This window comes from Micromonospora sp. NPDC050276, from assembly GCF_044459545.1.
Classification (GTDB): Bacteria; Actinomycetota; Actinomycetes; order Mycobacteriales; family Micromonosporaceae; genus Micromonospora.
The window spans coordinates 250,172-307,842 of record NZ_JBITJA010000001.1 but is presented as its reverse complement, the minus strand read 5'-3'; the positions used below and the strand labels follow the sequence as shown (position 1 = coordinate 307,842).

Annotated in this window: 47 protein-coding genes (1 of these 47 cut by a window edge); 27 read left to right on the top strand and 20 right to left on the bottom strand. The window is 71.7% G+C overall.

Going from position 1 to position 57,671, the window contains the following annotated elements; translation table 11 throughout:
- The 3 genes in view from ACIBF8_RS01450 to ACIBF8_RS01440 are tightly spaced (each overlapping or abutting the next) and all read left to right on the top strand, a layout consistent with a single transcriptional unit that may run on beyond the window.
- On the top strand, positions 1-410 hold the 3' portion of the coding sequence (locus ACIBF8_RS01450; protein ID WP_396780356.1) for a MarR family winged helix-turn-helix transcriptional regulator. 73 nt of this gene lie to the left of the window's left edge; only the last 410 of its 483 coding nucleotides appear in the window; the start codon falls outside the window, past its left edge; the stop codon is at positions 408-410.
- Positions 404-2,137 carry an ABC transporter ATP-binding protein gene (locus tag ACIBF8_RS01445; protein ID WP_396780355.1) on the top strand — a complete coding sequence of 578 codons (1,734 nt, stop codon included), beginning with the start codon at positions 404-406 and terminating at the stop codon, positions 2,135-2,137. Before ACIBF8_RS01450 ends, ACIBF8_RS01445 begins: the two co-directional genes overlap by 7 nt.
- Positions 2,134-4,197, top strand: a complete 2,064-nt coding sequence (locus ACIBF8_RS01440; RefSeq protein WP_396780354.1) for an ABC transporter ATP-binding protein — start codon at positions 2,134-2,136, stop codon at positions 4,195-4,197. Before ACIBF8_RS01445 ends, ACIBF8_RS01440 begins: the two co-directional genes overlap by 4 nt.
- Positions 4,198-4,230: 33 nt before the next feature.
- Here ACIBF8_RS01440 and thrS read toward each other — a convergent pair whose 3' ends face one another.
- A complete protein-coding gene (thrS, locus tag ACIBF8_RS01435; protein WP_396780353.1) occupies positions 4,231-5,448 on the bottom strand; it encodes a threonine--tRNA ligase in 1,218 nt (405 codons plus the stop codon).
- 514 nt (positions 5,449-5,962) lie between these two features.
- On the opposite strand from thrS, the gene ACIBF8_RS01430 reads away from it, so the two are divergent.
- Both ACIBF8_RS01430 and ACIBF8_RS01425 read left to right on the top strand, forming a co-directional pair.
- Positions 5,963-6,583, top strand: coding sequence for a DedA family protein (locus tag ACIBF8_RS01430; protein ID WP_396780352.1), 621 nt, complete (start codon positions 5,963-5,965; stop codon positions 6,581-6,583).
- A gap of 187 nt (positions 6,584-6,770) precedes the next feature.
- A complete protein-coding gene (locus ACIBF8_RS01425) occupies positions 6,771-7,415 on the top strand; it encodes a DUF998 domain-containing protein (RefSeq protein ID WP_396780351.1) in 645 nt (214 codons plus the stop codon).
- 42 nt (positions 7,416-7,457) lie between these two features.
- Here the strand turns inward: ACIBF8_RS01425 and ACIBF8_RS01420 are convergent, their stop codons facing one another.
- Positions 7,458-8,861: an NAD(P)H-quinone dehydrogenase gene (locus tag ACIBF8_RS01420; RefSeq protein ID WP_396780350.1), complete on the bottom strand. Its 1,404-nt coding sequence runs from the start codon at positions 8,859-8,861 to the stop codon at positions 7,458-7,460.
- A gap of 106 nt (positions 8,862-8,967) precedes the next feature.
- Here ACIBF8_RS01420 and ACIBF8_RS01415 point away from each other — a divergent pair, with 106 nt between their 5' ends.
- On the top strand, positions 8,968-9,423 hold the full coding sequence (locus ACIBF8_RS01415; protein WP_112588201.1) for a gamma-glutamylcyclotransferase: 456 nt from the start codon (positions 8,968-8,970) through the stop codon (positions 9,421-9,423).
- Between the two features lie 75 nt (positions 9,424-9,498).
- Here ACIBF8_RS01415 and ACIBF8_RS01410 read toward each other — a convergent pair whose 3' ends face one another.
- The 4 genes from ACIBF8_RS01410 to ACIBF8_RS01395 all read right to left on the bottom strand — a co-directional run bounded on the left by ACIBF8_RS01410 (position 9,499) and on the right by ACIBF8_RS01395 (position 12,982).
- Positions 9,499-10,458: a GNAT family N-acetyltransferase gene (locus tag ACIBF8_RS01410; RefSeq protein ID WP_396780349.1), complete on the bottom strand. Its 960-nt coding sequence runs from the start codon at positions 10,456-10,458 to the stop codon at positions 9,499-9,501.
- A gap of 61 nt (positions 10,459-10,519) precedes the next feature.
- The gene (locus tag ACIBF8_RS01405; RefSeq protein WP_396780348.1) at positions 10,520-11,254 is read right to left on the bottom strand and encodes a hypothetical protein; all 735 of its coding nucleotides are present in this window, start codon (positions 11,252-11,254) and stop codon (positions 10,520-10,522) included.
- A 104-nt stretch (positions 11,255-11,358) separates the two neighbouring features.
- Complete coding sequence (locus ACIBF8_RS01400; RefSeq protein WP_396780347.1) at positions 11,359-12,345, bottom strand: hypothetical protein; 987 nt, start codon at positions 12,343-12,345, stop codon at positions 11,359-11,361.
- A 4-nt stretch (positions 12,346-12,349) separates the two neighbouring features.
- The gene (locus ACIBF8_RS01395) at positions 12,350-12,982 is read right to left on the bottom strand and encodes an MBL fold metallo-hydrolase (RefSeq protein WP_396780346.1); all 633 of its coding nucleotides are present in this window, start codon (positions 12,980-12,982) and stop codon (positions 12,350-12,352) included.
- 93 nt (positions 12,983-13,075) lie between these two features.
- On the opposite strand from ACIBF8_RS01395, the gene ACIBF8_RS01390 reads away from it, so the two are divergent.
- The gene (locus ACIBF8_RS01390) at positions 13,076-14,068 is read left to right on the top strand and encodes a DUF4349 domain-containing protein (protein ID WP_396780345.1); all 993 of its coding nucleotides are present in this window, start codon (positions 13,076-13,078) and stop codon (positions 14,066-14,068) included.
- On the opposite strand, the gene ACIBF8_RS01385 is transcribed toward ACIBF8_RS01390, so the two are convergent.
- Complete coding sequence (locus ACIBF8_RS01385) at positions 14,025-15,284, bottom strand: amidohydrolase (RefSeq protein ID WP_396780344.1); 1,260 nt, start codon at positions 15,282-15,284, stop codon at positions 14,025-14,027. The two genes, ACIBF8_RS01390 and ACIBF8_RS01385, sit on opposite strands and share 44 nt — an antisense overlap.
- 450 nt (positions 15,285-15,734) lie before the next feature.
- Entirely contained in the window at positions 15,735-17,318 is a 1,584-nt protein-coding gene (locus tag ACIBF8_RS01380; protein WP_396780343.1) for a methylmalonyl-CoA mutase, read from the bottom strand.
- Positions 17,319-17,524: 206 nt separating this feature from the next.
- Between ACIBF8_RS01380 and ACIBF8_RS01375 the strand changes: the two genes are divergently transcribed.
- Together ACIBF8_RS01375 and ACIBF8_RS01370 are read left to right on the top strand one after the other, a co-directional pair.
- The gene (locus ACIBF8_RS01375) at positions 17,525-19,591 is read left to right on the top strand and encodes a serine/threonine-protein kinase (protein ID WP_396780342.1); all 2,067 of its coding nucleotides are present in this window, start codon (positions 17,525-17,527) and stop codon (positions 19,589-19,591) included.
- Between the two features lie 48 nt (positions 19,592-19,639).
- Positions 19,640-21,307 (top strand): phospho-sugar mutase, encoded by a 1,668-nt coding sequence (locus tag ACIBF8_RS01370; protein WP_396780341.1) that lies wholly within the window; start codon positions 19,640-19,642, stop codon positions 21,305-21,307.
- Between the two features lie 129 nt (positions 21,308-21,436).
- Here ACIBF8_RS01370 and ACIBF8_RS01365 read toward each other — a convergent pair whose 3' ends face one another.
- Entirely contained in the window at positions 21,437-22,114 is a 678-nt protein-coding gene (locus tag ACIBF8_RS01365; protein WP_396780340.1) for a GPP34 family phosphoprotein, read from the bottom strand.
- Positions 22,115-22,187: 73 nt separating this feature from the next.
- Positions 22,188-22,820, bottom strand: coding sequence for a uracil phosphoribosyltransferase (upp, locus tag ACIBF8_RS01360; protein ID WP_396780339.1), 633 nt, complete (start codon positions 22,818-22,820; stop codon positions 22,188-22,190).
- Between the two features lie 134 nt (positions 22,821-22,954).
- On the opposite strand from upp, the gene deoC reads away from it, so the two are divergent.
- The 10 genes from deoC to ACIBF8_RS01310 all read left to right on the top strand — a co-directional run bounded on the left by deoC (position 22,955) and on the right by ACIBF8_RS01310 (position 34,548).
- Positions 22,955-23,914 carry a deoxyribose-phosphate aldolase gene (gene deoC, locus ACIBF8_RS01355; RefSeq protein WP_396780338.1) on the top strand — a complete coding sequence of 320 codons (960 nt, stop codon included), beginning with the start codon at positions 22,955-22,957 and terminating at the stop codon, positions 23,912-23,914.
- Between the two features lie 6 nt (positions 23,915-23,920).
- Positions 23,921-25,351: an aldehyde dehydrogenase family protein gene (locus ACIBF8_RS01350; protein ID WP_396780337.1), complete on the top strand. Its 1,431-nt coding sequence runs from the start codon at positions 23,921-23,923 to the stop codon at positions 25,349-25,351.
- Positions 25,344-26,168, top strand: coding sequence for an aldehyde dehydrogenase family protein (locus ACIBF8_RS01345; RefSeq protein WP_396780336.1), 825 nt, complete (start codon positions 25,344-25,346; stop codon positions 26,166-26,168). The genes ACIBF8_RS01350 and ACIBF8_RS01345 overlap by 8 nt, the downstream gene beginning before the upstream one ends.
- A 319-nt stretch (positions 26,169-26,487) precedes the next feature.
- Positions 26,488-26,961 carry a BlaI/MecI/CopY family transcriptional regulator gene (locus tag ACIBF8_RS01340; protein ID WP_396780335.1) on the top strand — a complete coding sequence of 158 codons (474 nt, stop codon included), beginning with the start codon at positions 26,488-26,490 and terminating at the stop codon, positions 26,959-26,961.
- A 10-nt stretch (positions 26,962-26,971) separates the two neighbouring features.
- Positions 26,972-27,877, top strand: a complete 906-nt coding sequence (locus ACIBF8_RS01335) for a M56 family metallopeptidase (RefSeq protein WP_396780334.1) — start codon at positions 26,972-26,974, stop codon at positions 27,875-27,877.
- A 188-nt stretch (positions 27,878-28,065) separates the two neighbouring features.
- Complete coding sequence (locus ACIBF8_RS01330) at positions 28,066-29,319, top strand: cytochrome ubiquinol oxidase subunit I (protein ID WP_396780333.1); 1,254 nt, start codon at positions 28,066-28,068, stop codon at positions 29,317-29,319.
- 19 nt (positions 29,320-29,338) lie between these two features.
- Complete coding sequence (locus tag ACIBF8_RS01325; protein WP_396780332.1) at positions 29,339-30,346, top strand: cytochrome d ubiquinol oxidase subunit II; 1,008 nt, start codon at positions 29,339-29,341, stop codon at positions 30,344-30,346.
- A complete protein-coding gene (cydD, locus tag ACIBF8_RS01320) occupies positions 30,343-32,019 on the top strand; it encodes a thiol reductant ABC exporter subunit CydD (protein ID WP_396780331.1) in 1,677 nt (558 codons plus the stop codon). The genes ACIBF8_RS01325 and cydD overlap by 4 nt, the downstream gene beginning before the upstream one ends.
- On the top strand, positions 32,016-33,806 hold the full coding sequence (gene cydC, locus ACIBF8_RS01315; protein WP_396780330.1) for a thiol reductant ABC exporter subunit CydC: 1,791 nt from the start codon (positions 32,016-32,018) through the stop codon (positions 33,804-33,806). Before cydD ends, cydC begins: the two co-directional genes overlap by 4 nt.
- 67 nt (positions 33,807-33,873) lie before the next feature.
- Positions 33,874-34,548 (top strand): permease prefix domain 1-containing protein, encoded by a 675-nt coding sequence (locus ACIBF8_RS01310; protein WP_396780329.1) that lies wholly within the window; start codon positions 33,874-33,876, stop codon positions 34,546-34,548.
- Between the two features lie 17 nt (positions 34,549-34,565).
- Here the strand turns inward: ACIBF8_RS01310 and ACIBF8_RS01305 are convergent, their stop codons facing one another.
- The gene (locus tag ACIBF8_RS01305) at positions 34,566-34,904 is read right to left on the bottom strand and encodes a PadR family transcriptional regulator (RefSeq protein WP_396780328.1); all 339 of its coding nucleotides are present in this window, start codon (positions 34,902-34,904) and stop codon (positions 34,566-34,568) included.
- Between the two features lie 160 nt (positions 34,905-35,064).
- On the opposite strand from ACIBF8_RS01305, the gene ACIBF8_RS01300 reads away from it, so the two are divergent.
- Together ACIBF8_RS01300 and ACIBF8_RS01295 are read left to right on the top strand one after the other, a co-directional pair.
- The gene (locus tag ACIBF8_RS01300; RefSeq protein ID WP_396780327.1) at positions 35,065-36,015 is read left to right on the top strand and encodes a DNA primase; all 951 of its coding nucleotides are present in this window, start codon (positions 35,065-35,067) and stop codon (positions 36,013-36,015) included.
- A 39-nt stretch (positions 36,016-36,054) separates the two neighbouring features.
- Complete coding sequence (locus ACIBF8_RS01295) at positions 36,055-38,496, top strand: transposase (protein WP_396780694.1); 2,442 nt, start codon at positions 36,055-36,057, stop codon at positions 38,494-38,496.
- Positions 38,497-38,745: 249 nt separating this feature from the next.
- Here ACIBF8_RS01295 and ACIBF8_RS01290 read toward each other — a convergent pair whose 3' ends face one another.
- The 4 genes from ACIBF8_RS01290 to ACIBF8_RS01275 form a co-directional block, all read right to left on the bottom strand.
- The gene (locus ACIBF8_RS01290) at positions 38,746-39,339 is read right to left on the bottom strand and encodes an ATP/GTP-binding protein (protein WP_007455465.1); all 594 of its coding nucleotides are present in this window, start codon (positions 39,337-39,339) and stop codon (positions 38,746-38,748) included.
- Position 39,340: 1 nt separating this feature from the next.
- Positions 39,341-39,718 carry a DUF742 domain-containing protein gene (locus ACIBF8_RS01285; RefSeq protein ID WP_030329021.1) on the bottom strand — a complete coding sequence of 126 codons (378 nt, stop codon included), beginning with the start codon at positions 39,716-39,718 and terminating at the stop codon, positions 39,341-39,343.
- Between the two features lie 98 nt (positions 39,719-39,816).
- Positions 39,817-40,221: a roadblock/LC7 domain-containing protein gene (locus ACIBF8_RS01280; protein ID WP_030329023.1), complete on the bottom strand. Its 405-nt coding sequence runs from the start codon at positions 40,219-40,221 to the stop codon at positions 39,817-39,819.
- The gene (locus tag ACIBF8_RS01275) at positions 40,218-43,829 is read right to left on the bottom strand and encodes a nitrate- and nitrite sensing domain-containing protein (RefSeq protein WP_396780326.1); all 3,612 of its coding nucleotides are present in this window, start codon (positions 43,827-43,829) and stop codon (positions 40,218-40,220) included. Before ACIBF8_RS01275 ends, ACIBF8_RS01280 begins: the two co-directional genes overlap by 4 nt.
- A 385-nt stretch (positions 43,830-44,214) precedes the next feature.
- Between ACIBF8_RS01275 and ACIBF8_RS01270 the strand changes: the two genes are divergently transcribed.
- A complete protein-coding gene (locus tag ACIBF8_RS01270) occupies positions 44,215-44,625 on the top strand; it encodes a uridine kinase (RefSeq protein ID WP_396780325.1) in 411 nt (136 codons plus the stop codon).
- 2 nt (positions 44,626-44,627) lie between these two features.
- Here the strand turns inward: ACIBF8_RS01270 and ACIBF8_RS01265 are convergent, their stop codons facing one another.
- Positions 44,628-45,701 (bottom strand): adenosine deaminase, encoded by a 1,074-nt coding sequence (locus ACIBF8_RS01265; RefSeq protein WP_396780324.1) that lies wholly within the window; start codon positions 45,699-45,701, stop codon positions 44,628-44,630.
- A gap of 97 nt (positions 45,702-45,798) precedes the next feature.
- Here ACIBF8_RS01265 and ACIBF8_RS01260 point away from each other — a divergent pair, with 97 nt between their 5' ends.
- The gene (locus ACIBF8_RS01260; protein WP_396780693.1) at positions 45,799-46,647 is read left to right on the top strand and encodes a putative RNA methyltransferase; all 849 of its coding nucleotides are present in this window, start codon (positions 45,799-45,801) and stop codon (positions 46,645-46,647) included.
- A 3-nt stretch (positions 46,648-46,650) separates the two neighbouring features.
- Here ACIBF8_RS01260 and ACIBF8_RS01255 read toward each other — a convergent pair whose 3' ends face one another.
- From ACIBF8_RS01255 to ACIBF8_RS01240, 4 genes are all read right to left on the bottom strand, one after another.
- Positions 46,651-47,331: a DUF4272 domain-containing protein gene (locus ACIBF8_RS01255; protein WP_363609757.1), complete on the bottom strand. Its 681-nt coding sequence runs from the start codon at positions 47,329-47,331 to the stop codon at positions 46,651-46,653.
- 109 nt (positions 47,332-47,440) lie between these two features.
- Entirely contained in the window at positions 47,441-48,721 is a 1,281-nt protein-coding gene (locus ACIBF8_RS01250; protein WP_396780692.1) for a thymidine phosphorylase, read from the bottom strand.
- A 130-nt stretch (positions 48,722-48,851) separates the two neighbouring features.
- Positions 48,852-49,559: a cytidine deaminase gene (locus ACIBF8_RS01245; RefSeq protein WP_396780323.1), complete on the bottom strand. Its 708-nt coding sequence runs from the start codon at positions 49,557-49,559 to the stop codon at positions 48,852-48,854.
- Positions 49,560-49,695: 136 nt separating this feature from the next.
- On the bottom strand, positions 49,696-50,172 hold the full coding sequence (locus ACIBF8_RS01240) for a hypothetical protein (RefSeq protein ID WP_396780322.1): 477 nt from the start codon (positions 50,170-50,172) through the stop codon (positions 49,696-49,698).
- 470 nt (positions 50,173-50,642) lie between these two features.
- Between ACIBF8_RS01240 and ACIBF8_RS01235 the strand changes: the two genes are divergently transcribed.
- The 4 genes from ACIBF8_RS01235 (at position 50,643) to ACIBF8_RS01220 (ending at position 57,566) form a co-directional block, all read left to right on the top strand.
- Complete coding sequence (locus tag ACIBF8_RS01235; RefSeq protein ID WP_396780321.1) at positions 50,643-55,169, top strand: hypothetical protein; 4,527 nt, start codon at positions 50,643-50,645, stop codon at positions 55,167-55,169.
- A 129-nt stretch (positions 55,170-55,298) separates the two neighbouring features.
- Positions 55,299-55,925 (top strand): SMI1/KNR4 family protein, encoded by a 627-nt coding sequence (locus tag ACIBF8_RS01230; protein WP_396780320.1) that lies wholly within the window; start codon positions 55,299-55,301, stop codon positions 55,923-55,925.
- Between the two features lie 107 nt (positions 55,926-56,032).
- Positions 56,033-57,031 (top strand): BTAD domain-containing putative transcriptional regulator, encoded by a 999-nt coding sequence (locus ACIBF8_RS01225; protein WP_396780319.1) that lies wholly within the window; start codon positions 56,033-56,035, stop codon positions 57,029-57,031.
- A 130-nt stretch (positions 57,032-57,161) separates the two neighbouring features.
- Positions 57,162-57,566 carry a peptidoglycan-binding protein gene (locus tag ACIBF8_RS01220; RefSeq protein WP_396780318.1) on the top strand — a complete coding sequence of 135 codons (405 nt, stop codon included), beginning with the start codon at positions 57,162-57,164 and terminating at the stop codon, positions 57,564-57,566.
- Positions 57,567-57,671 lie beyond the last annotated feature (105 nt).

Below are 57,671 nucleotides of genomic sequence, written 5' to 3'. Positions count from 1 at the left end.
GGTGGAACCGCTACCTCGCCGAGGAGCACGGCCTCACCCAGGCCGGCATGATCACCCTGATGACGCTCGCCCGACACGGCGAGCTGCCCCACCGGGAGGTCGCCGAGAAGGGGTTCGTCCGCCCGGCGACCCTCACCGGCATCGTCGACACGCTCGAACGCGATGGCCTGGTCGAGCGGCAGCGCGACGACAGCGACCGACGCAGCATCCGACTCGCCATCACCCCCGCCGGGCGGGAGCGGGTGGCCGCGCTCGGCGCACTCATGCACTCCGGACGGCCACTCACCTCGGTCGACGCCGACCCGGCGAAGGCCCAGGTGATCCGCGAGTTCCTGCTCGAAGTCATCGGCAGCGGAGACGACCCGCGGATGACCGGACGCCCAACCGAAACGAAGGACCCGGCGTGCTGATCCGACTCCTGCGCGGCCAACTGCGCACCTATCAGAGACCGTTGCTGGCGGTGGTGCTGCTCCAGTTCGTGGGCACCATGGCCTCGCTCTACCTGCCCAGCCTCAACGCGGACATCATCGACCAGGGTGTGGCCCGGGGCGACACCGACTACATCGTGCGCACCGGCGGCTGGATGCTGCTGGTCAGCCTGATCCAGATCGCCTGTTCGATCGCCGCCGTCTACCTGGGCGCCCGGGTCGCGATGGGCTTCGGCCGCGACGTACGCGCCGAGCTGTTCGGGCACGTCAACCGCTTCTCGGCCCGCGAGGTGGCCCGGTTCGGGGCACCGTCGCTGATCACCCGCAACACCAACGACGTGCAACAGGTGCAGATGCTCGTCCTGATGAGCTGCACGATGCTGGTCGCCGCGCCGATCATGAGCGTCGGCGGCGTGTTCATGGCGCTGCGCGAGGACATCGGGCTCTCCTGGCTGATGCTGGTCAGCGTCCCCGTGCTGGCCATCGCGCTCGGCGCGATCATCCGTCGCATGGTGCCGGGTTTCCGGCTGATGCAGACCCGCATCGACACGGTCAACCGGGTGCTGCGTGAGCAGATCACCGGCATCCGGGTGGTCCGCGCGTTCGTCCGCGAGCCGTACGAGACGGACCGCTTCGACGTCGCCAACGCCGACCTGACCGCCACCGCGCTGCGTACCGGCCGGTTGCTGGCGTTGATCTTTCCGGTGGTCATGCTGGTGCTGAATGTCTCCAGCGTGGCGGTGCTCTGGTTCGGCGCCCAGCGGGTGGACGCCGGTGCGATCCAGGTCGGCGCGCTCACCGCGTTCCTGCAATACCTGATGCAGATCCTGATGGCGGTCATGATGGCCACCTTCATGCTGATGATGGTGCCCCGGGCCGCGGTCTGCGCCGAGCGCATCGTCGAGGTGCTGGACACCGACTCGTCGGTGGTCCCGGCCAGCGCGCCGGTCACCGAGCTGCCCACCCGAGCGGAGCTGGAGCTGCGCGGAGTGCGCTTCCAGTACCCGGGCGCGGTGGAGCCGGTGCTGCGGGACATCTCCTTCCGGGCCACCCCGGGCACCACCACGGCGATCATCGGTAGCACCGGCGCGGGCAAGACGACCCTGCTGTCGCTCATTCCCCGCCTGGTCGACGTCACCGCCGGCGCGGTGCTGGTGGACGGGGTGGACGTGCGGGAGCTGGCACCGGACGAGTTGTGGCGGCGGATCGGCCTGGTGCCGCAACGGCCGTACCTGTTCACCGGGACGGTCGCCAGCAACCTGCGCTACGGCAACCCGGACGCCACCGACGAGGAGCTGTGGACCGCACTGGAGATCGCCCAGGCCCGGGACTTCGTGGCCCAGATGCCCGGCGGGCTGGAGGCGCCGATCGCGCAGGGCGGCACCACCGTCTCCGGTGGGCAGCGGCAGCGCCTGGCCATCGCCCGGGCCCTGGTCCGGCAGCCGGAGATCTACCTCTTCGACGACTCGTTCTCCGCGCTCGACCTGGGCACCGATGCGCGGTTGAGAGCGGCACTGCGGCCGGTCACCGCGCAGTCCGCAGTGGTGATCGTGGCCCAGCGAGTGTCCACGATCATCGATGCCGATCAGATCATCGTGCTGGAAAATGGGGGGGTCGTCGGAGTGGGACGACACGCGGAGTTGTTGGACACCTGCCCGACGTACGCCGAGATCGTGGCCTCGCAGCAGACGGCGGAGGTGGCGGCATGAGCGAGCAGGACGAGCCGCGCACCGCGGCCGTACCCAGTCAGAAGCCCGCGGGTGGCACCCCGCAGCAACCCGGCGGCGACGCGCGGACCCCGAAGCGGCTGCCACCCGGCCGTCAGGGCGGTGGCCCCCCGTGGATGGGCGCCGGAATGCCCGCCGAGAAGTCGATGACCTTCGGGCCGTCAGCCCGGCGGCTGCTCGGGCGGCTACGCCCGCACCGGCTGCACCTGGCCGCCATCATCACCCTCGCGGTGGTGAGCGTCGGGTTCAGCGTGGCCGGGCCGAAGATCCTCGGCCACGCCACCGACCTGATCTTCACCGGGGTGATCGGCCGGCAGCTGCCCGCCGGCACCACCGCCGAGCAGGCCGTCGCGGCGGCCCGGGCCAGCGGCAACGACAGCTTCGCCGACATGCTGGCCCGGATGGACGTGGTGCCCGGGGTGGGCATCGACTTCAGTGCCCTGAGCCGGGTGCTGCTGCTGGCGCTCGGGCTCTACCTGGCCGCGAGCGTGCTGTCCTGGTGGCAGGGCTGGCTGCTCAACGGGGTGGTCCAGCGCACCGTGCTGCGGCTGCGCGCCGAGGTGGAGGAGAAGCTCAACCGGCTGCCGTTGCCCTACTTCGACCGACAGCCGCGCGGTGAGCTGCTCAGCCGGGTCACCAACGACATCGACAACATCTCCACCAGCCTCCAGCAGACCCTCAGCCAACTGCTCACCTCACTGCTGACCGTCGTCGGCGTGCTGGCCGTGATGTTCTGGATCTCGCCGCTGCTGGCCCTGGTGGCCCTGGTCGCGGTGCCGCTGTCGGTGCTGGTCACCCAGCGCATCGCCAAGCGCTCGCAGCAGCAGTTCATCGCACAGTGGACGCACACCGGCGAGTTGAACGGCCAGATCGAGGAGGCGTACACCGGTCATGAGCTGGTGAAGGTCTTCGGCCGGCAGCGTGAGGTGGAGGCCGCGTTCCACGCGAAGAACGAGGAGCTGTTCCGGGCCAGCTTCGGGGCGCAGTTCATCTCCGGGATCATCATGCCGTCGATGATGTTCATCGGAAACCTGAGCTACGTGGCGATCGCCGTGGTCGGCGGCCTGCGGGTCGCCTCGGGCACGATGAGCCTCGGCGACGTGCAGGCGTTCATCCAGTACTCCCGTCAGTTCACCCAGCCGCTGACCCAACTCGCCTCGATGGCCAACCTGCTTCAGTCCGGGGTGGCCTCCGCCGAGCGCGTCTTCGCGGTGCTCGACGCCGACGAACAGACGCCCGACCCGGTCGAGCCGGCGCGCGTCGCCGACCCGCACGGACGCGTCGAGTTCGAGCACGTCTCGTTCCGCTACGAGCCGGACAAGCCGCTGATCGACGACCTGTCGCTGGTCGCCGAGCCGGGGCACACGGTGGCCATCGTCGGCCCGACCGGCGCCGGCAAGACCACCCTGGTCAACCTGGTCATGCGGTTCTACGAGCTGGACGCCGGCCGGATCACGCTCGACGGAGTGGACATCACCACGATGCGCCGCGACGACCTGCGCGGACGGATCGGCATGGTGCTCCAGGACACCTGGCTGTTCGGCGGCACCATCCGGGACAACATCGCCTACGGGCGGCCGGACGCGACCGAGGAGGAGATCCTCGCCGCGGCTCAGGCCACCTTCGTGGACCGGTTCGTGCGTAGCCTGCCCGACGGCTACGACACGGTCATCGACGAGGAGGGCAGCAACGTCAGCGCCGGCGAGAAACAGCTCATCACCATCGCTCGGGCGTTCCTCGCCGAGCCGTCGCTGCTGATCCTCGACGAGGCCACCAGCTCGGTGGACACCCGCACCGAGGTGCTGCTGCAACGGGCGATGGCCGCGCTGCGCTCGGACCGGACCAGCTTCGTCATCGCACACCGGCTCTCCACCATCCGCGACGCCGACCTGATCCTGATGATGGAGAACGGCCGGATCGTCGAGCAAGGCACCCACGAGCAGTTGCTCGCCGCCCAAGGCGCGTACCACCGGCTCTACCGCTCACAGTTCACCGGCGCCGTGGTGGACGAGGAACCGGCCGCCCAACCCGCGACGGTCTAGCGCATGTGTCGCATCCCCCGATCGGTGGGCGGGTCAGTCCGGCGGCAGCAGGTCGACCGCGCGGGCGGCGACCTGCCCACCGATCAGGGCGAGCGCGGCGTCGGCGGGCATCGGGGCCAGGGCGCGGCCACCGCGCAGGCGCAGCGCCAGGTGCCCGTCGGCCGCCTCCCGGGCACCCAACACCCCGAGGTACGGGACGCGGCGGCGGGCCGCGTCCCGGATCCGGGCGCCCAACGAGCCGGCGACGTCGACGTCGACCCGCAGCCCGGCGTCCACCGCCCGTCGGGCCAGGTCGGCCGCCGCGTCGACCTGGCCGTCGTCGACCGGCAGCAGCACCAACTGGACGGGCGCGTACCAGGCCGGAAACGCGCCCTCGTGCACCTCGATGAGGTACGCGAACAGCCGCTCCATGCTGCCGACCAGGCTGCGGTGCACCATGACCGGTCGACGCCGGCTGCCGTCCGAGTCGGTGTACGACAGGTCGAACCGTTCCGGCTTGTCGAAGTCCAGTTGGATGGTGGAGATGGTCGATTCCCGGCCGGCGGCGTCGAGGATCTGAATGTCGATCTTCGGACCGTAGAAGGCGGCCTCTCCCGGCGCCTCGACGTACTCCACCCCGGCCAGCGCCTCCCGCAGCAACTCCTCGGCGCGGACCCACTGTGCGTCGTCACCGACGTACTTCTCGCCCGGCCCGCGCAGCGACAACCGGAACCCGGCCGGGCGGACACCGAGCGCGGCGTGCGCGGCACGGATCAACCCGAGGATCTCGACGACCTCCGCGCCCACCTGGTCGGGGGCGCAGAAGGTGTGCGCGTCGTTGAGCGAGATGGCGCGCACCCGGGACAGCCCTCCGAGCACGCCGGAGCGCTCCGAGCGGTACATCCCGCCCAGCTCCGCGATCCGCAACGGCAACTCCCGGTAGGAGCGGCCCCGCGCCCGGAAGACCAACGCGTGGTGCGGGCAGAGCGCCGGCCGGAGCACGAACTCGTCGTCGGCGCTCAGCCGCATCGGCGGGAACATGTCGTCGGCGAAGTAGCCGAGATGGCCAGAGAGTTCGAAGAGTTCGCGCTTACCCAGCGGCGGCGAGTAGACGTGCTGGTGGCCGGAGCGGCGCTCCAACTCCCGGACGTACTCCTCGACGGCGTGCCGGGCGGCGGCGCCCGCCGGCAGCCAGATCGGCAGGCCGGCACCGGCCAGCGGATCGGAGACGAAGAGGTCCAGCTCGCGGCCGAGCCTACGGTGGTCGATCATGTCGGGCTCCTGGATCGGGTACGACCCGGAGGCGACCTGGACACCGAACGCCGCGCGGCCCTCGGGGGCGGATCGCCCCGGGGCCTGGTCGACGGTGGTTACGTCAGAGCGGCGCGCCGGGGACACCCGGCGTCGTGGTCACCACTACCGCACTGCGCATACGGCGACCGTACCCGCGCGGCAATCGGGGATGCACCCGGATTTTCGGCGGCGAGGAAGGGGTGGGCCGCCGGCGCGGGACCCGCCGGCGGCCCTGGCGGCCGAATCGTCAGGAACGGGGGACCCGACGGGCGTGGCCGCGCCGCCAACGGTACGCCGACGAACGCCGATCCGCCGCCCGCCTCGGACGGGCGGGACAGCCCCCGAACCCGTCACCCGACAGCGATCAGGCTCGTTGTAGCTGGGTGGCCCAGTCGTGTCGACGATCACGACGGGCCGGGGCCGTCCACCGTGACGCCGGACACGACGTCAGGCTCAAGACACCCAATCGGCCGCATCCGGCGAGGTGGCAGGCGTGCCCGAACTTCTGACTGACGTCGCGTCGCCGACGTGGGCGTACCTGGTGCTGCTCGCTCTGCTGATCGCGGACGCCTTCGTCCCGGTGATCCCCACCCAGATCGTCATGATCACCAGTGGTGCGCTCACCGTCTATGGCGGGCTCAGCCTGCCGGTCACCATCGCCGTCGGCACCCTCGGTGTGTTCGCCGGCGACCTGGCCTGCTACCTGCTCGGCCGGAGTGCGCCGGACCGGCGGCCACCGCGGCACGCCGAGCTGAGCCGTGCCCGCCGGGTGGCCAGCCGGGTCACCCAGGGGCTGCGACAACCCGGGCCGCTGGTCATCCTGCTCTGCCGATTCGTGCCCGGCGGCCGGATGGCGGCCTGCTTCTCGGCCGGCCGAAGCCGCTACCCGTACCGCCTGTTCGTGCTCTACGAGGCCGTCGCCGCGCTGGGTTGGGCCACCTACGGCGCACTGGTCGGGCACCTGGGCGGCACCGCGCTGACCGAGTCGGCGTGGCGGCTGGCCATCATCGCCACCGCCGCGGCGGCCGGCTTCGCCGCGGCCGGATGGGCCATGACAGTGGTGAGTGCCCGCCACGCCCGCGCCGCCGCCACAGTAGATGTCCCCACCGACTGAGTGAGCACCCCCCGCACTCCGCGATCTTGCATTTACTGTCCCGGCAATTGGCGCATGCAGTCGTAAAAGGACGACCGAAAGCGCAAGATCGCGGATTGTGGCCGGGGGACTCTAGGGGTTGTCCCGGGGGGTCTTTTCCGTGGGCGTCCCGGATTCGGCTGGGGTGCTCTCGGCGACAGGCTGAGGCATGCCTGTTATCCGGAGTACCGGCCTGCTGGCCCTGGGCGGGATCGCCCTGGCGGCGCTGCTCACCGTGATCGGTCACCTCGAAGTCAACGACGACCTCAACCCGTGGACGTTGACCATCAGCGACTTCGCGGTCTCCGACCGGGGCGGCGTCATCGACGTCGCCATGGTGGTGCTCGCGCTCGCCACCGTGGCGCTGCTGTACGGACTGCGCCGCGCCGGCCCACCCCGATCGCGCTCCGGTCGAACGGCCGAACTGCTGCTCGGCGCATGGGTGGGTGGGCTGCTGCTGGCCGCCGTGGTGCCGACGAACGAGCCGGGCACCGCCATGACCACCGCCGCCTACCTGCACCGGTACGCGTCGGTGATCGCCTTCCTGGCGTTGCCGATCGGCGGCTGGTTGCTCGCCCGCCGGGACCAGCTGACACCGGCCGCCCGATGGCTGCGCGGGTTGGCGGTGGCCAGTCTCGTCCTGGCCGCGGCCATGGTGTGGTCGGCCTATCCGGGGGAACGCGTGTTGATCGGACTGACCGAGCGGCTGCTCATTCTCACCGAGGTGGCGATCCTGGCAACGGTGGCGGTCACCCAGACCCGAGCCGTCGATCAAGGAGTTGTGGCGGCTCACAAGAGGGGCGTGACGGCGTGAACCGACCACCACAACTCCTTGATCGACCGGGGAGGGGTGGGGTTACTCCAGCTCGTGGAGCATGAGCTGGCGGGCGGCCTCGGTGATCGAGCCGGACAGACTCGGGTAGATGGTGATGGTCTGGGCCAGCTCGTTGACGGTGAGGTTGTTCTCCACCGCCATGGTGATGGGCAGAATCAGCTCACTGGCCTTCGGAGCGACCACCACACCGCCGATCACCTGCCCGCTGGCGGGTCGGCAGAACAGTTTCACGAAACCGTCGGAGAGGTCGTCCATCTTGGCCCGGGCGTTGCCGGACAACGGCAGCATCACCTGCCGGGCGGGCACCTTGCCCGCGTCCACCTCGTCCTGCGAGACACCCACGGTGGCCAGCTCCGGGTCGGTGAAGACGTTCGCCGCGACGGTCCGCAGCCGCAGCGGCCGGACCGCCTCGCCGAGGGCGTGCCACATGGCGATCCGGCCCTGCATGGCGGCGACGCTGGCCAGCAGCAGCACGCCGGTGCAGTCGCCGGCGGCGTAGATACCGGGCACGTTGGTCCGGGACGCCCGGTCGACGGTCACGTAGCCGCCCCGGCCCAGCTCGACGCCGTACTCGGTCAGACCCAGGTTGGCCGTGTTCGGGATCGAACCGACGGTGATCAGCGCGTGCGAACCGGTCACCTTACGGCCATCGGAGAGCTCCACCTCGACGCCGTCGGCGGTCCGCCGGACCGCGTCGGCCCGGGAGTTGTTGAGGATCTCCATGCCCCGGTTACGGAACACCCGCTCGATGGCGGACGCGGCGTCGGCGTCCTCGTGGGGCATCACCCGGTCCCGGCTGGAGACCAGGGTCACCTCGACTCCCATCGCCAGGTACGCGCTGGCGAACTCCGCGCCGGTCACCCCGGAGCCGACCACGATCAGGTGCTCGGGCAGTTCCGGCAGGTCGTACACCTGCCGCCAGGTCAGGATGCGCTCACCGTCCGGTACGGCGGTGGGTAGCTGGCGGGGGGTCGAGCCGGTGGCCACCAGCACGGTCGACGCGTCGATCGAGTATTCTTCGCCGCCGTCGGCGGGGGTGACGACGACCCGGTGGGTGTGCCCGAGGGAGTCCTCGCCGAGCCGGGCGGTGCCGGCCACGAACGTGACCCCCGCCTTCAGCAGCTTGGCGTGAATGTCCGCGGACTGCGCCAGGGCCAGCCGCTTGACCCGCTCGTGCACCGCCTGCGCGTCGACGGTGACCGCCTCCAGGCCGTCCGAGTGCACCCCGAACTCCTCGGTGTCACGGTAGCCGGTGACCACCCCCGAGCTGGCGATGAAGGTCTTCGACGGTACGCAGTCGGAGAGCACACAGGCGCCGCCGGCACCGTCGGCCTCCACCACGGTGACATCGGCATCCAGCTGGGCGGCGACCAGTGCCGCCTCGTACCCGGCCGGCCCCCCACCGATGATCACGATCCGGCTCACAGCGTTCGCCCTTCGTCCATACTTATAGTGACTTTCTTCTCCCGAGCGCATTCGACACGCACTGTCGTATTCTCCCCCACCCGTCGGCCGGGCTATCGTCATCGCCGTGCGTCATCACGCCGCCTACGGCTCAAATCTCGATCCCGCCCGGATGCGCGCCTACTGTCCGCATTCGCCGATGGTGGGCACCGGCTGGCTGGAGGGCTGGCGGCTGACCTTCGCCGGGGCGGACGTGATCGGCTGGGAGGGTGCGGTAAGCACCCTGGTCGAGTCTCCCGGTGACCGGGTCTTCGTGGCGCTCTACGACATCCACCCGTACGACGCGGGCCAGCTCGACGAGATCGAGGGGGTGACCGCCGGGACGTACCGCAAGCTGCACGTCCGGGTCTCCACCCTCGACGGCGACGTGACCGCGTGGATCTACGTCTTCAACGGGTACGAGGGTGGCCTGCCGACCTCGTGGTATCTGTCGGAGATCGCGAACGCCGCCGAGAAGGCGGGCGCCCCGGACGACTACGTCACCGAGTTGCGGGCCCGCCCCACCGGCACCGCGTCGGCGTAGCAGCGCGTATCGCACGCCCCCAGTCTGCTACCGCCGTCGGCCGAAGCGCCGGTCGGGCCGGACCGGGGTCGTCAATCACACACCGGCGGCCGGGACGGAACGTTCGTACATGTCGGTCCATCGGGTCTCCCGCAGGCCCACCGACCGGTAGAGCGACAGCGGGGCGGTCGGGTTGGTGAGGTCGACGCCCAGGCCGGCCGCCTTCCGCCCCTTCTCGGCGTAGCGGGCGAAGGCGCGGCGCAGCAGCGCCGCCCCCACCCCCCGGCGCCGGTACGCGGACAACACCGACAGGCTCTTCACCCAGCCCGACTGCTGGTCGAGCGCCTGGTCAGAGGATTGCAACGCGCCGACCGGCACCCCGTCCAGCTCGGCGACGAACCACTCGTCCCAGGCGGTCAGGTCGCCGATCCGGGCCCGCCACCGCTCGTACGACAGCGGCTCGTGGTCCGGGGTGTCAGCGAACGCCGCCTCGTAGATCCGGTGGAACTCCACCAGATCGGTCTCGTCGTCCGGGCGGACCGGTCGCACCGTCACGGCCGGTGGGCCGGCCGGCTCGGCGGGCAGGTCGTCCAACGGTCGGCTCATCCGGACGTACCGCTTGACGAGGACGAACCCGAGCTCGCGCAGGGCGTGTTCCCAGTCACGTTCGGGGGCGAAGACAGCGCAGCGGACGGTGAGCGACGGCAGCCCTCGCTCGGCGGCGCGCTCGGCGACCCGGTCCAGTTGGCGGACCAGCAACGGCGCGCGGACGGCGGCGGCCCGGACCGGATCGACGTAGACCTCCACGAACTCCCGGCCCACCCCGGTCGGGTTGTCCACCGTCGCCCAGCCGACCACGGTGTCGTCCGGGTCGATCGCCAGCCAGGAGTCCTGGGTCGGGTCGAAGTAGGGGCCGGTCAGCGACGCCGCGACGTCCTCGGCGTCGAAGTCGGGATGGCCGATGGCGAAGGTGTCGGCGGCGTGCACCACCGCGAGAATCGCCGACACGTCGTCGAGGGTGGGCCGGCGCGTCGTCCAGCCAGCGGGAAGGGTCACGGCAGGAGATCCTGGCAGCCGATCTCCTCGGGCGCCGCCCATTTTCTGGCCGCTGGGAGGCTCAGCCGAGGTCGGCCCGGGTGCGGTGCAGCAGCTCCACCAACTCGGCGCCGTCGGCGGGGCCGAGGGCCGTGAACGCCGGTGCGGCCAGCCGGTTGGTCACCGCCTCCGCCCAGAGCCGACGGCGCACCAGCGGCCCGATCGGCGGGTACGGCGGCGGCCAGCCGCAGGCCACCGCCCCGGCCTCGCCCTCCGGTCCGGCCAGCACCGCTTCCAGCGGGGTCATCCCGGCGGCGCGGACCGCCAGCAGGTAGGCGCCGGTGAAGTGTTCCCGCAACAGCCGCAGACCGGCGGCGGTGCGGGCACCGGCAGACAGATCCGGCAGCGGCATGGCCCGCCACGCGGCGAAGAGCGGCATCCCGCTGGCCTCGGCCGCCACCACGGCCCGCTCGACGAGCGCCGACAGGCGCCCGATGCTGGGCAGGGAACCGAGTTGCTGGGCACCCCATCGGCAGCACTCGGCGAGGCTCGCGGCGGCCACCTCGGAGGGCGGGACCACCCGCGCCGCGGCGTCCCAACCGTCGGCCACCGCGTCCGGGGCGATGAATCCGAGGGCGGCAGCGGCCGTCTCGGCCCGCACCTCACCGAGCGCCCCGGCCCGGCCACTGATGTAGAAGGCCCAGCCGGAGATGCCGAGCAGTCGGGCCCGGCGCAACGTGGTCGGGTCCCGGCTGAACGCGTCACCCAGGTCGAGCACGACCGGCTTGCTGGCGGCCGCGACCTGCTCCGGAGTCACCGCGGTGCCCTCTGCGGGCAACCCGACCCGTCGACCACGACCACGCCCCGACCCGAGGCCACTCGCCGTGCACGGCCCGCACACTCGTCGTCGTCCATCGATGGTCAGTCTGCCGCGCCATCGCCCGCGTCCGCATCCCCCTCTTCGGCCGCCAGTGCCTCGACCGCCGCCTCGACCTCACCCGCGCGCCGTCGAGCCACGGTCACCGCCCGCTCGGCGGCCCGCCGAGCGAGTTTGGCCCGGCTGAGATCCTGCTCGGCGACCGCGCGCCGCCGCTCCAGCTCGGCCAGCTCGGCCTCAAGGCCATCGAGTACGGCCGCGCCGTCGCGCTCGTGCCCGGTCGCCTCGGTCAGCTCGGCCTCGGCACGCTCCTGGTCGGCCTGGGCCTTGGCCAACTCCCGGTCCAGGGCGCGACGCTGCCGGGCCCGCTCGGCTCGGGCCGCCCGCTGCGCGGCCCGTTCGGCCTGTTCGGCGCGCTCGGCCGCCCGGTCGGTACGGGGCGCCGCTTCGGGACGGCCCCGTTGGGCGCCGGGTCGACGGGGCGGGCGTTTCTCCGCGTGCTCCTCGTCCTCATCGCCGGTGACCAGCCGCAGTTGCGGCCGGGGCACCTCACCGAAGCCGGCGTAGCTGGCCGCCCGCAGCAGGCGGCCCGCGCGCACCTGCTCGGCGACCTCCACGTCGGAGAACGCCGCGTTCAGGGTCGCCTCCACTTCGGCCAGGGGCAGCCGGCTCGCCGGTGGCGCGTCCGGCTCGGCCGCGGCGAGCGTGCGGACCTCGGCCACCAGCGCGGCGACCACCGCCCGGCGCTGCGCGGACAACTCCCGCAGCCGAGGCCCGCGCAGCTCCCGCTGGGCGGCTCGCAGGGCGTCGGCGAGCTGCACCAGGTCGGCGACCAGCTCCGGTCGGCGGATGGCGAGCAGGTTCACCAGCCAGGCGGCCACCGTCGGGCGACGTAGTCGGGCCAGTTGTCGGGCAGTGGTCGGGTCGCCGGCCCGGCGGGCCTCGGCCACGGCGGCGTCCCGGGCGGCCACGAACCGGTCCGGTGGGGTGCGGTAGAGCTGCTGCACCAGCTCCGCGGAGAGACCGGGCATCGGGTCAGACGTCCACCCGGCTACCGGGCTCCAGTCGCTGGTATTCGGTGCCGGACAGGGCGGCGTACTGGCGGTCGAGCACGCCCAGCCCGTTGTCGTTGAGCAGCGCGTCGTGCAGGGCGTACGCGCGCCGTGGTGCGACCGCGCGGATGAAGTCGACCACCTCGGAGAACTTCGACCACGGGGCGTGGATCGGCGCGAACAGCGTGTCGACGGGTGTCTCGTCGGGCACCACCAACGAGTCACCCGGGTGGTAGACCACGTCGTTGATCAGGTAGCCGAGGTTGTCGACCACCGGGATGTCGGGGTGGATCACCGCGTGCCGCCCCCCGTACGCGCGGATGGCGACCCCGGCGGCGGTGAACGACTGATTGACGCTGACCGGGCTCAACACCTCGGCCGCGTCGCCCAGCGTCCCGGCGAGCGAGGCGGGTCCGTGGACCGGGAACGGCTGTCGGTCGAGCTGGAGGCGTACCGCCGCGAGGTCGAGGTGGTCGGGGTGTTCGTGGGTGATCAGCACCGCGTCCGCGCCGTCCAATGCCGTCGCGGCGTCACTAAACACCCCGGGGTCGACGACGAGCACTCCCCCGTCGTGTTCCACCCGGAGGCAGGAGTGGGCGTACTTGGTGAGCCGCATCGTGACTCCTCGATTATCGAATCGTGACGTCCTCAGCGCAGTCTGCCGGAACCAGCCGACGTGTGTGCCGCGTCTGAGCTATCGCCACACCGGTTGACGACGATGGGAGCGGGGATGGACGGACAGGTGGTACGACGCCGCGGCACACTGCTGGCGGCGACGGCACTGGCGGCGGCGCTGGTGTTGACCGGGTGCGGGGCCGACGGCAGCGGGTCGGCGGACACCGCGGCCGAGGCCCCGGCGATCGGCGACGCCGCGCAGCGGGACAACGCCGTCGGAGCACCGGAGCCCGCCGTGGAACCGCAGAAGGGCGGGGCCGGGGCACCCCAGGAGGGCGGCACCGGGGCACCGGACCTGCGGATCGACCAGCGGGCCATCATCTACACCGGTTCGATGAGGGTGCAGGTGAACAATGTGGACGCCGCTGCCCGCGACCTGAGCGCCCTGGTCACCCGCTCCGGTGGTTTCATCGGTGGTGACCAGCGGCGCAGCGCCGAGGCCGACGCGGTGGCCGAGTTGCAGGTGCGGGTGCCGGCGGAGAAGTTCACCGCCGTGGTGGACGAGATCGCGAAACTCGGCACTCAGCAGAGCCGGGAGATCAGCACCGAGGACGCCACCGAGGCGATCGTCGACCTCGACGCGCGGATCACCAGTCAGCGGGCCCGGGTGGAGAGTGCCCGCCGGTTGCTGGCCCGCGCCACCTCGATCACCGACCTGGTGTCGTTGGAGAACGAACTGGGTCGCCGCGAGGCCGACCTGGCGTCGCTGGAGGCCAAGAAACGCCGACTGGCCGACCTGACCGCCCTCTCCACGATCACCGTGACACTGGCCGGGCCGGCGGCCAAGACCGGCGAGGAGAAGACCGAAACCGGCTTCCTGGTCGGGCTCAAGGGCGGTTGGAAGGCGTTCGTCGCCTCGATGACCGTCCTGCTGACCGTGCTGGGGGCGCTGCTGCCGTGGCTGGTGGCATTCGGCGTACCGGTGGCGGTGCTGCTGCTGGTGCTGCGCCGGCGGAAGAAGACCTCAACCCCGACCGCTCCGGTCAGCGCGCCGCCGCAAGTGCCCGCAGCGCGGTCTGCACCATGACGCGTACGCCGACCGGGATGGCCCGCTCGTCCACGTCGAAGCTCGCCCGGTGCAGGTCGACGTTGGGGCCGGAGCGCCCCACGCCGAGCCGGGCGAGGGCACCGGGGACGTACTCCAGGTACCAGGAGAAGTCCTCGCCGCCCATGCTCTGCGGTGTCTCGGCGATCCCGTCCGGGCCGAGCGCGGCGGCGGTGGCGGCGGTCAGCACCTGGATGGCGCGGGAGTCGTTGCACACCGGCGGCCGGCCGCGCAGGTATTCCAAGTCGACCGTCGCGCCGGTCGGGGCGATCACGTCCCGCACCACCTGAGCCACGATCTTGGGAGCCTGCTCCCAGGTGTCACGGTCCATCACCCGCAGGGTGCCGGAGGCGCTCGCCTCGGACGGGATGACGTTGTAACGGGTGCCGGCCGAGGCGTGGCCGAAGACCAGCAGCAGTCCGCTGTTGGCCGGCACCCGGCGGCTGACCAGGGCGGGCACCTCGGTGATCAGCCGACCGAGCGCGTCGACCAGGTCGACGGTCAGGTGCGGGCGGGCGGTGTGCCCGCCCGGACCGGAGAGTCGGACGGTCACGTTGTCGGCGGCCGCGGTGATCGGGCCGACCCGCAGGCCGACCTGGCCCACCGGCAGGTTCGGGTCGCAGTGCAGCGCGAAGATCTGCACCACGTCGTCCAGGCCACCGGCCTCGATGACCTCCAGCGAACCGCAGGGCAGGATCTCCTCGGCGGGCTGGAAGATGAGCCGGACCCGGCCGTCCAGCTCGCCAAGGTCGGCGAGCTGGGCCAGCAGCATGCCGACGCCGAGCAGGATCGAGGTGTGCACGTCGTGCCCGCAGGCGTGGCACACGCCCTCCACCGTCGACCGGTACGAGACGTCCTTGGGGTCGTCGAGCGGCAGGGCGTCGATGTCGGCGCGCAGCGCGATGACCGGGCCGTCCGGCCGGCCGTTGACGTCGCAGATCACGCCATTGCCCTTGGGCAGCAGGCGCGGGGTCAGCCCGGCGAGCGACAGCTCCCGCGCGATCAGCGCGGCCGTCTCGAACTCGTTGCCGGAGAGCTCGGGGTGCGAGTGGAGGTGACGGCGCGTAGCGATCAGCCCCGGTACCCGGAGCGCGAGGAGGTGGTCCAGCTCGCGGGGCAGGGGCTGAGATCCGGGCGGCGGCTCCGGCCAGGACGACGCCAGCTGGCCACCCGTAGGCAGCGTCAACGCACTCGTCACGTCGAATTCTCGATCACTAGAAATGGATGGATCATCGGGGACAGCAGACAGCCTAGACCTCCGACGGTGACGCTGCGCAACCTCGTTACGGTAATGATCGGACCGCACAGCGTCACGTATGCCCTGCTGAGGGCGCTCGTCAAGGTGGGGGACAGCAGGTAGATCGCGGTCGAACGCCGTCATCTGCCCCTCACCTCCTACAACGCGTAACCGATCGCGGCGGTCACGAATCCCGGCGCCACTCGGAGCCCTGTTGCGAATTGTCGCATTAGTCGGGGTGGTGAACTGACACTCCGACAATTAGCCGACCACACTCCGCAACGAGCGGATAAGGACGCTCACATGCACGCCCGCACCGTGGGCGCACACGGTGTGCGTCCAGGCTCAATCGACGGGTACCCGCTGAACCCGGTGGACACACCGCGCCGGGCCGCAGTGGCGGCCGGGCGGTCAGAAGCGATCGGTGGGCCGGTACAGACCCCACACCTCGCGCAGCGTCCCGCAGACCTCGCCCACGGTCGCCCGGGCCCGCAGCGCCTCCTTCATCGGGTACAGCACGTTGTCGGTGCCGTCGGCGGCGGCCCGCAGCTCGGCGAGCGCTCGCGCCACCGCGTCAGCATCCCGCTCGGAGCGCAGCCGGGCCAGCCGGTCGGCCTGGGCCGCCTCGATCGTCGGGTCGACCCGCAGCGGCTCGTACGGCTCCTCCTCGTCCACGGTGAACCGGTTGAGCCCGACCACCACCCGCTCCCCCGAGTCGATCTCCTGGGCGATCCGGTACGCGGACTGCTCGATCTCCCGCTTCTGGAACCCGGCCTCGATCGCGTCCACCGCCGAGCCGTGATCGGCCACCCGCTCCATCAACTCGACGGCGGCGGCCTCCATCTCGGCGGTCATCGCCTCCACCACGTACGAGCCCGCGAACGGGTCGACGGTGGCGGTCAGGTCCGTCTCGTAGGCCAACACCTGCTGGGTGCGCAGCGCGAGCCGAGCCGCCTTCTCGGTGGGCAGCGCGATCGCCTCGTCGAAGCTGTTGGTGTGCAGCGACTGGGTGCCACCGAGCACCGCGCCCAAGCCCTGCACCGCCACCCGGACGAGGTTCACCTCGGGCTGCTGCGCGGTGAGCTGCACACCGGCGGTCTGCGTGTGGAACCGCAGCATCATCGACTTCGGATCCTTGGCGCCGAAGTCGTCACGCATCAGTCGGGCCCAGATCCGCCGGGCGGCGCGGAACTTCGCCACCTCCTCGAGCAACGTGGTGCGGGCCACGAAGAAGAACGACAGCCGGGGCGCGAAATCGTCGACGGCGAGCCCGGCGGCCAGCGCCGCCCGGACGTACTCCACACCGTTGGCCAGGGTGAACGCGATCTCCTGCGCGGGCGTCGCGCCGGCCTCGGCCATGTGGTAGCCGGAGATGGAGATGGTGTTCCACTTCGGCACCTCCTTGCGGCAGTACGCGAACGTGTCGGCCACCAGGCGCAGCGACGGCTTCGGCGGGAAGATGTACGTCCCCCGGGCGATGTACTCCTTGAGGATGTCGTTCTGGATGGTGCCGTTGAGCGCCGCGCCGGGCACCCCGTTCTCCTCGGCGACGAGTTGGTAGAGCAGCAACAGCACCGAGCCGGGCGCGTTGATGGTCATCGAGGTGGACACCTTGTCCAGTGGGATGTCGGCGAAGAGCAACCGCATGTCCTCGATGGAGTCGATCGCGACGCCCACCTTGCCGACCTCACCGTGCGCGATCGGCTCGTCCGAGTCGTACCCCATCTGGGTGGGCAGGTCGAACGCGACCGAGAGGCCCATCGTGCCGGCCCGCAACAACTGGTGGTACCGCGCGTTGGACTCGGTGGCGGTGCCGAAGCCGGCGTACTGGCGCATGGTCCACGGGCGGGAGGTGTACATGGTGGGGTAGACCCCCCGGGTGTACGGGAACTCGCCGGGGCTGCCCAGCCGGGAGTCCAGGTCTTCCGGAAGATCGGCCTCCGTGTAGACGCCGTTGATCGGGAAACCGGACTCGCTTGACCGCCGTTGGTTCATCCCCGGATGGTAGGACGCCTGGCCACGCCGTCGGGTGAGGGATACCGCACAGTGCGTCCCGACCGGTCGACACCAGGTGAACGACAGGGCACGTTCTGTCGACTTCGATAAACGTCCGTCGCGTCGGCTTTCGCATCGGGCGTCGGAACCAGCAAGATAGGGGGGTTGTGTCCCAGCCCCCCTCGATTTCCCCCGGTGGCTTTTCTGTGACTCAGATCCCGACGTGGAGCGGCGGACCAGTTAGTCCCGCCAACGGACGAGCGGCACCCGGCACCACCATTGGTGGCCGGTACTCGCTGCGGTCCTCGGTGGGCAACGGCGGCATGGGCACGGTGTGGCGCGCCACAGACACACTGCTGCGCCGTGACGTGGCGGTGAAGGAGGTTGTGCTACCCCCGGGGCTGGCCCCCAGCGACCGGGACGCGATGTACGAACGCACCCTGCGCGAGGCCCGCGCCGCGGCCGCCATCCAGCACCCCGCCGTGGTGCAGGTGTACGACGTGGTCACCGAGGCCGGTCGGCCGTGGATCGTGATGGAGCTGCTGGACGCCCGCAGCCTCGCCGACATGGTGATCGAGGACGGGCCGGTCGCGCCCCGCGCCGTCGCCAAGATCGGCATCGCGCTGCTCGGCGCGTTGGAGGTCGCGCACGCGATCGGCGTGCTGCACCGCGACGTCAAACCCGCCAACGTGCTGATCTGCACCGACGGGCGCTGCGTGCTGACCGACTTCGGGGTCGCCCGGATGCCCACCGACGTGCAGCTCACCACCCCCGGCATGGTGCTCGGCTCACCGCACTTCATCTCGCCCGAGCGGGCCATGGGCCAGGAGTTCGGCCCGCCGAGCGACCTCTTCTCGCTGGGTGTCACGCTCTACACGGCGGTCGAGGGGCGGCCCCCGTTCGACAAGGGTGACCCGATCGAGACCATGCACGCCGTGGTCGAGGACCCGCCCGCCCCGCCGCAGCGCAGCGGCCCGCTGACCCGCGTGCTGATGGGTCTGCTGGAGAAGGACCCCGCCCGCCGACTGGACGTGCACACCTCCCGGGCCATGCTGCGCGAGCTGCTCGCCGGCCCGCTGGGCAGCACGGCGACCGCGGTGCACTCGGTCACCGACCCGTACGCCGTGGTGCCGGTGCAGCAGCGCCCGGTGCCCGTTCTCCCGCCGGCCCAGCCGGAGCCGAAGCCGGACAGCCAGATCGGCGGCCCGGCGATGCTGGCCCCGGGTGAGTCCCTGACCGACCGGCTGGCCGCGCTGCGCAGCGGTGAGCGCAAGCGGACGGCCGGCGCGGCCGGGACCACCGGCGGGCTCGACGAGACCAGCGCCGACGCGTTGGCCGGCCCGCTGCACACGCCCACCGGCGCGATGCCGACCCCCGGCCGACCGGCCGCCGGGCGCACCTACGGCGGCAACGCGGACGCCACCCGGCGGGTGGATGCCGGCGGGCACCCGGACGCCACCCAGCGGGTCAGCTACGGCAGTCCGGCCGACGCCACCCAACAGGTCGGGTACGGCGGGGCGCCGGAGGCCACCCAGCGCATCGGCGGCACCTACGGCGGCGGCAACCAGTGGTCGGTGCCCGGCACCGGCCAGCCCTGGGCCGCTACTCCCGCCGCCTCGGGCGGTGGCGCGCTGGACAAGGTCCGGGCCACCGGAGGTCAGCTCGTCACCACGGTCAAGGGCTGGCCCCGCAAGGTGCAGCTCGCCGCAGCCGGCGGGTTGGTCGTCGTGCTGCTGCTCACCGTGGTGGCGCTGTCCGGCGGCGACGACAAGACCCCGCCGAACACCCCGGCGGCGCAGCCCAGCGCGTCCGCCCCGGCGGGCCCCGGCGTCGAGATGCAGGAGCACGCGGCCCGCGGGATCCAGGTCATGGTGCCGAAGGGCTGGAAGAAGAGCACCGGCGGCTCCTACACCGACTACATCGACCCTGAGGACAGCGGCCGCAAGGTTCGCATCATCACCGAGAAGTGGACCAGCACCTCCGCCCGGTGGGCGGAGACCGCCGAGAACGGTCTCAAGACCCGGAGCACCTCCTGCGTCAAGCCGTACAACCAGATCTCCTCCAGCGAGACCGAGCTGGCCAGTAAGCCGGCCGCCGAATTCGAGTACACCTGCGGCGCGGGTGACGTGATGCGGCACGGGGTCTGGCGGGGGGTGGCGCAGGACGGCAAGGCGTATTCTTTCTACCTCACCGCGACCGACGCCAAGTTCGCGGAGAGCAAGCCGATCTTCGACGAGATGGTGCGGACGTTCCAGCTCACCGGGGACGGCTGAGCCCGAGGGAACCCACAGGGGTGATCCGTCGCCGTGCTATCAAGGGGCATGGCGGCGGACACCACTGACATCGACGACATTCGCGAGCAAGCCCGGCGCTGGCTGGCCGACGACCCCGACCCGGCCAGCCGGGACGAGCTGAAGGCGGTGCTCGACGGGCTGCCGGCGAGCGCCCCGGAGCTGGCCGACCGGTTCGCCGGCCCGCTGACCTTCGGCACGGCGGGCCTGCGCGGTCCGCTGCGCGCCGGTCCGAACGGCATGAACCTGGCCGTGGTCACCCAGGCCGCGGCCGGCCTGGTCAGCTGGCTCGCCGCCCAGGGTGGCACCGGCCCTCTGGTGATCGGGTACGACGCCCGGAACGGCTCCCGGCAGTTCGCCGAGCGCACCGCCCAGGTGGCGACCGGGGCCGGCCGGCCGGCACTGCTGCTGCCCCGCCCACTGCCCACCCCGGTGCTGGCGTACGCCGTGCGCCAGCTCGGCGGTGTCGCCGGAGTGATGGTCACGGCCAGCCACAACCCGCCGCAGGACAACGGCTACAAGGTTTACCTCGGTGCGGAGCTGGGCGGCGAACTGGGTGCCGGCGCGCAGATCGTGCCACCCGCCGACGCCGGTATCGAGGTGGCCATCCGATCGGTCGGACCGCTGAGCCGGGTGCCGCTGGGCGAACCCGGTCAGGTGCTCGGCGACGACCTGGTCGCCTCGTACGTCGAGCGGGCGACCGCGGTGATCGACCCGGACGGGCCACGGGACCTGACCGTGGCGTACACCCCGCTGCACGGGGTCGGCGCGGCGGTGCTCACCGCCGCCTTCGCCCGCGCCGGCTTCCCGGTTCCCGGCGTGGTGCCCGACCAGGCCGAGCCGGACCCCGCGTTCCCCACCGTGTCGTTCCCCAACCCGGAGGAACCGGGGGCGGTGGACCGGCTGATCGCGCTGGCCGACTCCACCGGCGCGGACCTCGCCATCGCCAACGACCCGGACGCCGACCGGTGCGCGGTGGTCGTCCGGGACGGCCGTGACGGCTGGCGGATGCTGCGCGGCGACGAGGTGGGTGTGTTGCTCGCCGACCACCTGATGCGCCGCGGGGTGACCGGGCTGTACGCCACCACCATCGTGTCGTCGTCGTTGCTGCGGGCGATGTGTGCGGCCCGCGGCCTGCCCTACGACGAAACGCTGACCGGCTTCAAGTGGATCGTGCGGGCTGGCGGTGGGAGCGCCCCGCTGGTCTTCGGCTACGAGGAGGCGCTCGGTTACTGTGTCGCCCCGGAACACGTCCGGGACAAGGACGGCATCACCGCCGCGTTGACGGTGGCCGAGCTGGCCGCCGGCCTGAAGACTCAGGGCCGCACGCTCACCGACCGGCTGGACGAGCTGGCCGCGGAGTTCGGCGTGCACCACACCGACCAGCTCTCCGCCCGGGTGGAAGACCTGCGGATCATCGCCGACGCCATGACCCGGATCCGGGAGCACACCCCGGCCCACCTGCTTGGGCAGCCGGTGGACAGCGTCCGGGACCTGCTGCCCGAGTCGGACGTGGTGATCCTGCGGACCGCGGTGGCCCGGGTGGTGATCCGCCCGTCCGGCACCGAGCCGAAGCTCAAGGCGTACCTCGAGGTGGTGGAACCGGTCGTGGACGGTGACGTGCAGACGGCCCGCAGCAGGGCGGCGTCGGCCGTCGCCACGCTCCGCGCCGAGGTCAGCGCCGCCCTTGGCATCTGAACCCCGCAGCACCCACCCGCAACAAGTCCGCCCTTTGCTCTGCACCCGCGGAAGCGCCATTCGGCTGTCGGCCGGTGGCGCCTGGGTGGGTGCAGAGCAAAGGGCACGCCGAGCGGGGTCGACCCGACGTCAGCGGCGCGGGCCGAGGGCCTGGTCGACGGCCGTGGCCAGGGCGGCGACGACCAGGCCGACCGACGGGCGGACCACCGAGTCGTCGGTGCTGACCTCGCCAGAGAACCCGGCACCGGTCGCGATCTCCGCCAACCGGCGGCGGGAATCGGCGGCGGTCCCGCCGCTCACCCCGAGCGCGGACTCCATCCGGAGCACCACGACCAGGGTGGCCAGCGCGGCGGTCCGCTCGTCCGGGGCTGCCGCGCCGGCCAGGGCCTCAGCCAGCCGCTGCCGGGTCTCCGCCTCGACGGATCTGTCCACGACCGGGTAACGGTGCACGTGGATGAAGCCCAGCTCGGTCTCGTCGACGTCCCGGACGACGCCCTGCCGGCACAGGTCGGCGAGGATCCGGTCGCGCAGGCCGTGCCGTAGGCGCTGCACCCACGATGCCGGGGTGTGTGGGGTGTCGGCGGCGATCCGGCCGAGGACATCGTCGCTGAACGGCTCGCCGGTTGGTGTCGGGTCGACCACCGTCAGGGACCCGTCGGCGTACGCGATCCGGCCGGCCAGGGCCAGCTCGACCAGCACCGCAGCGGCCATGCCCAGGTCCAGGCTGATCCGCGGCATGGTCGCCTTGCCGGTCGTGTCGTCGTAGGCGAGAAGCAGCAACTCCTCGGCGAGCGCAACACCAGTCATGGCCGAAGACGGTAGCGGGTCCGCGCACCAGCGCGTGCGGACCCGCCGGACCCGGCACCGACCGGGTAACGCCTCAGAAGCGGGGCATGCCACCGAACTGGCGGTCGCCAGCGTCGCCGAGCCCCGGGACGATGAACATGTGATCGTTGAGCCCCTCGTCGATCGAGGCGGTGACCAGGCGCAACGGCAGGCCGGAGCGCTCCAGCCGCTCGATGCCGACCGGGGCGGCGAGCACACAGAGCACGGTGATGTCGGTGCAGCCACGGTCGGCCAGCAGTTGGCAGCAGTGCTCCAGCGAGCCGCCGGTGGCCAGCATCGGGTCGAGCACCAGCACCGGCAGCCCGGCCAGGTCACGCGGCAGCGACTCCATGTACGCGCGAGGCTCGTAGGTCACCTCGTCCCGGGCCAGGCCCACGAAACCCATCGAGGACTCGGGCAGCAGGCCCAGCGCGGCGTCCGCCATGCCCAGCCCGGCGCGCAGCACCGGGACCAGCAGCGGCGGGTTGGCCAGCCGGGTGCCCTCGGTGCCGGTGACCGGCGTCTGCACCGGGTACCGCTCGACGGGGAAGGAGCGCGCCGCCTCGTACACCAGCATGGTGGTCAGTTCGTGCAGCGCGGCCCGGAACGTCGAGGAATCGGTGCGCGCGTCCCGCATGGCGGTCAACCTGGACTGGGCCAGCGGATGGTCAATGACGTGTACGTCCACGATCGCTCAACCTACCGGTCCGTAGCGCGCGGGGGTGCGGGTGCGGTCGGACCAGGGACGTCGCTCACGCCGAAGCGTCACCCGAGCCGTCGTGAGCAAGATCACTCAGCCGTCCGGTGCGTAGACTTCTCGGCATGACGGCGACAACGACGTCGGCCCGGTCGGAGCTCTCCGAGCTGGGACGATCCGAGACCGCTCTGCGGACCTTCCTGCACGGCCTGCCCGGCGTGGACCAGGTCGGCGCGGAGCAGCGGGCGGCACAGCTCGGCACCCGCTCCATCAAGACCACCGCCAAGGCCCAGGCGATCGACCTGGCGATCCGGATGGTCGACCTGACCACCTTGGAAGGGGCGGACACCCCGGGCAAGGTGCGCGCGCTCGCCGCGAAGGCGCTGCGCCCGGACCCGGCGGACCCGTCCTGCCCGCATGTCGGCGCGGTCTGCGTCTACCCGGCGATGGTCCCCCACGTGGCCGAGGTGCTGCGCGGAAGTGCCGTGCACCTGGCCAGCGTGGCGACCGCCTTCCCGTCGGGTCAGGCGCCGTTGGAGATCAAGCTGGCCGACACCCGGGCCGCCGTCGCGGCCGGCGCGGACGAGATCGACATGGTGATCAACCGGGGTGCGTTCCTGGCCGGGCGGTACAAGGAGGTCTACGACGAGATCGTGGCCACCAAGGAAGCCTGCGGGGCAGCCCACCTCAAGGTGATCCTGGAGACCGGCGAGCTGGCCACCTACGACAACGTCCGACGGGCCTCCTGGTTGGCCATGCTGGCCGGCGGCGACTTCATCAAGACCTCCACCGGCAAGGTCCCGGTCGCGGCGACCATGCCGGTGACCCTGGTGATGCTGGAGGCGGTCCGCGATTTCCGCGCGGCGACCGGGCGGCAGGTGGGCGTGAAACCCGCCGGTGGCATCAAGACCACCAAGGACGCGATCAAGTATCTGGTGATGGTCAACGAGACCGTCGGCGCCGACTGGCTCGACCCGGACTGGTTCCGCTTCGGCGCGTCCAGCCTGCTCAACGACCTGCTGATGCAGCGCACCAAGCTGACGACCGGCACCTATTCCGGTCCCGACTACTTCACCCTGGACTGATAGCCGATGTTCGAATATGCCCCCGCCCCCGAGTCCCGCTCGGTGGTGGACCTCAAACCCTCGTACGGGCTGTTCGTCGACGGTGAGTTCGTCGACCCGACCGACGGCGGCAGCTTCAAGTCGATCAACCCCGCCTCGGAGGAGGTGCTGGCCGAGGTCGCCGAGGCCGGCGCGGCCGACGTGGAGCGCGCAATCCGCGCCGCCCGGAAGGCGTACGACAAGGTCTGGGGTCCGATGCCGGGCCGGGACCGGGCGAAGTACCTGTACCGGATCGCCCGGCTCATCCAGGAGCGCTCCCGCGAACTGGCCGTCCTGGAATCACTGGACAACGGCAAGCCGATCCGGGAGAGCCGCGACGTCGACCTGCCGCTGGTCGCCGCGCACTTCTTCTACTACGCGGGCTGGGCCGACAAGCTGGGTCACGCCGGCTTCGGGCCCAACCCGCAGCCGATCGGCGTGGCCGCGCAGGTCATCCCGTGGAACTTCCCGCTGCTCATGCTGGCCTGGAAGATCGCCCCGGCGCTCGCCGCGGGCAACACCGTGGTGCTGAAGCCGGCCGAGACCACCCCGCTGACCGCGCTGCTCTTCGCCGAGATCTGCCAGCAGGCCGACCTGCCGGCCGGTGTGGTCAACATCCTCACCGGCGCCGGCGACACCGGCCGGTCGCTGGTCGAGCACCCCGGCGTGGACAAGGTCGCCTTCACCGGCTCCACCGAGGTCGGCCGGGCCATCGCCCGGTCGGTCGCCGGCACCCGCAAGAAGCTCACCCTGGAGCTGGGTGGCAAGGCCGCCAACATTGTCTTCGACGACGCCCCCGTCGACCAGGCCGTCGAGGGCATCGTCAACGGCATCTTCTTCAACCAGGGGCACGTGTGCTGCGCCGGCTCCCGGCTGCTGGTCCAGGAGAACGTGGCCGACCGGGTGCTGGAGTCGCTGAAGCGCCGGATGGCCCAGCTCCGGGTCGGCGACCCGCTGGACAAGAACACCGACGTCGGCGCGATCAACTCGGCCGCCCAGTTGGAGCGGATCCGCGAGCTGTCCGACGCTGGCTCGGCCGAGGGCGCCGAGCGCTGGTCGCCGCCGTGCGACCTGCCCGACCGGGGCTTCTGGTTCGCGCCCACGATCTTCACCGGCGTCACCCAGGCCCACCGGATCGCCCGCGAGGAGATCTTCGGGCCGGTGCTGTCGGTGCTCACCTTCCGCACCCCGGCCGAGGCCGTGGAGAAGGCCAACAACACGCCGTACGGGCTGTCGGCGGGGATCTGGACCGACAAGGGCTCCCGGATCCTGTGGATGGCCGACCGGCTGCGCGCCGGCGTCGTCTGGGCCAACACCTTCAACAAGTTCGACCCCACCTCGCCGTTCGGTGGGTACAAGGAGTCGGGCTACGGTCGCGAGGGCGGCCGGCACGGGCTGGAGGGTTACCTCAATGTCTGAGCGGGTCGCGGTACGCAAGACGTACAAGCTCTTCATCGGCGGGAAGTTCCCGCGCAGCGAGTCGGGACGGTCGTATCTCGTGCAGTCCTCGAATGTGTCACTGGCCTCCCGCAAGGACGCCCGGGACGCGGTGGTCGCCGCCCGCGCCGCCGTCAAGGGCTGGGCCGGCGCGACCGCGTACAACCGGGGTCAGATCCTCTACCGGGCCGCCGAGATGCTGGAGGGCCGCCGCGAGCAGTTCGTCGCCCTGGGCATCCCCGGCGACCAGGTGGACGCCGCGGTCGACCGCTGGGTCTGGTACGCCGGCTGGGCCGACAAGCTCGCCCAGGTGCACGGCGGCGCCAACCCGGTCGCCGGCCCGTACTTCAACATCTCCGCCCCCGAGCCGACCGGTGTGGTCGCGGTGGTCGCCCCGGAGCGCCCGGCGCTGCTCGGCCTGGTCAGCGTGATCGCCCCGGCGATCGTCACCGGCAACACCGTGGTGGTGGCGGCCTCCCCCGCCGAGCCGCTGGCGGCGGTGACGCTGGCCGAGGTGCTGGCCACCTCCGACCTGCCCGGCGGGGTCGTCAACATCCTCACCGGCGCGATCACCGAGACCGCGCCGACGTTGGCCGCGCACATGGACGTCAACGCGATCGACCTGACCGGAGTCACCGACGCCGCGCTCGCCACCGACCTGGAGGTCAAGGCGGCCGAGAACCTCAAGCGGGTGCTGCGACCGGCCCCGGCCGACCACGACTGGTCGGTCGATCCGGGCCTGGATCGGATGACGGCGCTGTTGGAGACGAAGACGGTGTGGCACCCGAAGGGGGTGTGATCGTCTCTGCTCGGCCTTGGGGGTTTTCCGGGGGAGCCCGCCCACTCCGGGCGGTCAGGCTTGATCCCTGCATGGGCGGGCTCCCCCGGAAAACCTGACGTGGGCCGGGTCCGTACGGGGGCTGCGTCTCGCGGGTCCTACCCGACGTCGGGTTGCCCGATCGGGCGCGGCCAAGATCTGCGCAACTTGCGGGATGTTGCTGCTTCCGGGGCGTTGGAGGCAGCAACATCCCTGTTCTTGTGCGGATCATGAGCGGCGGGACGGCGGGGCGGCGGGACGGGCGCGGGGCGGGGTCTACTACGGGGGGTAGGATTGACGTGTGACTCGGTTGGGCGATCTTGAGCGTGCGGTGATGGACGTGCTGTGGGACGTGGTTCCCGGCACGTCGGACGGTGTGACCGTGCGCGAGGTGGCCGACGCGCTCGATGGCCGTGAGCTGGCGTACACCACGGTGATGACCGTGCTGGACCGGCTCGCCGGCAAGGGCATGGTGCAGCGGGAGCGGGAGGGCCGGGCCTGGCGGTACCGGCCGGCGGCCAGCCGCGAGGCGCACATCGCCCAGCTCATGCTCGACGCCCTCGACCTGGGTGGCAGCCGGGACGCCGCGCTGGTGCGATTCGCCCGCTCGGTGACCGGCACCGAGGCCGAGGTGTTGCGGGCGGCCCTGGGCAGCGAGGCCGGCCTGACCGGGCCGGGCTCCACCGGCGCTGACGCGGGCGGGGCCGACGCGTTGACCGATCGGGTGGACGGGCCGGCGGGCCGACGACCCGCCGGCGAGGCAGCGGAGCGGTAGGGCGCGCGCCATGGCCTACGCCGTGCACTTCGCCGCCACGATGCTGGCCTGCTATCTGACCGCCCAGGTGTTGGCCCGTTCGACCTGGACGTGGCGTAGCCCCCGGGTGGCGATCGTCTGCTGGCAGGCCGTCGGGTTGGCGCTGGGCCTCTCGGCGATGGGCCTGCCGATGGCGCTCGGGTTGAGCGCGTACGACCGGCCGACCGGTAGCGCACTGCTCGCCCTGGCCGACGACCTCGCCCACGGCACCCTGCCGATCGGGGTGGGCACCTTCCACCTGGCCGGCGTCGGCGTGGGCTTCGGCATCGGGGCGGTGCTGGTCACGACGACGGTCCGCAGCATCCACGGCACGGTCCGCGCCCAGCGTCGCCACCGGGACCTGCTCTCCCTGGTCGCCCGGAACGACCCGGCGGCTCCGGGGGCGCTGGTGCTGGATCATCCGAGCGCCGCCGCGTACTGCCTGCCGGGTGTGAAGCCGCAGGTGGTGGTGAGCGCCGGCACCCTGAGTCTGTTGGACCGGGCCGAGTTGGCCGCGGTGCTCAGCCACGAGCGTGCGCACGCCCACGAGCGGCACGACCTGGTGCTGTTGCCGTTCACCGCGCTGTGCCGGGCGCTGCCCTGGTTCGGTTGGGTGCGCGACGCGCACGAGCGGGTCGCCCTGCTGGTCGAGATGCGCGCCGACGACAAGGCCCGTGAGCTGCACGCCGAGGCGCCGTTGGCGGGGGCGTTGCGCCGGTTCGCCGCCGCCGGTCACCGGATCACCCCGGCCGGCGCGCTGGGCATGGGCGACCGGGATCTGGACGTACGGGTGCAGCGTCTGCTGGTCAGTGACCGGCCGCCGCGGGTGCTCGGGGCCACCGCCCTCGCGGTCGCCACCACCCTGGTCGCCCTGCCGGTCACCCTGTTCCTGAGCTGACGCCCAGCGGGCGTCGCCGCCCTGCGTGTGGCGCGAGCCGGACCCCGCCCCGCTAGATCGCACTCACCCTCCGAGATCTACTACGCATCGTAGTAGCATTTCCTACGACGCTGCGTAGTAGACAGACATGTAGATAACCTACGTGTAGGGTGGCTACGACAAGGGAGCCAACCTACGGAGGGCTGGTCATGGACACGTTGCTCCTCGCCCGCCTGCAGTTCGCCACCACGACCTCGATCCACTTTTTGTTCGTAGTCGTCACGCTCGGCCTGGTCACCCTGCTGGTCGGCATGCAGACCGCCTGGGTGCTCACCGGCAACCCGAAGTGGGAGCGGCTGACGCGCTACTGGGGCCAGCTCTACGTGATCAACTACGTGCTCGGCATCGCCACCGGGATCGTCATGGAATTCCAGTTCGGGCTGAACTGGAGTGGCCTGTCGCGCTACGTCGGCAACGTCTTCGGGGCGCCCCTGGCCATCGAGACGCTTGTGGCGTTCTTCCTGGAGTCCACCTTCCTCGGAATGTGGATCTTCGGCTGGCACCGGCTCCGCAAGGGCGTCCACCTCGCGTTGCTCTGGGGCGTAGCGATCACCGCGTACGCCTCGGCCTTCTGGATCATGGTGGCCAACTCCTGGCTCCAGAACCCGGTGGGTTACGAGGTCCGCGACGGGATCGCCCACCTCACCGACTTCGGCGCGCTGCTCACCAACCCCAGCCTCGGCATGGCCTTCGGGCACGTGGTCTCGGCGGCGCTGCTGGTCGGCGGAATGCTGATGGCGGCGGTCAGCGCCGGGCACCTGATCCGTCGCACCCCCGACTTCGTGCTCTTCCGCACCTCGCTGCGGATCGGCCTGGTCACCGCCGCACTGGCGATCACGATGGTGCAGGGCTTCGGCTTCGCCCAGTTCGGCCCGGTCGGCGGGGTGCAGCCGACCAAGTTCGGCGGGGACAGCCCGGAGGCCCAGGCGCTGATCACCGAGTGGACCACGCGGTTCGGCCCCGGCGACTACACCCCACCGGTGCTGGCCAGCGTCGGGCTGGGTTTCATGATCCTGATCGGCTTCACCCTCGGCTGCGTCTGGCTGCTTCTTCCGCTGCTCTTCCGGGACTGGATCATCCGGTTGCGCTTCCCGCTCTGGCTGATCCTGCTCGGCCTGCCGCTGCCGTTCATCGCGGTGATCCTCGGCTGGATCTCCCGGGAGGTCGGCCGCCAGCCCTGGGTGGCGTACGGGCTGCTCCCCACCGAGCAGGCCGTCTCCCCGGTCGGCGCACCGCTGATGCTCGCCTCGCTGATCGGGTTCAGCCTGCTGCTGGGCACCCTCGCCGTCACCAACTGGGTGCTGCTCGCCCGGCACGCCAGACGCGGCGCGGCCGACCCGGCGCTCGGGCGACCACCGGCACCGCCCAGCGCACCGGCCCACCCCGAACCCGCCCTCATCTGAGCCACCCGAGGAGAAGACCGTGGATCTCGCCTGGTACGCCCTGCTCGGCCTCTTCATCGCCGGCTACCTGGTGCTCGCCGGCTACGACTACGGCGTCGGGCTGCTGCTCGCCCGCGGTGGCGGTCCGGCTGGACGGCGAGAGGCGCTCAACGCCCTCGGTCCGTTCTTCCTCGGCAACGAGGTCTGGTTGGTGGCCGCCGTGGGCATCCTCTTCGGCGCGTTCCCGCTCCTGGAGGGCGAACTGCTCGCCGGCTGCTATCCGGCCGTCGTCGGCGCCCTGGTCGGCGTCATCCTGGTCACCGTCGGGGTGCAGTTGCGCAGCCGGCCCGGCGACGAGCGGATGCGCGCCCGCTGGGACCGCGTCGTGGTGATCGGCAGCGCTCTCGCCGCGCTGGGCTGGGGTGTGCTGCTCGCCGCACTGTTGCAGGGCGTGCCCCTGCAGGCCGACGGGCACGTCGCTGGCGTGACGCACCTGGCCACCCCGTTCGCGGCCGCCGCCGGGTTGGCCATGCTCGCCCTGGTCGCCGTGCACGGCGCGACCTTCCTCGCCCTGCGCCTGTCGGCCGAGGCCGCCGCCGTGGTCGGCCGTACGGCCCGCCGGCTGGTGCCGGTGGCCCTCACCGCGGTCGCCCTGGCCACCGTCGTGGGCCTGCTCTCCACCCGGGTACGCGACGCCGTGCAGCGGCCGGCGGTGGCCGTACTCCTGCCGGTGCTGCTCGTGGCGGCGCTGCTGGCGGCCCGCGCGGCGCTGGCGCGGCGGCGACCGGGGTGGGCTCTGGTCGCCACCGGCACGGCCCTGGCGCTGCCGGTGGTGCTGGTCGGGGCCGCTCTCTGGCCCTACGTGCTGGTGTCCACGACCGACCCGGACGCCTCGTTGCTGGTCGCCGACGCCGCCGCCAGCGCGCCGACGCTGCGGCTCCTCGGCTGGGTGGCGCTGCCGCTACTTCCGGCCCTACTAGGCTTCCAGGCGATGTGCTGGTGGGTTTTCCGAGGACGGACCGACGGCAGGGCACCGGTGTACTGGTGAGCCGCCGTCCGTTCGACCCGCGTCTGCTGCGCCGGGTCCCCGCGGCCCGGGGCGATCTCGCCGTGCTCGCGGTCCTGGGCGTGCTCGCCGCCGGGTTGATCGTGGCGCAGGCCACCGCGCTCGCGGCGGTGCTGGCCGCCGCCATCGACGGGCGGCTGGATCGACCGGCGCTGGCCGGCTTCGTGGTCGCGGTCGCCGCCCGCTCGGCCCTGGTCTGGGCGCAGGGCACGGTCTCCGCGCGGGTCGCCGCCACGGTCAAGGCCACGCTGCGGGCCGACCTGCTCGGGGCGGTGGGCCGGCACGGGCCCGGATGGGTGGCCGGGCAGCGGGCCGGCGAGATCGCCACCCTGACCGGGCGTGGGTTGGACGCGCTGGACGCGTACTTCACCGGGTACCTGCCGCAGCTGGTGCTGAGCGTGACGGTGCCGTTGGCGGTGTTGGCCCGGGTCGTCTTCGCCGACTGGAGCTCGGCGGTGATCATCGCGCTGACCCTGCCGCTGATCCCGGTCTTCGGCGCGTTGCTCGGCTGGCAGGCGCAGGCCGCCACCGAACGGCAGTGGCGACGGCTCGCGCTGCTCGGCGGGCACTTCCTGGACATGGTCGCCGGGCTGCCCACGCTGCGCGCGTTCGGGCGGGCGCGGGCACAGACCGACGTGGTGCGCCGGATGGCCGACGGTCACCGGGTCGCCACCATGAAGACGCTGCGGATCGCGTTCCTCTCCGCGCTGGTGCTGGAGCTGGTCGCCACCCTCTCGGTGGCGCTGGTCGCGGTGCCGGTCGGCATCCGGTTGCTCGGCGGCGGGCTGGCCCTGCAGACCGCGCTGCTGGTGCTGCTGCTCACCCCGGAGGCGTACCTGCCGCTGCGGGCCGCCGGTAGCCGCTTCCACGCCAGCATGGAGGGGCTGGCCGCGCTGGACGAGGCGCTGACCGTCTCCGCCGCACCCGCCCCGCCCCGGGCCGCCGAGGGCGCTTCCGCCCCGGATGCACGGGCCGAGATCCGGTTCGAGGGGGTGACCGTGGCGTACGAGCGGACCACCGCGCTGCGCGACGTGACCCTGACCATTCGGCCCGGCGAACGGATCGCCATCATCGGACCCAGCGGCGCCGGCAAGAGCACCCTGCTCGGCCTGCTGCTCGGCTTCGTGACCCCGACCAGCGGCCGGATCATCGTGGACGGGGTCGACCTCGCCACCGCCGACCCGGACGCCTGGCGTCGGCAGCTCGCCTGGGTGCCGCAGCGGGCGCACCTCTTCGCCGCCTCGCTGGCCGACAACATCCGCCTCGGCGCACCGGACACCCCGGCCGACGCACTCGCCGCCGCGGTGCACGGCGCCGCCCTGGACGACGTGGTGGCCGGCCTGCCGGACGGCCTGGAAACCCTGCTCGGCGAACGCGGGCACGGGCTGTCCAGCGGCCAGCGACAGCGGGTGGCGCTGGCCCGCGCGTTCCTGCGTGCCGCCCCGGTGGTGCTGCTCGACGAACCCACCGCCCGACTCGACACGGCGGCCGAGGCGGTGGTGCTCGACGCCACCCGTCGCCTGGTCGCCGGACGGACCGCGCTGCTGGTCGCGCACCGACCGGCGTTGCTCGCCGACGCCGACCGGATCCTGCGCGTCGAGGACGGTCGGGTCACCGAGTTGACGCCCGAACCGACCGGGAAGGCCGCCCGATGAACGCGGAACACGGGCCGGAGGCGGAAGCTGGCGGACCACCGACCGGGCGGGTGGCCGCCGAGCGGGCGGTGCTTCGACTGGCCCGACCGTACCTGGGCCGCCTGGTCGGAGCCGGGCTGCTGGCGGCCGCCACCGAGTTCGCCGGGCTCGCCCTGATGGCCACCGCCACCTGGCTGCTGATGAGCGCCGCCGGTCAGCCTCCGCTGGACCGCCTCACCGTGGCGATCGTCGCGGTCCGGGCACTGGCCATCAGCCGGGGCGTGTTCCGCTACACCGAACGGCTCGCCGGGCACGACGCGGTGCTCCGCATGATCACCGATGTCCGGGCCCGGGTCTTCACCACTCTGGCGGCCCGCCGCGGTGCCACACACCGCTCGGGGGACGTGCTGAGCCGGCTGGTCTCCGACGTGGAGGCCGTCCAGGACCTGTTGCTGCGGGTGTTGGTCCCCGGCTCGGCCGCGGCCCTGGTCGGTGTGCTGGCGGTCGCCGTGGCGGCGCTGATCTCACCACCGGCCGCCGGCGTACTCGCCGTCGGGCTCCTGGTTGCCGGCGTCGCGCTACCCGCGCTCGCCACCGTCGTCACCCGCCGCAGCGCGGCCGAGGTGGCCCCGCTGCGGGGTGCGCTGGCCACCGACGCGATCGACCTCACCCACGGCGCCGCCGACCTGGCCGCGTTCGGGGCGACCGACACCACGCTGCGCGCCGCCGAGCGGCGTGCCCACCGACTGGCCCGGCTGGAACGTCGGCTGGCCGCCACCGGATTCGCGGTGGACGCGGTCGGCGTGCTGACCGCCGGCGTGACCGCCGCCGCGGTGGTGCTGGTCGCCCTCGCCGCCGACGTGTCGGGGGTGCTGGTGGGTGTCCTGGCCGTCGGCGCACTGGCCGCCGTCGAGGTCACGCTGGCGCTGCTCACGGCGGCCCGCCAGTGGACGCAGCTGCGGCCCGGCCTGGCCCGGGTGGCCGCACTGCTCGACGCCGACACGCCGACCCCCAACGCCACGGAGGGGATGACGGCCCTGGCTGGCCCGCACGAGCTGCGCTTCGTCGACGTGACCGTGCGGTACCGGGCCGGCGCGGTGCCGGCCCTGGACGGCGTCAGCCTGGACCTGCCGGCCGGGCGCCGGATCGCGGTCGTCGGCCCGAGCGGCGCCGGCAAGAGCACCCTGGCCGCCGTGCTGACCGGCACCGTCCGGCCCGTGTCCGGCCGGGTCACCCTGGACGGTCACGACCTCTGGGCGTACGCCGAGGAGGCGCTGCCCCGCGCGGTCGGCGGGCTGTTGGCCGAGGCGTACGTGTTCCACGCCACCGTGCGGGAGAACCTGCTGCTCGGGCGAGCCGGGGCGGGCGAGGAGGAGCTGGCCGGGGCCATGGCCGCCGCCGGCCTGCTGGACTGGGTCCGCGCCCAGCCGGCGGGCTGGGGCACGCTGGTCGGCGAGGAGGGCGGCCAGCTCTCCGGCGGCCAGCGGCAGCGACTGGCACTGGCCCGGGCCCTGCTCGCCGCGCCGCCGGTGCTGGTGCTGGACGAGCCCACCGAAGGGCTCGACCCGGCCGCCGCGGACGCGGTGCTCGCCTCCGCCCTCGCCGCCACCCCGGCCGGGCACTCGGTGCTGCTGATCAGCCACCGGCTCAGCGGACTGGCCGAGCTGGACGAGATCGTGGTCCTGGACGGTGGCCGGGTGATCCAGCGCGGTCGGCACGCCGAGCTGGTCGCCGCTCCGGGCTGGTACCGGGACCAGTGGCTGATCCAGGCCGCCGCCGAACGGGGTTATCTGGCGCTCGCCCCCTGACCGTGCTCGGGGACGGACCAGGGTTCTCCCCGACGTCAGCGCCGTGCCGACGTGGCAGGGTGGTGCCATGCAGCGCGGTGAGGATGTGGTGGTCGACGAGCACCTGCGGGAGCTGGCCGCTCGGTTGCAGGGGCCGGCGCGACTCAAGTCCGACCTGCTCACCGAGGCCCGGCACGGGCTGCTGGACGCCGTCGAGGCGTACCGCGAGAGCGGTGTGCCACCCACCGAGGCGCAGCGCCGGGCGGTGGTCGAGTTCGGTTCGCCGGCGCAGGTGCTCCCGTCCTGGCAGGCCGAGCTGGCGGTGGGCGCCCTGCGCGGGCTCTCCCTGCGGATGCTGGCGGTCGCCGGGGTGGGGGTGGCCGCCGGCGACCTGACCTGGCGAGGGGCCAGCTGGAGCGACGGCCCCCGCCCGCCCGCCGGCTACCTGCTGCTCTCCAACTCGGTCGACTGGATCTGGCTGGGCACGCTGGCGCTCTCGGTGGCCGGTCTGCTGGTGGTCTGGGCGAGCGCCCGTGCGCCACGGCCCGGCCTGGCCCTGGCGCAACGCGCGGTGGGTGCCGGCCTGACCGGCCTGCTGGCCCTCGCCATGCTGACCGGCTGCGCCCTCTTCAGCTGGTCGCTCACTCTCTGGGACGCGGCGCTGCGCTGGCCCCCGATGATCATCGGTGCGGTGCTGGTGGGCGGCGCGTACTTCTCGCTGACCCGCGCGGCGCGCAGCTGGCTGCTGGCCAGCGCCCGCTGATCGGCGGCCGGCGAGGGTCACGCCGGGCTGGGCGGGCTGCCGGGGTCGAGGAATCGGCCGACGGTCAGTTGGAACTCGTGCCACCCGGCGCGCTCCCCCGCCAGCGCCCGCCGGCCGGAGTCGGTCAGCTGGTACGTCCGCCGTTCCCGGCCGTTGACGGTGCTCCAGCTGCTCGCCACGTGGCCGGCGCGTTCCAGGCGACGGAGCGCCGGATAGATGGTGCCGGTGGGCAGATCCAGACTGCCGTCACTGCGCGCGCGGAGCGCTTCGATGATCGCGTAGCCGTGCAGCGCGCCCTGTTCGAGGACGGCGAGCAGCAGAGCGTCGAGATGGCCGTGCAGCGCCTGGGCCTTCATGCGTAGCTACGCTACTTGTCGAACAGCCGGTTCGCCACCGGTGACCACCCGCAGGTCGGACCCGTGCGCCAACCGGCCACCGGGGTGCGGGCATCGGTCACCCAGGGCCGCCGACTAGGGTATGTGCCCAGAGTCACTCGTCGGTCAGAGACCCCGGCGGGTGGGCAACCCGAAGCACACGGAGGTCAGCGTGGCCCGCCAGTCGCCCCAACGGCCCGACGCCGACGAGCCCGAGCTCGACGACACCACCGGCGCCGCCGAGCCAGATGAGACCGAGGAGACCGACCGTCCGTCGGCCTCGGTCGACCGTTCGCTCTGGGACGAGCTGCGCATCGATCCAGTGGAGATCGCGCTGCCCGCCGGCACCGGCTTCACGCTGCGGGCGTACCGGCCGGCCAGCTCGCTGACCCCGACCGACGTCACCGAGCGCGACCAGGACGACCCGTTCCTCGCCCGCCGCCAGGCGGTCGAAGAGGAGGAGGACGACGAGACCGTCGTCATCCTCGACGAGGAGCTGGCCGAGGAGTTCGCCGCCGAGGACGACGAGTCGACGCGGCGCCGCCGTGACGCCGCCGACACCGACACCGACGAGGCGGACGAGGACGCCACCGACGAGGCGGACGACGAGGAGGTGCCGGTCTTCCTCAGCAACCGGGGCAAGCTGCTGCTGTTCAAGACCCCCGAGTCGCTCGTCAGTTTCATCCGGTCCGGTGCGCCCAACGATCTGTCCCAACTGGACAGCTGGAATGAATTGTCCGAACGGGTGGAGCCGGCGGATATCGCGCCGCTCGACGAGGACACCTACGAGCTCGACCTGGTCGTGGAGAACCTGCGCGGCGGCCACGACACCTGGGACTCGACCCTGCTGATCGAGGCCGGCGAGGTCGCGCGGGACATCTCGTACGCATTGCGGCTGCCTGCGGTACTCGACATGCTCTCCGCCGGCTCCAGCCTCGACGACCTGGACGAGGCGCTGCGGGCCACCGCCAACGGTGGGATCGGCGCTTTCATGGGTCGCCGGCGGCTGAAGAAGATCGGCGCGCAGACCGCGAGTTTGGGTTGGCGCACCATTGTCGGCAAGATCTCTGCGGTCGTGGACTGGCGCGACTGACCCGTACCGGGGAGCATCAGTTGCTGGCAGAGGAAAGACCTGTCCCGGGAGGAGGACGACGCCGTGGCGCTCGTGCGCGTTTACTGCGGTCTGGCCTCGGCGGATCCGGCTGACCGACCGGCCTCCGCCGGCTCGACGCTGACGTCCGCTGTGGTCGACGACGCAGGCCGTCTGCTGCATGTCTGCGAGATCAGCGATGACGCCGCTGGCTACGCCCAGCTCGTCGCGCTGCTCGTGGAGCGGTCGGGCGGGCCGAGCGGTGCGGCCATCGCCGCCGACAGCGACGACCACACGGTCACCTCGCTGCTGAGCGCGGCGGGGCGACCCCTGGCGATCGCCGACGACGACTCGGTGGACGATTTCGCCGAGCGATTCGCCGATGACGACTCCCTTGAGGAGATGCAGTCACCCCCGGCCGAACGACGGGCGGTCGGCCTGGCCCGCGCGTTGCAGGCGGGTGCGCTCTCCGCCGTCACCCTGCCGGCACCCCGGGACCTCGCCGGCTACAAGCAGGTGCTCTCCGCGCACGCCGCGTTGGCCAGTGGTCGACACTCCGCCGCCGTGGCGCTGCGGGAGGTTCTGCGGGAGCTGTACCCGGCCGCCCTGCGCGCGTACCCGGATCCGGCCGAGCCGGTCTCGCTGGCGGTGCTGGACGCGCTGCCCGAGCCGGGCATGCTCGGCGGCACCGTGGCCCGGGGCCGCGAGGTGTCGGTCGCGGCGGACGCCATCGCCGCGCACCTCGCCGCGGACGGGGTCGCCGACGCCGATGAGATCAACGAGGCGGTCACCGCGCTGCGGGTCGCCATCTCCGAGACACCGCGCCGGGCCGCGGTCAACCGGGCGCTCACGTCCGCGGTGGCCGAGACGGTCCGCCAGGCCGTCGCCTCCGTACGGGCCTGCGACGCCGGGTGTGAGGCGCTGGTCAGCGCGCTCAGCTCACGGGTCAGCACGCCGGTGCAGGCACCCGGCCGCCGTGCCGCTGCCCGCCGTGGCGAGTCCGTCGGTGAGCTGACCGGTCTGGCCGGCACCAACGCCGGGCTGACCGGGCTGGCCGGCACGAGCGCCGGGCTGCGGTCGGTTCGGCCCGCTCCGGCCGCCGCCGACCCGGCACCCGCCGCCGGGCGGCGCAGCCGCCCCGAGCCGGTCCCGGGCAACGCGCCGCTGGCATCGCCCCGTCCGCTCGGGCCGCCGCCGGTCGCCCCGGCTCCGGTCACGCCGCCGCCGGTCGCACCCGCGCCGATGACCCCGGCGGCGGCTGGTCCGCCGGCGTCCACGTTGCCCGGACGTACCGAGTCGGCCCCCAGCCGGATCGACGGTCCGACCAATCGACCGGTGTCCTCGCCGCCACCCCCACCGCCCGGCATCACCCCGATCGCGCCGGCGCAGCGCGGCATGGTGCCTCCGGCCGAGGCCGGCGAGCCGTTCCGGCCGACGCTGACCACGGCCGCGATCAACAACGCGCGGGCCGAGCGGCAGCGCACCGTCATCCCGCCCCGACCCAAGACCAACGGCGAGCCCCGGCCGAGTCACCTGCAACGACCGGTCGACGAGCCGCCCACCGGCGGGTTCAGCGCCACCGATCTCAGCATTCCGGTGCCGACCCCCCGGCCCGGTCAGGAGACCGCACCGCCCGGATCCCGTGCCAACTGGCCCCTGGTCAACAACCCGGAGGATCCGTCCGACAGCTCGCCGAACAACCCGGTGGCCTACTCGTACGGCGGCAACCGGGGCGTCGACGCCCCGACCGACCCGGGTCGTGCGGATGGTCGGGTCACTCCGCCCTGGTTGGCGGACGATCTGCCGCAGGAGCCACCCATGCTGCGGTTGGTGGAGCCGCCGCCGCTGGCCGACCGGGCGCTGCGCGAAGGGCTCAACCCTGCTGCCGACCAGCACCTGGAGACACCCCCGCTGCGTCTGGTCGACCGGGAGCAGGCCGCTCGCAACGGTCGGGCCGCCGCCCGCACCGAGCGCGCCGCCGAACACCGGCCACCGCCCCCGGTCGAGCACCGGCCGCCGCCGATGGAGCACCGGCCACCGCCGGTCGCCGACGAGGGCGACGGCGATCTGCTGATCTTCGCGCAGGCCAAGTCGGCCTGGTTCGTCGGGCATGCCGAGGAGTCCGACCTGGACTGGTCGACCACGGCCGACACCGGGTGGCAGGCCGCCGAGCAGGCCGCCCGCCCGGCGGTGGGCGCCGAGACCAACGCCGGGTTGCCGAAGCGCGTGCCGCAGGCCAACCTGGTCCCTGGTTCCCCGCTACGCGAGGAGCGCCCATTGCGGATAGTGCGTGATGCGGCGAGCCTCGCGGAGAACACGACCGGCTACTTCCGCGGCTGGCGCCGCGGCCAGGAGATCGGCGGTTTCGCGGTGGGTGGTCGCCCCGGTCGCGAGGCCGCCGGCGGCTGGGACTTCAGCCGCGACCACGGGGACCGCGACGACGACCGGGAGTACGAGTACCGCTCGGCCGGTTACCAGTCCTGATCCGCTCACGCGAGAGCGCCCTCAGTCAGTTGACTGAGGGCGCTCTCGCGTATTGGCACAAACCCCGGGACACGGCAACGCCGCCTCTCGACGATCCCCGAAGAACCACGGCCCAGGGTGCAGGCGCCGACGGCTTCCGAGACCTTCAGGAGACGGCGTAGGGGGACGCGCCGGCGCGACGTAGCGCGCCCGGGCAGGGTGCAGGGCCCGGTGGCGACCAGAGCCACCACCGGGCGTGCAGCCTAACGATCAGGCCGGGGCGACGGCGCGCGTACGACGCATGGTCAGCACGTACTCGACCAGCGAGATCAGCACGTGCTTCGTCGACTCCCGGTTACGGGCGTCGCAGGCCACCACCGGCACGTCGCTCGAGATCGCCAAGGCGTCCCGAACGTCCTGCGGGTCGTGGTACTGCATCCCGTCGAAGCAGTTGATCGCCACCAGGTACGGCAGGCGTCGGTGCTCGAAGAAGTCGATCGCCGCGAAGCAGTCGGCCAGCCGGCGAGTGTCCACCAGCACGACCGCACCGATCGCGCCCCGCACCAGTTCGTCCCACATGAACCAGAAACGGGTCTGACCCGGCGTACCGAACAGGTACAGGATCAGGTCACGGTCGATCGAGATCCGGCCGAAGTCCATGGCCACCGTGGTCGTCGTCTTGCCCGGCACCTGCCGGGTGTCGTCGACGCCCACGCCGGCGGAGGTCATGATGGCCTCGGTGGTCAGCGGCGTGATCTCCGAGACCGAGCCGACCAGCGTCGTCTTACCGACGCCGAATCCACCGGCGATAACGATCTTCGCCGACGTCACGCGGCCGCTCGGGTTCGGCGGGCGGTGCGACATGTCAGAGCCTGCGAAGTCCACTCAGCACCCTCTCCAGCAGTTCAGTGCCCACCGCGTCGTCGGAGTCGTCCAGGATGGTCGGCTCGTGGACCGCGACCAGGCCGTCCGTCGCCATGTCGGCGATGAGCACCCGGGCCACACCGAGCGGGAGCTGCATCCGCGCCGCGATCTCCGCGAGCGATTGCACGCGTCCGTCACACAGCGCGGCGATGTACTGGTGTTCGCGGCCCTGGCCGCCGTTGCCATTGGCAGCGGCCCGGCCGCGCACCGTCGTCTCGACGAGCGCCTCCAGCGCGATGTCGAGCCGGGGACGGGTGCGACCACGGGTCACGGCGTATGGACGGACCAACGCTCCGGTCGGTTCGTCACGATCGGCCATCTCGCCGCTCACCTCCTTCGCACCCGTTACCGGCTCCCACCGGTGAAACCCGTCGTTGTCGTCGTTGCAGTCGTGCCGACCTCACGATCGGCGAAGTGTCAGCCCAGCATGCCCGCAGCCGCACGCGGCTGCGGGGTCAACGCGTCGCCCACCCGGTCGACCAGCAGCGCCATCTCGTAGCCAACCTGGCCCACGTCAGAGCTGCGGGCCGCCAGCACCGCGAAGGACGAGCCGTCCGAGATGGACATCAGGAACAGGAAGCCATTGTCCATCTCCACGACGGTCTGCAACACCGCGCCTCCCTCGAAGCAGCGAGCTGCCCCCTGGGTCAGGCTGACCAGACCCGATGAGATCGCGGCGAGCTGGTCTGCCCGGTCGCGCGGCAGATCCCGTGACGACGCGAGGAGTAGGCCGTCCGCCGATACGGCGACCGCATGCGCGACGCCGGGCACCCGGTCGGCGAAGTTGGCCAGCAGCCAACCAAGATCCTGCGTAGTTGTCATCCTTCTTGCTCCTTCTGCCCGCTCCCGGCCACCGGGCCTGAGCCAGACTGCGAGGATTGCCCTCCCGGAGTCGCCTCCGGGTTGGTCGGGTTGTCCGAGGTGCTACGCCCTCGCTGCACGCCCCGGTGGTAGGCGGAGAGCAGGCCACGGACCGCCTCCGGGGAGCGCCGCTGGACCGAGGTGGTGGGCTTCTCCACCGCACCGGGCACCAGCTGCGCCATCGGCTTGCGCTTCGGCAGACCGGTCGTGGTGGTCTCGCTCACCGGCACCGCGTCAGCCGCCGCGGAGGCAGCGCGCCAGCCGTCGTCGGCAGCGGTCTGCCAGCCGCTGGTCTGCGGTTGAGGCCGGCGGTTCGGCAGGCTTTCGGCGAGGCTCGGGCGAGTGCCCTCGTTCGCTGTGGAGCCGTTGTCCCGCGGCGCTCCTCCGACCGTCGGAGTGTCTGCCATCGGTGTGTTACCTGTCGTCCCGGATGGTGTCTTGTGGACTGCCCGACCGGTGGCCTCGACCGTGGCGAACTGCTGGGTCGCGGAGCTGCCGTTCGTCGCTGGCTGGGCTCCGGCCGCGGTCTCCTCGGAGCCCGGGCGGCGGGTGCGGAACCAGGCCGACTCAAGCTCCCGGAAGATCGGCAGCTCCATCGTCTCGTCCGCGTACCGCTGCCGGTTCTGCGCCTGCGGTTGCTGCGGCGCCGGCCGACTCTGTGGAGCCGGAGCTGGAGCTGGAGCCGGAGCTGGCGCCGAGGGCTGGGCCGCGGCGGGCTGCTCGCCGGGTCGCGGCACCCGCGGCAGCTCCGTGGTCATGTCCAGAGCGGCGGCGAGCCGCTCGGGCACCGGCGGGGTCGCCGTGTCCCGGTCGCCACCCGGCACTGGCGGCCAGGCCGGCGGTGCCGGGGTGCTGGGTGCCGGTGCGGGCGGGGCGGATCGGGGCGCGAACCCGCTGAACGACTGGCCGGAGGCGGGGGGCGCCGAGTACGGCTGACCCGAGTACGGCTGACCCGACGCCGGCGAGGCCGAGACCGGGGACGCGGACACCGGCGGACCGGCGTACGGCTGCCCGGAGGCCGGGGCGGCGGACACCGGCGCACCGCCGTACGGCGCACCCGAGTAGGGCTGCCCGGAGTAGGGCTGGCCGGAGGCGGGCGACGCGGAGACCGGCGCACCGGAGTACGGCTGCGCGGAGACCGGCGGCGCGGAGTACGGGTGCGTCTCGGGGCTGCTCGGCAGCTGCCGGGGGATGGACGGCTGTTGGCCGGAGGTCGGGCTGTCGTCCCCGGCCCGGCGCTGCGGCAGCGGGTCGACTCCCTGGCCGTTGGCGGGCCGGGGGGTGAACCCGTCGCCACCGTTGACGCCGTTCGTCCCGGCCGCTCCGGTCAGGTCGGACCAGGCCGGCATCGAGCGGTACGCACCGCTGTTGGCGGGCGTGCCGGCACCGTTGCGCGAGGCGGGGTCGAACGGACGACCGCCGAGGGTGACCTGGTTACCGGACTCGCTCGGGCGGGGACCGTTGCCCAGCGCGGGCAGCGCGCCGAAGACCGGCGCGGGCCCGCCCTGCTGAGGACCGCCGAACTGGGGAGCACCGGCCGCCGGCAGGGCCGGAGGTTGCTGCACCCGGCCGGAGAGCGCCCGGGGCACCAGCACCGAGGTGGGCAGCGTCACGTCGGCGACCGTGCCACGGTCGCTGCCGGGGCGCAGCTCGACCCGGACAGCGTGCCGGGACGCCAGCCTTGCGACCACGACCAGACCCATCATCCGGGACACGGCCACGTCGACCTGCGGCGGCGTCGCGAGCCGCTCGTTGAGGTCGTGCAACTGCTCGGCGCTGATGCCGATGCCGCGGTCCTCGACGTACAGCGAGGCGCGGTCGCCGACGCGGCGGGCCTCGACCATGACCTGCGAGTCGGGCGGGGAGAACGCGGTGGCGTTGTCGAACAACTCCGCGACGAGGTGCACCAGGTCGTTGACCGCGTGCGCGGCGACCTCGATGTCCCGGTCGATGACACCGAACTCGATCCGGGTGTAGTGCTCGACCTCGGACTGCGCGGCGCGGAGCACGTCGATGAGGGCGGCCGGCTCACGCTGCACCCGGGTGGAGTCGGCACCGGCGAGCACCAGCAGGTTCTCGTCGTTGCGGCGCATTCGGGTGGCCAGGTGGTCGAGCTGGAACAGCTCGGCCAGCCGGTCCGGGTCCTCCTCGCCGCGCTCCAGCCGGTCGAGGTGACCGATGAGGCGGTCGACCAGGATCTGTGAACGGCGGGCCAGGTTGACGAACATGGTCGCGACGGAGGCACGCAGCGCGGCCTGCTCGGCGGCCGTACGGACGGCTTCCAGGTGGACGGCGTTGAACGCCTCGGTCACCTGACCGAACTCGTCCTTGCTGCGGACCGGCAGCGGTTCGGCGATCTGGTTGGCCAGCTGCACCGGGGAGAGCTGCCCGACGACCTGCGGGTCGCGCAGTCGGGCCACCGCCTGCGGTAGGCCGTACTGGGCGACGGAGAGCGCGCCCTGCCGCAGCTCACGAAGTGAGCGGGCCATCGAGCGGGCGACCAGGTACGCGAAGAGGATGGCCAGCAGCAGCATGCTGAGCAGCAGGCCGGTCTCCAGGAAGACCTGGCGCTGGACGTCCGAGCGGAGCGTGTCGGCCTCGTTGACCACTTCGCGGTCGAGCTTCGTCTCGACGGTGCGGATCAGCTTGGCGTTGGCCGTCATCGCGGCCTCCCACTGGTCCGGGCCGAACGGCGCACCGCGCATGTCGCCGGTGGTGTTGCCGTCGATCCAGCCGGTGTAGTTCTGTGCCTGCCGGCGGTCACCGCCCGCGACCGTCTGGTCGTGGAACTTCGCGTCGTCCGGGGTGGCGACGGCCTTGAAGCTCTGCAGCGCCTGCTGCTGGCCGGTGTCGCTGGCGACGTAGTCCCTGCGCAGCGCGGGGGTCAGGCGCTTGCCGCCCTTCACGCCCAGCGCGCGGTGCACCACGACCCGGCGTACGGCGAGGAATTCCTTCTCCCGGGCGACCGCAGCGGCGGCGCGCATCCGGTCGCTCAGCTGGTTGTCACCGGCGAGCTGCGTGGACGAGTCGCGGATGGCGAGCAGGTCACTGATCAGACCCTCGTACGCCTGCACGGTCTCGGTGAGCGCGAGCTTGCCGTTGAACACCTGACTGCGCACGCCCGACAGGTCCTGCAGGTTCTGGTCGATGCTGTCGAGCAGGCCTTCCAGGCTGCTCGGCAGGTCCTCGATCTCGGCCCGCTGCTGGCGGTAGGGGGCCGCCTCCTGATCCACCCGGGAGTTCACCCGGTTGTAGGCCTCCTGGTACTGCGCCGTCGGCTGCGTCCCGTCCGCGCCCAGCAGCAGCACGGCGGCGGTCCGCTCGTCCTGCAGAGCGTCGACCAGGTCACCCGAATAGCTCGACAGGTTCGCCAGATCGCCAGCTCGGTTGGCATTGTTGAGCGTCTCCACGTGGTCGACCAGACCACTGGTGCCCACCACAACCGTGGCGATGGTCGGCACGATCATGATGAGACCGAGCTTGGACCAGATCGGCATGTCCCGGAGCCGGCTGGCCGGCCGGCGCAGCCGCGACAGGAAGGAGCCCGCCGTCTTTGGCCGTTTGCTCACGTCACCGCCCTCGCGATTACAGCTTCAACGCGTTGCCCCGGGCAACGCCCAGCGACCGACCCGGCGGGTCGGACCCCCGAGATTCCATCACGCCCGTCGACAAGAAGAAAGCCCAGGTTGTCCCCGACCGAAGCTGTGATGAGATGTTGATGCAATTTGATAGCAGTCTGTCTAGCCGGAGTAACTGAAGGTAATGGAACATCCGCACCGAGTTGTCCTGCTCGCCGGCCCCTCCGGGTCCGGAAAGTCGTACATAGCGCAGCAAACCGGCTTGCCAGTACTCTGCCTGGACGACTTCTACAAAGACGGCGATGACCCTACGTTGCCGAGACGAAACGGCCAGGTGGATTGGGAATCGCCGCTGTCCTGGGACGCCCTCAGTGCGGTGGAAATCATTGCCCGACTTGCCCGCGAGGGGCGGGCCGATGTGCCGGTTTATGCGATCGGCGCAGATCGGCGGGTAGCCACCCGGTCATTTGATGTCGCCGGATCGCCACTTTTCGTTGCCGAAGGGATCTTCGCCGCCGAGATCGTCGAGGAGTGCCGCCGTCGTGGCCTGCTCGCCGGGGCGTACGCGCTGCGTCGACCGCGCGGGGCGACCTTCCTACGCCGGCTCGCCCGGGACCTGTCCGAGCAGCGCAAGGCGCCACGGGTGCTGATTCGGCGCGGGGTGGCGCTCCTACGGGCCGAGCCCGCGGTGCTGCGCCGGCAGATGGGCCTGGGCGCGGAGGCGGCCCGCGCCCGGGAGGTGCTGCGCCGGGTGGCCGGTCTGCTCGCCGGCCACCCGCACGGCTGAGCTCAGGCCAGCAACTTCGCGTACGCCGGCTTGATCACCTCATCGATGATCCGCAGCCGCTCGTCGAACGGGATGAAGGCGCTCTTCATCGCGTTGATGGTGAACCACTGCAACTCTTTCCAGCCGTAACCGAACGCCTCCACCAGCAGCGCCATCTCCCGCGACATCGAGGTGCCGCTCATCAGCCGGTTGTCGGTGTTGACGGTCACCCGGAAACGCAGATCCCGCAGCAGGCCGATCGGGTGGTCCGCGATCGAATCCACAGCGCCGGTCTGCACGTTCGACGAGGGGCACAGCTCCAACGGGATCCGCTTGTCCCGCACGTACGCGGCCAGCCGGCCGAGCGAGCCGTCCGGTGCGATGTCGTCGACGATCCGTACCCCGTGGCCGAGCCGGTCCGCTCCGCACCACTGGATCGCCTGCCAGATCGACGGCAGACCGAACGCCTCGCCGGCGTGGATGGTGAAGTGGAAGTTCTCCCGCTGGAGGTACTCGAAGGCGTCCAAGTGCCGGGTGGGCGGGAAACCCGCCTCGGCACCGGCGATGTCGAAGCCGACCACCCCGGCGTCCCGGTGCCGCACGGCCAGCTCGGCGATCTCCTGGGAGCGGGCGGCGTGCCGCATCGCGGTGAGCAGCGTGCCCACCCGGATGCCCAGGCCCGCATCGACCGCCAGGGCGGTGCCTTCGGCGAACCCGGCCAGCACCGCCTCGACCACCTCGTCCAGGCTCAGATCCCGTTCCAGGTGCTGCTCCGGGGCGAAGCGCACCTCGGCGTAGACCACGCCGTCGGCGGCCAGGTCCAGCGCGCACTCACGGGCCACCCGACGCAGCGCGGGCGCGGTCTGCATGACCGCCACGGTGTGCGCGAACGTCTCCAGGTAACGCTCCAGGGAGCCCGAGTCCGCCGCGTCGGCGAACCAGCGCCCGAGCGCTTCCGGGTCGGTGGTGGGCAGTTCGTGGCCCACCTCGGCGGCCAGGTCGACGATCGTCGCCGGCCGCAGGCCGCCATCGAGGTGATCGTGCAGCAGCGCCTTCGGGATCTTGACGATGTCCTCGTACCGGATAGTTGCGACCATGCTCAGACCCTAGTCAGCCAGCTCGGGCCCGCCGCGCCAGGCCACTAGGCTCGACGGCATGGACGCGTTCCGGGGGTTGGACAGGCCGCGGCCGGAGCTGGACCCTCGGGTCCTCGAGCGGCTGCGCTGCCCGGTCTGCGGCGAACCGCTGGAGCAGGCCACCGACACCAGGGCCCTGCGCTGCCCGCGCCGGCACAGCTTCGACATCGCGCGTCAGGGCTACGTCAACCTGCTCACCGGCCGGGCCCCACACGTCGGTGACACCGCCGAGATGGTCGCCGCCCGGGCGGAATTCCAGTCCGCCGGGCACTACGACCTCGTCTCGGACGCGGTCGCCGACGCCGCGACACGGGCCGTTTCGGGCGTCGGGGCGTACCCCCTGGTGGTGGATGCCGGCGCGGGCACCGGCCGCTACCTCGGTGCGGTGCTGGCGGCGCTGCCGGACGCCGTGGGGCTGGCCCTGGACGTGTCCAAGCCGGCGCTGCGGCGCGCGGCTCGGGTGCACCCCCGCGCCGCCGCGGCGCTCGCCGACACCTGGCAGCGGCTGCCCCTCGCGGACGCCTCGACCGCCGTGCTGCTGAACGTCTTCGCTCCGCGTAACGGCGCCGAGTTCCACCGGGTGCTCGATCCGGCCGGCACGCTGCTGGTGGTCACCCCCGACACCGACCATCTCGCCGAGTTGGTGGATGCCCTCGCCCTGCTGCGGGTGGACCCGGACAAGGCCGAGCGGGTGACCGGCAGCCTGGGCGGGCACTTCACCCTCGCCGGTTCGGCGGTGCACCGGACGGAGCTGGCCTTGACCCGGCCGGAGGTGGCCACCCTGGTGGGGATGGGCCCGAGCGCCTGGCACACCGACCCGGGCGCGCTCGCCGCTCGGCTGGCCGCCCTGCCCGAGCCGGTCCGGGTGACCGTGGCGGTCCGGGTCGACGCGTACCGACCCCGCTGACGCTCAGGTGGAGAGGTCGACCTCTTCCCAGCCGGGCGGCTCGTCGTGGTACGGCCCGCGCAGGATCACCGCCCACTCCAGCGCCCAGCGCCGCTGCCCGATCGCGTTCGCGTCGACCAGGCCGGGCGCGCGCCGGCCGCCGCGCTCGGTCTCCAGGTACGCCCAGTCCAGGCAGTAGTGCAGGTCGAGGAGGGCGGCCGCGTCGGCCGGGTGCTGCGGTGCGGTGAGGATCCGGGAGCGCCAGTGCGGAAAGGTCTCCCCCTCGGCGATGTGCGGCAGCCGCTCGACCAGCCGCTCGTCGACGGCCAGGGTGGGGTCGAGCTGCTTGCTCAGCCCCAGCACCCAGGCCAGCGCGAAGAGCGCGTCGTGGTGCAGCACGAACGACCGGTGGTCGCCCTTGCCGCCCATCACGAACTGCCACTCCGGCGGGGTGACCATCTCGACCAGGTGGGAGCCGAGCAGCCAGCTCATCGCGGCCTGCGGGGGCATCCCGAAGCAGCGGGCCAGGATCAGGTGCAGCACCGCGATCCGCGCCTCGATCTCCGCCGTGGGGCGCAGGTCGATCTGGTCGCCCGGCTCCCAGACGAGGGGAAACTGGGCCGGCGGCAACGGCAGACCGAGCCGGGACAGCTCGTCCAGGCTCGCCTCACGGACCTCACGTGGGTCGGGGGCAGCAACGGTCACGGCGGATCTTCCTGTCTGCTCGCGCCGGCGCAAGGCCGGTTGTCCCCCTTGGCCTGCGAGAATAGCGCTCCCAGGTGACCGGCACCACGCCTGGGCGACAGCGGATCGATCAGCCGATGCGTTCGATGACCAACGACGTCGCCGCCGGTGCGGTCGACGCGATCCGTACCGCCTTGGCGGCCTCGGCCAGCGCGGCCGGAATCCGCGTCGGGTCCTCGGCGCGCAGCTCGTAGAGCGGGTCACCGGCCCGCACCTCGTCACCCGGCCGCTTGTGCAACACCACCCCGGCCGGCACGCTGACCGGGTCCTCCTTGCGCGCCCGACCCGCGCCGAGCCGCCACGCCGCAACCCCCATGGCGTACGCGTCGACGGCCGCGACGTACCCGTCCCGCTCGGCCCGCACCACCTCGACCTCGGCGGCCGCTGGCATCGGCGCGTCCGGGTCGCCGCCCTGCGCCCGGATCATCGCCCGCCAGGAGTCCATCGCCCGGCCGTCGCGCAGCGCCGCAGCCGGGTCGGCGTCCGGCAGACCGGCGGCGTCGAGCATCTCCCGGGCCAGGGCGAGGGTCAGCTCGACCACGTCGGCCGGTCCACCACCGGCCAGCACCTCGACCGACTCGGTCACCTCGACGGCGTTGCCGATCGCCAGGCCGAGCGGGGTGGACATGTCGGTGAGCAGGGCGACCGTCCGTACGCCGTGCGCACCGCCCAGCTCGACCATGGTGCGGGCCAGCTCGCGGGCCTGGTCGACGGACTTCATGAAGGCGCCCGAGCCGACCTTGACGTCGAGGACCAGCGCACCGGTCCCCTCGGCGATCTTCTTGCTCATGATCGAGCTGGCGATCAGCGGGATCGCCTCCACGGTGCCGGTCACGTCGCGCAGCGCGTACAGCTTGCGGTCCGCGGGAGCGAGCCCGGCACCGGCCGCGCAGATCACCGCGCCTACCTCGTCCAGCTGGGCGATGAACTCGTCGTTGCTCACCGTGGCCCGCCAGCCCGGAATGGACTCCAACTTGTCAAGTGTGCCGCCGGTGTGCCCGAGACCCCGGCCGCTCAGCTGCGGCACGGCCGCGCCACAGGCCGCCACCAGCGGGGTGAGCGGCAGGGTGATCTTGTCGCCGACGCCGCCGGTGGAGTGCTTGTCGACGGTCGGGCGGCGTACCGCCGACAGGTCCAGCCGCTCACCGCTGGCGATCATCGCGGCGGTCCACCGGGCGATCTCCGGGCCGGTCATGCCGTTGAGCAGGATCGCCATCGCCAGCGCGGACATCTGCTCGTCGGCGACAACCCCCCGGGTGTACGCGTCGACCACCCAGTCGATCTGGGCGTCCGACAGCACACCCCCGTCCCGCTTCACCCGAATAACGTCAACAGCAGCAAAACTCATCAGAAGTTCTTCCTAGTCCTTTGGAGAACCGACCCACGGCCGGTGACCACGTCAGGGCCGGGGCCGACCGTGCCCGGCGGAGGGATCAAGCCTGACCGCCCGGAGCCGGGCACGGTCGGCCCCGGCCCCAAGCTCAGCCACCAGACCACCGAGAAGGGATCTCCGCAGGCGGCTCACCCTCACCGGCCCAGAAGATCGTGCCGGTCGCGTCCACCACGACCACACGCGGCGTCCGCGCCAGGCCCCAGGTGATCGCCTCGGCCGGGTCGTCCCAGCTCGGTGCCTCCTCCAGCACCCCGGTCTCGGCGCCGGCGTCGTCTCCGGCCGAGCGCTCCCAGTACGCCGTCCAGACCTGCTGACCGGCGGACATGTCCGGGTGCACGAAAACGGTGCCGCGCCCGCGCCAGGCGGCCAGCCGCTCCGGGACCACCGGCACCGGCGTCTCCCCGGTGACGGCCTCCAGGTCCTCCACGCCGAAGGCGTGCGGCAGCAGCTCAGCCATCCGCAGTGGCCGGGTCTTGCTCTCGATCAGGCACTCCGGGCCACCATGCTCCCAGAGCAGCTGCCGACAACGGCCGCACGGCATCAACGGCTCCCCGGTCGCGTCGACGCAGGAGAGCGCGACGAGCCGACCGCCACCGGTGGCGTGCAGGCTGGACACGACCCCGCACTCGGCGCAGAGCGTCACCCCGTACGCGGCGTTCTCCACGTTGCAGCCGACCACCACACGGCCGTCGTCGACCAGCGCGGCCGCGCCGACCGGGAACGTCGAGTACGGCGCGTAGGCGTGCCGCATCGCCTCGGTGGCGGCGGCGCGCAGCCGCGCCCAGTCGATCTCCATGCCCACAATTCTGCCGCATCGGCCATCCGACCTGCGGCTGGGCCCGAGCAGTAGGCACCTGTCGGGGCCGGGTCAGCCCGACATGACGAAGCGCGGTCGGTGGGGAGACCCACCGACCGCGCCCTGAGCTCTCGGCTCAGTATTTCCAGGCGGTGCAGTTCGGCCAGCTCGACGGCGCCTTCCAGCCACCGCTGTACACCGCGTAGCCCCAGCAGATCCGGTGCCGGTCGGTGTCACCACCGGTGTTCGTGGTGTGGCTGGTGTTCCAGGTGCCCTCGGAGCCGACGCCCGAGATCTTGTTGTACGCAGCCTGGAGGGCGTAGCCGTACGGCGAATAGATCTGTCGCTCGACGCGGATGGCGTAGGGGATCCCGGTCGGGTCGGGCTGGTAGTCGACGACGATCTGGCCCCAACGCTCGGTGCAGGCGCTGTTCTGGACCAGCTTCCAGCCGGCGATGATCGAGCCGTTCAGCGTTGCGTATTTCGCGTCGACCACGGAGCTGCAGGCGGCGGCCGCGGGAGCCGCCGGCGTGACGACGGCGCCGAGCCCGACGGCGGCGACCAGGGCAATGGCGATGCGTGCGCCCTTACGGACGATCGATGACTTTCGCACTCTGATGATCCTTCCCCGAATCCAAACGCCGCGAAGTCGGCGTCGCGCCGGACGCTAGGGCCGCCCGCCATCACGGCGACATCACGCCGCCACCGTCCGGCTCTCCGTTGGGCGCGCACCTGTCCCGGCGACCACGTGTCCGTTCCGGCAGCCGGAGACAGCGGTGCCGCAGGCAGTGCCCCCGCGAGGTCGGTGGGCTGCCCGACCGCCGCCGGGCCGGCAGCAGGTCGGCCCGGCCGGTGATGGCCGGATGATGTGCCCGCTCCGAATGATTCGTCCGCCGTCACCACGGCGGCCCCTGCTCGCGGTCGCGAACAGGGAGAGATCAGGAGGATGGCTTGCTGACAAGACGATCAACGGGAAAGTGGCGGATGGTGGCGGCACTCACCGCCGTAGCCCTCTGCGCCATGACGATCCCGCTTGGCACAACGCAGGCGCGGGCAGCGCAACCCGACAGTCCGGAAACCCGGGTGCAGCCCGCAGCCCCGACGGGCGGGGCGGACGCCCGCCGCGACCGGGTCGCTCCCGAGCGACGGGACAAGGTACTGGCGCGCGGCTGGCGCACGTCGACGGACCTGAGCTGGACGACCTCTGGCGACGTCCGGGGCTTCCACGTGCTCGTGGCGACGGCTCGCAGCGGATACACGTGGCAGACGGTGGCGACCCTCGCCGAACCCGGCTTCGACGCGGACCAGTGGATCGGCAACGCCTGCCTGACCGGTTCGGGTCGACGGCTGGTCGTCGTGTACGCGCCACGAACTTTCACCAACAAGGCGGACCTCTTCGACCGGGGAGGCTTCACCGCTGTCGTGGACCTCGTCGACGGCAAGGTCACCAAGCTGCCGGTACAGAGCTCGCTGGCGTACTTCAATCCTGGCTGCGGCGCCGGCGAGAGTGCCGTCGTCGCCCAGTTCGGCGGTGAACGGATCAACGAACCCACCGTCAGGACCGTCCAGAGCCGACTGCTGACGGTGGACGCCAAGGCGGGTTCGCTGTCCGCGCCGATCCTGCTCAACACGGAACTCGGTGCGGCGGTGCCGACCCCGGACGGCATCGTCGCCGCTGGCAGTGGCCGGTTGGTGCGCGTCGCCGCGAACGGCAGCATGACCGCGCTCGCCAGCACCGAGGGAACCGCGTTCCGGCTGGTGCCCGACAGCTCGGGTGGGGTGGTCTTCATGGACCGTTCCGGCGAGAACGCGCGGGTCAAGCGCACCGTGCCGCGACCCGGTGCGGCCGTGACCACTCTCGCCGAGGGCACAATCAGCGACCTCGGGCTCACCCGGGGATCCGGCGGACGCGCTTTCCTGACCGGTACCGCGTCACGTGTGGCGACGCTGCCGACCGGCACTCGGCGTCTGAACGTTCCCGCCAGCGCGGAGGTCTCCTCCGAGGGTGCCGTGGCGCTCACCAGGATCAGCCAGACTCCGACCACCGGCGCCGCGACCGCCCGGACGGTGACACCGGATACCCCCGAGCCAGTCCAGATCGAGGCCCGAATGACCGCGACCGGCGAGGCGGTGGCCTTCCAGGTGGCGCCGGTCACGACTGGCGCGTCCGCCGCCTCGGGCCGAACGCTGCACCCCAAGCTCGGACGGCCCGCTGCCCGAGCGACGTCACGGCAGGGCCAGGCGCCCGGCACCGACCTGCGGGCAGCCGCCTCGCCGAACGACCCGGTCGAGGCTGAGCGCACCTGCTCGGTGCCCCGCAACGACCCGCGTAACCAGGCTCTACAGCCCAAGCCACGTCAGGTGGAGTGGGCCGTCGACCAGGCGATCACCGACTCCCTGCACAACACCCGGGAGGCGAACTGGAAGAACCTGGGCATGCCCGCATACAGCCCCCAGGGACTCTTCCCCCTCGTATCGCTCAACGGCGGGGGGCGGGTGCCGGCGCAGATCATGCTCGGCATCATCGCGCAGGAATCCAACATGTGGCAGGCGGCGCGTTTCGCGTTGCCCGGGGTCACCGCGAACCCGCTGATCGGCAACTACTACGGCATCGACATCTACAACGCCAGCACCGGTGACGACTGGGACATCGACTGGGCCGATGCCGACTGCGGCTACGGTGCCACCCAGGTCACCGACCACATGCGACTCGCCGGCAAGGAGAAGGGGCCGGGCGACGAGGCGTGGGAGTACCAGACGCAACGAGCGGTCGCCCTCGACTTCGCCGCCAACATCGCGGCTGGTCTACAGATCCTGCAGAAGAAGTGGAACGAGACCAAGTCGGCCGGCCTGACCGTGCACGACGCCAACCCGGCCGCCATCGAAAACTGGTTCTTCGCGGTGTGGGCGTACAACTCGGGCTTCTACCCCGACAAGGGCAACGGTCAACCATGGGGTGTGGGTTGGCTGAACAACCCGATCAACCCGCGCTACGACCCGCAGCGCCTGCCCTTCCTGGAAGTGACGTACGACGACGCCAGAACTCCGCAGAAGTGGCCCTACCCGGAGAAGGTGATCGGCTGGGCGGGCCACCCGATCGAGCTGAACGAGTCTCCGGAGACTCTGGTCGCCGGTTACCGGGCCGCCTGGTGGACCACCGTGCCGATGCGGGTGCTGGCCAAGCCACCGTTCGATCTGTTCTGCAACCAGTCGAACCACTGCGACCCGAACAAGAAGATCACCCCCGATGATCCTGACGTCATCGGGGAGCCCGCCGGGCCGTGCGAGAACAGGAACGCGGCCGGCCTCTACGATCTGCGGTGCTGGTACAACCAACCGGTCGGCTGGAAGGCAGCGCCCGGGGAGGCCTGCGTCGCCTGCGGCAACGAGGTCCTGCGCTTCGACCCGGGCTACGCGTACCAGGACGACGGCACCAGCTTCCCGCCGAAGTGTGACCTCTCCGGGCTGCCGTCCGGCGCGAGGGTGATCGACGACATGCCGGATGGCACCCCGTCGATCCGGCCCAACTGCGGCAGGCCGTGGTCGAACGCCGGAACCTTCCGCCTCGACTTCGCCTCGGACAGCCAAGGCCGGTATCCGGCCAAGGTCGACCTCCATCAGATCGGCGCCGGGTTCGGCGGCCACTTCTGGCGGGGTCACACCCGGACCGCAGGCGACGAGGGTGGAAAGCTGAAGACGACCGGCACCTGGACCCTGTCCCAGCCGATGAGCGGGTGGACCAGGGTCATGGTGTCCGTGCCGGACCACGGCGCGTGGACCGGTCAGGCCAAATACACGATCAACCTCGGCAACGGCAAGAGTCGCTACCGGGTGGTGAACCAGACCTGGCAGACGAACCGCTGGGTCGACCTCGGCACCTTCAACCTCGGCGGCAACGCCAGCGTCGCGCTGAGCACCGTCACCGCCGACGGGCGCGGCGAGGACAGCATCATCTTCGACGCCGTCGCCTTCGTACCGACCAGCAAACCGTCCGCGTTCTACGTCGCGATGGGCGACTCGTACTCGGCCGGGGAGGGCGGTGCTCCGTACGACCGGAACTCCGACTACAACCGGGACAGCGGCAGCTCCCTCGACCGGAACGCCTGCCACCGGTCCCAGCAGTACGCCTATCCGCGGCTGGTGACACTGCCGGGCCAGACGCAACCGATCGCGGCGCAGGCGGCCGAGGGCAAGGCTTCGTTCGCGATGATCGCCTGCTCGGGTGCGATGACCACGAGCGTGACCACCGACGCCGTCAACAATCCGCCGAGCGCCGACGACCAGCGGGGCAGCACCGACTGGGGCAGAACCGACTATCACTACGGGGAACTGACACAGGTCGACCAGGGTTATCTGGACGAGGACACCACCCACGTCAGCATCTCGATCGGCGGCAACGACGTTCGTTTCGGCGACGTCATGAAGGCCTGCTCGCTGGCTGTCGGCGACTGTTACGACGACGATTTCCGGCTGACCCGAAACAACGACGTGGTGGACCCCGCACCGCTGAAGCAGTACCAGACCAACCTGATCCGCAACCTGCTCCCGACCCATCTGCTGGCCACGTATCGGGCGATCCACGCGAAGGCGCCGAACGCCCAGATCGTGGTCGTCGGCTATCCGCGGTTCTTCACGGACGATCCGGCGGACGGCTGCTATCTCATCACTCCAGAGCGGAAGCGGCTGCTCAACTCCTTCGCGAACCTGTTGAACATCAGCATCGCGAAGGCGGTCGAGACCGTCCACGGGCAGGGCGTCAACATCCGCTTCGTCGATCCCAACCACAGGTGGCGTATCGGCACCGGCCCCGACCATCACGGAGCCTGCCCGGGCGCGGACGGTAACTGGATACACGCTGTCATCGCCACGTCGGAGTCGGGAAGCGGCCGGGATACTCCGGGAGCAGGAAGTTGGCACCCGAACGTCGAGGGACAGCGGCAGCTCGCCCAGCTGGTCAATTCGAGCCTGGCTGGCTACAGCTCGACCTCGGCCGTGCAGAACCGGATCAGTAACTACGTGGCGACCCGGGCCTCCGACGGCTGGACGATCACCGCGGCGCAGGCGCAGAACGCCGCGGAGACCTGTCTGCGATTGGCGCGGGTGGGTGGGCTCGTCGACGACCCCTGCATGACCATGCCCATCCTCTTCCCGACCTCGGCGGATGCCGCCGGAGCGGCGAACAACGACATGGAGGCGCTGAAGGCGCACCCCGCGTGGGTGGCGCTGCACTACGTCAAGAGCAGCGAGAAGGAGCGGGGGTGGTCGCGGAGCTGGATGAACCTGGCCGCCGTCAAGCAGACGACCTGTCCGAGCCCTCGCCCCAGCGGTATGCAGTGCGACGAGTTCCCGTACTTCACCAGTGAGCAAGGCGCGGCATGGGATTACCACCTCGGCGAGAATTCGCCAACCAGCACCCGGCTCCGGCTGGTGCCGACCGGCGAAAACCGGGCCGAGGGGTCGATGGTCGGTGCCATGTATACGAAATGTCAGATGAACAGCGGCACCTACAGTGCGCTGGTGCCGCGCTTCCTGAGTAGCAATGGCCAGCCCTACCTAACCATTCCACTGATCGGCACGACCAACATTCCCAAGACGCTCTACATATGTTGATGAGTCATTTCGACGATTGAGAGCACAGCGACCGGCCGGTCGGCGCGTTCGGAAAAGCGAGCGCGACGACCGGCCGGTTATCCGTTCCCCAGGATTGTGCGGAACGGCCGGCCGTGCGATCCTGCAACCGTGTCTGACACTCACCAGAACCTGACCACCGTTCTCGGTCAACTCGAATTGCAATGGCGTCGAAACAACGCACCGATTGCCGCACGGCTCGCCCCCGGGCATTCCGACGAGCACCTCGCCGCCGCCTTTCAGACGGTGGCCCTCCCCCTGCCGGCGGAGCTACGACGATGGTGGGGCTGGCACGACGGGGTACGCCGCCTCGAGCCGGGGACCCGCCTGGGCGTGGAGAGCCAGATCGGGCCGGGGGGCTGGGAGTTCCTCAGCCTGACCGAGGCGTTCGACGAACGCAGCCTGATGCTGAGGGTGTGTGGCCGCGCCCACTACCCGGCCGACGACCGGGACTGGGACGGCTACTGGCGACCGTCCTGGCTGCCACTGTTCGCCCTCGACGGCAACCTGGCCTTCGTCGACCTCGACCGCTCCCCGTACGGAAGCGCGCCTGTCCACCTGTGGTCGGCCCAACCGGAGGACGTCGGCGTCGCCCGTACGGGGTCCCTCACCGAACTGCTGGCGATCTGGGTCCGCCTGCTCGACGAGCGCTACTACTGGTGGTCCGCCGAGCAGGGTCGGTGGATGGATCGCCGGCCTGAGGTGGCTCCGACGCTGGTCACCAGAGGGCTCCTCTGACCGTCGCGTCCGAGCAGTGCCAACGCCCCGATGATCTTGACACTGTTCAATGTCCCAGGCAGTATGGACGGCATTGGTACCGCACACCACGGCTACGGGGGCAAGGCATGCGGTTTCTGCTTCTGGGTTCGCCCTGCGCAAAAGAAGTGTTCGCGGTGGCCGGCCGGAGAGCGACCATCATTGCGACGATGTTGGCGGTAAATCACCACAAGTCCGTTTCCCTTGATCGGCTGGTCGACGCCGTCTGGGAGTCCACCCCTCCCGCGACCGCCAGAGAACAGGTCCAGAACTGCGTGTCGCTCATGCGACGAAACATACGGTCTGTTCCGGCGGACCTCACCATTGAACGCAACAGAATCGGCTACCAGCTTCGTGGCGATCATTTCGAGACGGACGCCGACTGTTTCGAGCGTGAGGTGCGCACGGCAGATGAGCTGATCGCCGACGGCCGGTTGGCCGACGCCGCAGGACGGCTGCAACAGGCACTGGCGCACTGGTCCGGCCCGGCGCTCGACGGCCTGAACGCCAAGGAGCTGCGCGCCCACGCGGCCCGTCTGGACGAGCTGCGGTTGGCCGCGATGGAGCGGCTGGCAACGACCAACCTGCGGCTGGGACGCCACGACCGGGCGATCGCGGAGCTACGGGCCCTGATCGAGATCGAGCCGCTCCGGGAAAACATCTCCATACTGCTGATGGACGCACTGGCCGACAGCGGCAGGTCCATCGACTCTCTGACGGTCTACCGCAGTTATCGCGACCGGCTCAGAACAGAGCTAGGCGTCGAGCCGGGGCCGGTCGCCAAGGCCAGGGAGCGGCAGCTGCTGCAGTCGCTGAACACGCCGACGCAGGTCGCCGTCGACAACCACGCAGGACTCGGCCGGCTGGCGGGCCCGCCGGCCCAACACCGGCACCTGGACCGCGCCGAGATCAACCTCGACCGCAACATAACCCATCACCTGGAAACGGCGTACGCCCACATCCGGGCGGCGTTCGAGCTACTCGGGGCGGGACGACCGGGATACGTGGAGCTTCCCGGTCTTCCCCCGACCCACGGCGAGCAACGGACGGCGATACGACGCACGTACCACCATCACGTCGGCCCCTGATCGCCGGCGCTCTGGGCGCTGCGTCGACGTGGCAGTTCGGTGTCGCGACGGTGTGGTGGCAGTGGCGGGCATCGTCACGATGGTCCCGTCCACTCGCCGCCCAGTCTCCGAAAAGGAAGGACCGTCCCCGATGCGTAGGTTCAAAGTAACGATGGCGCTCGCGGTGGTGGCCGCCAGCGCCACCCTGCCGGTGGTCCTGACCGCGACCCCGGCTGCGGCCGCACCACAGTGCGTGCTGGCGCTCTATTACCAGAACAACTACGTGCCAGGCAGCGACGACCTGTCACCCAACTGCACCATGGGCTACGGAGCCTACGGCAACGCCGTGCGGGAGCTGCAGACCAACCTGAACACCTGCTACCGCAAGGGCCTCACTGTGGACGGAGACTTCGGCGGGAGGACCCGCGACGCTCTCAAGAGCGTGCAGAGCGCGCTCGGGATCGCGAGCGACGGTGTCTACGGGCCGCAGACCGCCCGCGCGATGAACCACAGAATCGTCGCTGGTGGCGGCAGCTGCGACCGGATCACCTTCTAGTCCCTCAGGGGTGGGGGGCCCCGGGGGGGCGCCCCCCCCCCCCCAACCCCACCCCCCCCCCCCCCCCCCCCCGGCCCCCCGTATTTTAAGAGTGGCGGCAGACGG

What these genes read in the sequence shown, in the direction of transcription:
- ACIBF8_RS01305 (WP_396780328.1), bottom strand. Translation starts at nt 34,904, where the DNA reads ATGAAGGCCCAGGCGCTGCACGGCCATCTCGACGCTCTGCTGCTCGCC.
- ACIBF8_RS01220 (WP_396780318.1), top strand. Translation starts at nt 57,162, where the DNA reads ATGCGTAGGTTCAAAGTAACGATGGCGCTCGCGGTGGTGGCCGCCAGC.
- ACIBF8_RS01285 (WP_030329021.1), bottom strand. Translation starts at nt 39,718, where the DNA reads ATGGCCGATCGTGACGAACCGACCGGAGCGTTGGTCCGTCCATACGCC.
- cydC (WP_396780330.1), top strand. Translation starts at nt 32,016, where the DNA reads ATGAACGCGGAACACGGGCCGGAGGCGGAAGCTGGCGGACCACCGACC.
- ACIBF8_RS01425 (WP_396780351.1), top strand. Translation starts at nt 6,771, where the DNA reads ATGCCTGTTATCCGGAGTACCGGCCTGCTGGCCCTGGGCGGGATCGCC.
- ACIBF8_RS01365 (WP_396780340.1), bottom strand. Translation starts at nt 22,114, where the DNA reads ATGACTGGTGTTGCGCTCGCCGAGGAGTTGCTGCTTCTCGCCTACGAC.
- ACIBF8_RS01370 (WP_396780341.1), top strand. Translation starts at nt 19,640, where the DNA reads ATGGCGGCGGACACCACTGACATCGACGACATTCGCGAGCAAGCCCGG.
- ACIBF8_RS01380 (WP_396780343.1), bottom strand. Translation starts at nt 17,318, where the DNA reads ATGAACCAACGGCGGTCAAGCGAGTCCGGTTTCCCGATCAACGGCGTC.
- ACIBF8_RS01350 (WP_396780337.1), top strand. Translation starts at nt 23,921, where the DNA reads ATGTTCGAATATGCCCCCGCCCCCGAGTCCCGCTCGGTGGTGGACCTC.
- thrS (WP_396780353.1), bottom strand. Translation starts at nt 5,448, where the DNA reads ATGATCGACCACCGTAGGCTCGGCCGCGAGCTGGACCTCTTCGTCTCC.
- ACIBF8_RS01310 (WP_396780329.1), top strand. Translation starts at nt 33,874, where the DNA reads ATGCAGCGCGGTGAGGATGTGGTGGTCGACGAGCACCTGCGGGAGCTG.
- ACIBF8_RS01280 (WP_030329023.1), bottom strand. Translation starts at nt 40,221, where the DNA reads ATGACAACTACGCAGGATCTTGGTTGGCTGCTGGCCAACTTCGCCGAC.
- ACIBF8_RS01245 (WP_396780323.1), bottom strand. Translation starts at nt 49,559, where the DNA reads ATGGAGATCGACTGGGCGCGGCTGCGCGCCGCCGCCACCGAGGCGATG.
- ACIBF8_RS01330 (WP_396780333.1), top strand. Translation starts at nt 28,066, where the DNA reads ATGGACACGTTGCTCCTCGCCCGCCTGCAGTTCGCCACCACGACCTCG.
- deoC (WP_396780338.1), top strand. Translation starts at nt 22,955, where the DNA reads ATGACGGCGACAACGACGTCGGCCCGGTCGGAGCTCTCCGAGCTGGGA.
- ACIBF8_RS01400 (WP_396780347.1), bottom strand. Translation starts at nt 12,345, where the DNA reads ATGCCCGGTCTCTCCGCGGAGCTGGTGCAGCAGCTCTACCGCACCCCA.
- ACIBF8_RS01225 (WP_396780319.1), top strand. Translation starts at nt 56,033, where the DNA reads ATGCGGTTTCTGCTTCTGGGTTCGCCCTGCGCAAAAGAAGTGTTCGCG.
- ACIBF8_RS01335 (WP_396780334.1), top strand. Translation starts at nt 26,972, where the DNA reads ATGGCCTACGCCGTGCACTTCGCCGCCACGATGCTGGCCTGCTATCTG.
- ACIBF8_RS01440 (WP_396780354.1), top strand. Translation starts at nt 2,134, where the DNA reads ATGAGCGAGCAGGACGAGCCGCGCACCGCGGCCGTACCCAGTCAGAAG.
- ACIBF8_RS01290 (WP_007455465.1), bottom strand. Translation starts at nt 39,339, where the DNA reads ATGTCGCACCGCCCGCCGAACCCGAGCGGCCGCGTGACGTCGGCGAAG.
- ACIBF8_RS01345 (WP_396780336.1), top strand. Translation starts at nt 25,344, where the DNA reads ATGTCTGAGCGGGTCGCGGTACGCAAGACGTACAAGCTCTTCATCGGC.
- ACIBF8_RS01265 (WP_396780324.1), bottom strand. Translation starts at nt 45,701, where the DNA reads ATGGTCGCAACTATCCGGTACGAGGACATCGTCAAGATCCCGAAGGCG.
- ACIBF8_RS01395 (WP_396780346.1), bottom strand. Translation starts at nt 12,982, where the DNA reads ATGCGGCTCACCAAGTACGCCCACTCCTGCCTCCGGGTGGAACACGAC.